The following is a 55,509-nucleotide window of genomic DNA, read 5'->3' as shown; positions in this document are numbered from 1 at the left end:
TTCACTCAGGTTGGCCTGTTGGAGGTTGGCCCGATAGAGACTGGCCTGGTTGAGGTTGGCTGCCTGAAAATTACAGTCGGTTAACTTGGCCTGGTTAAATTTTGTTCGCTGTAGCTGGGCCTGGGAAAAGTCAAACCCTCGCAAATCCAGCCCTTGGAGGTTGGCCTGGGATAAATTGGGAATCACTTGAGGACAACGGGCCCGCCAGGCCTGCCAAGCCTTAACCCCATATTGGAGTAGGGCCAGGTGTTCTGGATCGGCCATAGTTACTCCTGTCGGCCGGGTAATCGTAAATCTCGCCCCGGTAATGACTCCATCACGGCCTGGACGGCCCGCTGTGCCGCTAAAATATCCCGTTCTGCCCCACCTAAAAATAATCGCCCAAAACTTCCGACCGCCGAGACTTGCAAAATATTAATCAGGGCTGCTTTTTCAGCTTCATTGGCCGCCAGAGCCGCATAGGCCGCTGGTTCAACTTCAAAAACATAGAGAGTTTGTCCAGAGAGAATCATATTACCCCGCCGGGAACGGTTAATCAGTTGGGTGTGGTGGGCATCAAGATTCCGAATCACTTGACTAGAGATGATCCTAGGGCGGAAGGAGTCCCTCGGCCTAGCACCAATGGCATCTAAAATGGCTTGACCGGCAGCCTTCACCTCCCCCTGACTGCTGGCATGAACTTCCAACAGGCCATATAACCGTTCGATGAATAGCACCCCTGGACGGACAACTGCAGCTTTTAAGGCAATGTCCAATAACCGATTAATATCAATGCCTGGGGAAATTTCTACCCATAATGAGGCTTCTCCTGGCAACGGCAAATACCCCTGAGCAACGGTTCCTAAATAGGCAGCGTGTTGAGCTTGGAGGGAATCAAGATAGACATAACTCCGCAGATCAACGCCCAAAATCGCCACCCCAAATCACCACTTGGAGATTTCCTCCACCTCGGATAACCCTGAAAAACGGAGAGAGAGGGATTCGAACCCTCGGTACGGCCTTTCGATCCGTACAACAGATTAGCAATCTGCCGCTTTCGACCACTCAGCCATCTCTCCAACTGAGCAAAGCTTATTCTAGCAGATTGAGAGCCGCATAGTCATGTTCATTTTTGCTGGAGTCTGTAAATTTACAGTTGACGTGGTTCCTGTTTCTGGGAGAAGATGGTAATCCCGCTCATGAAACGGGGCCTGGTGTCTGACTGGGCAAAACAATGAACTTATGCGGAACTGGCGGAATTGGTAGACGCGCTAGATTCAGGTTCTAGTGTCCGAAAGGACTTCGGGGTTCAAGTCCCCGGTTCCGCATCCCCCATCTCAACAACAATATTTAGGTGGCATCTATCCCTGTGTTGCTTTGCTTTTGGCCTGCTCTAAGTCGGCCTGGGTCAGATGTAAACAAACATGGGGTAACTGGGCCGCCTGCATTCCCCGCCTCATCCGGCCACTGCTGTAATCTAACAAGACAAACAGGGGTAATCGCCGCTCGGCTCCTTCACTAAAAATATCCTGATGATGTTGGGGCATTTCCCAGTGATACCCCCGCTGTAAAAGAACTTGGGTTTGTCGCCAGCGATTAAGCAGGTCGGGAAAATGTTCACCAGGCCGATGGATGAAAATTAAAATCTCAACATCGGTCTTCACTCGCCACTCTGGGTCACACATGAGAAAGACCAGCTCACAGGGGAGTTGGACGGCGGTGACACTTTGCTGGCGTTGGCCATTTTGATTGGGGTTCTGGCGTTGGATTTGGGCGATGGGTAAGGGAATTGTAATCAGGCTTTCTGTTGGCCGGCGCATACTGGGGATGGTTTCTAAGTAGGGGCGATATTGCCGCAAAAGATGGGTTGCTTGGTTAGGGTCGGTATAGCGGACTAAGACCTCTTCATAGACAATATGCTGTAACGCCATAGAATTAGGGGGTGGTCAAAGGGTAGATTCACTAACAAGATACCAATCTCAAAGAGAGTCTGGCCCTGATCAATCACGATTTGCTAAATTGCTGCTACTGTAGCTCTTAACCCTGGACAAAATTTCTTATCCTTGACCTGGCAACTGCTTTCTATGACTTCTTCGAGTAGCGAATCTCCCCTGTTTAATCGCCCAACCGAGGCTCAACAGGCCCTAGAAAAAGAACGACATTTACCCCTGACCGGTTGGCAGCAGGAAGTATCCCAGGGGTTAGCGTTTGGCCTGGAAGCCGCAGACAGTATTAAAGACCGCACCATTTCCACGTTTTCTCGGGGGGAATTACCCCATTTCGCTGGCATCAATACCTTTCTCAAAGCCCCCTACCTAGAAGATGTCCGGCAAGTGGGGAATTACGATGTGGCGATTGTCGGTGTCCCGCACGATTCTGGCACCACCTATCGGCCAGGAACACGGTTTGGCCCCCAAGGGATTCGCCGGATTTCGGCCCTTTATACGCCCTACAACTTTGAATTTGGGGTTGACCTGCGGGAGCAAATTACCCTCTGTGATGTCGGCGATATTTTTACAATTCCGGCCAATAATGAAAAATCCTTTGACCAAATTTCTAAAGGCATTGCCCATATTTTTGCCTCTGGGGCGTTTCCGATCATTTTGGGCGGCGATCACTCGATTGGCTTTCCCACGGTGCGCGGAGTCTGTCGGCATTTAGGTGATAAAAAGCTTGGCATCATTCACTTTGACCGCCATGTGGACACCCAAGAAACCGACTTAGATGAACGGATGCACACCTGTCCTTGGTTCCATGCCACCAATATGGCCAATGCTCCGGCCAAAAATCTGGTGCAGTTGGGAATTGGGGGGTGGCAAGTGCCGCGGCAAGGCGTAAAAGTCTGTCGAGAGCGAGCAACGAATATCCTGACGGTGACTGATATTACCGAAATGGGCCTGGATGCCGCCGCCGATTTTGCCTTGGAACGGGCTTTAGATGGCACGGATTGCGTCTGGATTAGCTTTGATATTGATTGCATTGATGCGGGTTTTGTCCCTGGGACGGGCTGGCCGGAGCCAGGTGGGTTGTTGCCCAGAGAAGCCCTGTATTTGCTGGGTAAAATTATTCGCAATGCGCCAGTTTGTGGAATGGAAGTGGTGGAAGTTTCCCCCCCCTATGACATTAGTGATATGACCTCCTTGATAGCGACGCGGGTGATTTGTGATGCCATGGCCCATTTGGTGATTTCTGGTCAGTTACCCCGGACTACCAAACCCGACTACATTCATCCAGAAGCTAATATGGGCGTGGATCAGCCTTGGGTTTAGAAATATGAGGTAAGTCATTCATCCTATGGCAAAAGGCTTTGGCATTCCAACGAACAAAATTGTTGGCTACACCTTAAAACTCTTCCCAGATGTTGAGCTTTATGCGGCTGATAAACCTACGCTTAAAAAGAGTGCCACCGATGAATCCACTGAGCAATCCAATCACGATAAACCATCTATTGATGTTACCGATGATTTAAGTCAAGTCCGAATTTGGCAGAATCGCCAGGACGCGGTCAAAGGCATTCAGGCCTACGCTACTTTTATTTTTGAATGGATGAAACACGAGAATTCAAGATACCTAGACGTTGAAATTTGTGCTTTGAGAATCAACAGTGATGGCGAGCTAGTATCTGAGGTGGTTAAATCTTTGGTATTGGAGTCAGTGAGACATCAGCCATTGTGATTCTATGCACGAAACCGACATGACTAAAGCTTTAATTCTCACCGTTAAAGATTGGTGGGAGGCGCAACCAGAAAAGCCCCAAATTACCAAAGTGCATTTAACCGTGGGCAAGTTTACCTGCGTGGAGCCTATGAGTTTACAATTTGCGTTTAAGGTACAAACGGAAAATACGTTTTTGGCCGGCGCTGAGCTGGTGATTACGGAAATCCCCTTAATTGCTTTTTGTCATCGCTGCCAGGAGGAATATTTTCCCGAAATGGGTCAACGCTATACCTGTCCAAATTGCGGGCAACCAATGGAGGACATTCGCTCAGGCCGAGAGTTGAAAATTGAACGGGTGGAGTTCTCTGATTCCTCCCCGACCAAGCAATCACTGCCATAGTCTCTCAACCAAGAAAGAGCTATCTCGACAACTATATTATTACTTGATAAGTATTGAACTACCGGGAAGAGCATTGTCGACACATTTTTGAATGGAGTTAAGTTGGTTTAATGACTGCTTGAGAACATTCTGATTCCCATGACCTTCGGGTTATAGAGATAGAGCAACACTTTTCCATACTTCACAATTCAAGTTGAATTACAATCAGCACAGTTAATCATGGTGCATCCCAAAATTACTTTGATGTTATGTGCATTGGGAACAGGTGCAAGGTTGTTTTTTTCCATGGTTAAAATGCCGCACGATAAGTACATCTTTATAAAGTAAGATGCTATCTTGATACTCATCAACTTGTTTGCTCGTGTTATTTCTGAGGCTAACTACGTTAAATTCTTCAGAAAAATCGAGATTTTTGACTAATTTATAACCTGAAATCCCGAACCATGTTGGACTAGCCTCAGAGATTAGTTTATGACCGACTGATCTTGCTGGAGAAAACGCAACATTTCCCAAGATAATATGGCTGATTTCGTATCTGTAACGTATCTTGCCATTTCCGCCTTGAGTTTTGGAATCATGATGGAAGAACTTCAAAGTATTAATTGTTTCTAATCTTTGATAAATCTCATAGTTCTTTTGGCTTCTTTGGCTCCATTTTTCCTGGGCAACTAGATAATTAAGTAATCTACGAATGTTAATCTGTCTTGATCCCCAGGGGAGCCAGTAAATTGCGTTTGGGGTTTGATTAAGATATTTTTGGATCAGCCGATGCCAGGTAATGTCTGAGAATACCCCCATCAAGGCGAAATCATTAGTCATAGCCCTCTATTCACTAGTTCTGGTATGACAACATCATTATGATGAATGGCTATCGTCAGTCAAAATAGCAGTACCTTTTTAAGAAGAGATTAAGGAATAGTGCTCAAGACTAAGTAACTGGGTTGAGAATCTTCTCCTCGCTAGCAACAACTTCCGGGCTATTGGCTTCCGAGGGTGGAACTACTTGCCAGAATTGTGGTAAATAAGTTGGCCAATTTTCCAGAACGTCCTTGGCTTTTTTACTACCCGTCCGTTCCGCATGGGTCTGGATTAATTCGAGGAGTTGTTTTTCCCCGACTGTGGAGCTAACCCGTTGCAGCTTGACAATTTCTGGGTTGATTTTGGCCGCCAGGCCCCCATCCTCATCCAGAATATAAGCCAGGCCCCCGGTCATCCCAGCACCCACATTCCGCCCTGTTTTACCGAGCACCACAACCACGCCGCCGGTCATGTATTCACAACAGTGGTCGCCAACCCCTTCCACAACTGCATAGGCTTTTGAATTGCGCACAGCAAACCGTTCCCCGGCCTGGCCATTGGCAAAGAGATAACCGCCCGTGGCCCCATAGAGACAGGTATTGCCAACAATCACGTTATCCGCCGCGGCATAGGGAGCATTGGCTAAGGGTTTGATAATCAGTTCGCCGCCATGCATGCCTTTTCCGACATAATCGTTGGCTTCTCCGGTGAGATTGAGGATCATTCCGGGTAGGTTAAAGGCCCCAAAGCTTTGGCCGGCACTACCGACAAAGTTAAGCTTCAGTTGCCCCGTAAAGCCTGTGTTTCCATGTTGTTTGGCAATTTCACCCGCAACCCGCGCCCCCACAGTTCGATCTGTATTGACAATATCCAAATCCAGGCCAGCTTCCTGATGATTGGCAATGGCCGCTTGAATCGTGGGATTGGCGAGAATTTTGTCATCGAGAACCGGCCCGTTGCTGTGGACTTCCTCATGGATCAACCAGGCCCGGTCAGTGCGGCTATCCGGTAGTTGGGTGAGGCAATCGAGATTAACGGCTTTAGTTTTGCTCAAACTGACATCGCTGCGGGGAACGAGTAAATCAGAGCGACCGACAACTTCGATCAGAGATTTATAACCTAAGCGAGCCAAAATTGAGCGCACTTCTTCGGCAATAAACAGGAAGAAATTAACCACGTGCTCCGGCAGGCCAGTAAAGCGTTTCCGCAGTTCTTCTCTTTGGGTTGCGACTCCCACGGGGCAATTATTGGTATGGCAAATCCGGGCCATAATGCAGCCTTCCGCAATCATGGCAATGGAACCAAAACCAAATTCTTCCGCCCCCATGAGTGCGCCCATGATCACATCCCAACCGGACTTGAGGCCACCATCCACCCGCAGAATCACTCGATCCCGGAGTTGGTTTTCCATCAGCACCCGATGCACTTCCGACAAGCCCAATTCCCAGGGACTCCCGGCGTGTTTAATCGAACTCAGGGGAGATGCTCCCGTGCCGCCATCGTGACCGGAAATTTGGATAATATCGGCATTGGCTTTGGCCACCCCGGCAGCAATCGTGCCAATCCCAACTTCGGCCACTAATTTTACGGAAACTTGAGCCTTGGGATTAATTTGGTGCAGGTCAAAAATTAACTGGGACAGATCTTCAATGGAGTAAATATCGTGGTGCGGCGGGGGTGAAATTAGGGAAACACCGGGTTTGGATTTCCGCAACATGGCGATATAGGGACTCACCTTGGGGCCTGGGAGTTGCCCCCCTTCACCGGGTTTTGCGCCTTGGGCAATCTTGATTTCGATTTGCTTGGCGTTCATTAAATACTCAGGCGTGACCCCGAACCGGCCGGAAGCCACCTGTTTGATCGCCGAGCTGGCAGTGTCCCCATTCCGTAAGCCGGCCAAGTGGGGCAGTAAATCCGAGTGACCTTCTCCGTCCACATCCACCAGGACTTTGAACCGAATCGGATCTTCGCCCCCTTCCCCAGAGTTGGACTTACCGCCGAGACGATTCATGGCAATGGCCAGGACTTCATGGGCTTCCCGAGATAAGGCTCCTAAGGACATCCCGCCGGTGCAGAAGCGTTTGACAATTTCGGTGGCGGATTCGACTTCTTCAATTGGAATCGGTTGCCGGTCGCTCTTGAACTCGAGTAAATCCCGTAAGGCTGTCGGAATCCGGCCGGTGAGTTGTTGGCGATAAACTTCGTAGTGATCGTAGTTTTGGCTAGATACCGCTTTATGCAGGGCCTTGGCCATTTCTGGGTTGTTCATGTGGTATTCACCACCAGGCCGGTATTGGACAAAGCCAAAGTTTTGCAGTTTTTTCGCCGTCAGTTCGGGGAAAGCCTGTTGGTGGAACGCCATGACTTCTTGGGCCAGATCACTGACCGTTAAGCCGCCCACCCGTGAGGTTGTCCCGACAAAGCCCAAATTCAAGAGTTCTGGGCCAATGCCGATGGCTTCAAAAATCTGTGCCCCTTGGTAACTAGTAATTAGGGAAATTCCCATTTTCGAGAGGATCTTGAGTAACCCGTCTTCAATGGCTTTGCGGTACTTGGCCTGGGCCGTAGTCAGATCAATTTTGGTAACTTTGCCTTTCTCCATAAGGTTTTGGGTGCGGTCACTGTGCCACCACTGCCGAATCGTTTCCCAGGCCATGTAAGGACAGACAGCAGCCACACCATAGCCAATCAAACAAGCAAAATGATGGGTACTCCAGGCCTGGGCGGTTTCAACCACGATGGAGGTTTGACGGCGCAATCCTTGGGCAATCAGGTGGTGATGGACAGCCCCAGCAGCTAACAGAGGCGGGATATAGGTGGTTTCAGCGGTGAGGAGTTGCATTTCCCCGGCGAGATTCACCCGATCCGAAAGTACGAGAATTTCTGCGCCAGATTTGACCAGTTCATCGGCCCGCAGACAGAGCGCGTCAATCGCAGTTTTTAAACCATCGGGGCCGGCGGCAACTTCAAACAGGGTACTCAAACGCTCTGCATGGAACTCAGAATTCACAATTTGCTCAAGTTCAGCTTCATTCAGGAGGGGGGAATTGAGCTTATAGAGCTTGGCAAACTCCGGTTTTTCATCCAGCAAGTTACCCCGGCCACCCAACTGAGTCGTTAAAGACATGACCAATTTTTCCCGCAATGGGTCGATCGGCGGGTTGGTGACTTGGGCAAACCGTTGCTTGAAATAGTCGTAGAGCAGGTGAGGTTTATGGGACAGAATGGCCAAAGGAATATCATCGCCCATGCAAAATGTCGGTTCTTTTCCCTCCTGGGCCATGGACTCAATCACCATTTCCACATCTTCTGCGCCGTAACCAAACGCGGTTTGCTGTTGCAGGGATTGGGCCTTAGTCAGGGTTGGGGTTTCAACGTAGGATTGCGCCGTTAATTCTTGCCGATGGGCCTGGAGCCATTGGCCATAGGGCTGATGTTGGGCCACCCGTTGCTTGATCGTCCAGTTAGTTAACAGTTCGTTGGTGGTTAAATCTACGGCAATCATCTGGCCTGGCCCCAAGCGACCTTTTTCTAAGACTTGGGTTTCGTCCACGGGAATTACTCCTGCTTCTGAGGCCACAATCACCAGGCCATCCTTGAGCAGCGTGTACCGGGCCGGGCGGAGGCCATTGCGATCCAAGTTGGCTCCGACGACATTGCCATCACTAAAGACGACCAACGCCGGGCCATCCCAGCCTTCTTGCAGGCCACTGTAGTATTCGTAAAAGTCGGTAATTTCCGGGTGATCCGCCAAGTCTGGTTGATTTTTATAGGCCTCAGGAATCAACATCATCATGGCCTGGAAGGGAGCCCGACCCGATTGCACCAACAATTCAAAGGCATTATCCAGGTTGGCTGAATCGCTGTTTTCTGGGTTGACAATGGGTTTGAGTTCTTTGAGGGATTCCCCCCAGGCCGGGCTGGCTAATTGCGCTTCTCGGGCCCGCATCCAGTTGACATTGCCTAAAAGCGTGTTGATTTCGCCGTTGTGACCTAAAAACCGCATTGGCTGGGCCAAGGGCCATTTCGGCATTGTGTTCGTGCTAAAGCGGCGGTGATAGATGGCAAAGGTAGTTTCGTAGGCCGGATTTTTCAGGTCTTGATAGAACTCACCCAGGATGACCGAGCGCACCATGCCTTTATAGACAATGGTTTTGTGGGAAAAAGAGCAAACATAAAAATCCCGCCCCCAATCGGCATGGAGTTCCGAGACGGCCCGTTCCATCCGTTTCCGAGTTAGATATAAAAGCCGCTCAAGTTCTGTGCCTGTGGATTCTGCGGCGACAAAGAGTTGTTCAATCATCGGTTGATTTTGCCGCGCCAACACCCCCAATACATCGGGATTCACGGGAACAGGTCGCCACCCCAAGAGTTTCAACCCAGAATTGGCTAATACTTGGGCAATCGCGGTCTTGGCCTGGGCTACGGCATTGGAATCCGCAGGAAAAAAAACCATCCCCACCCCAACATTGGCCGAATCATAGCTTTCAGCCCAATCCGCAAACAGGCCCCAGGGAATCGCCGTCATCACGCCCGCGCCATCGCCGGAATCTTGATCCGCACTACAGGCCCCGCGGTGTTCTAAACAGGTCAATCCCGTCAAGGCCTGTTCAAGAATGCTATGACTAGCCAATCCCTTTTGATGGGCGACAAACCCCACACCGCAAGCGTCTCGTTCTTCGACTAACCAAGGTTGACCAGCGTATCCAGCGGCAGAAGATTGAGTTAAGGCAGAAGTGGAGAAGGGGCTATGCATGGCAGTCAACGGGTAGGAATTAAGCATATTAGGGGGAGTGAATTTAGATAATGCCACACTCAGGCAATCACGGGCTAGACAAAGACAGAAAAAGACTCTGAATGACCACATCTGGGGTTTCAACAGAGTAGAGAGTTGTCTGGGATTGTGCGGACTAAAATCGAGTCAGTAGGTCAGACGTAAACTCTATCAGCCAAACGTTCTGGGGGCAAAGAGTTTCCGGGGCAGCTAAATGAACAAACCAGGAACTAAACCAGCAGAACTCATTGGCAAAAAGAGTTTTTGTTAATCTATGACGTAATTAGGTCTGTCTCGCATTGCTATTATAGGGGTTTTACCTTCGGAAGTGGGCTGATGTTATCCCGATAACCAATCTACAAGAGTAAACATTGCTAGGATTTGTTAGGGATTTCAGACATTAGTTACTTATTGTTATTACCCCCTGCGGAAAATCATCTGGAACGCTTTATGACCCTATCTCGCCGTAACCTCTTAACCCTAGGGGTTTTGTCAACTGGAGCCGCCCTATTTCCCCAGGGGTTAAGAAAACTTTATGCCAGGGCTGAGGCCGGACAAACGGTGCAAGGAGCTGGTTTTGGCCCCCTCGTTCGAGATCCCCAAGGAATTCTTGATTTGCCAGCGGGATTTCAATATCGGATTTTCTCTAAATTAGGGCAGAGGATGAGTGATGGTAACCCAGTTCCGTCTTTGCATGATGGGATGGCTGCCTTTCCCGGCCCCAACGGCACAACTATTTTGATTCGTAATCATGAAGTCTATCCAGGCCTGCCCTCTGGCTATCAGTCTGTACTCGCTCCCAACAACTTGAAGTACGACAGCCTTTGTCCGGGCGGAACTACCACCGTCATCATTAGTCCTGAGCGTACCTTAGTTAAGGATTTTGTCTCGTTGGCGGGAACCTATCGCAATTGTGCTGGGGGAACGACACCTTGGGGGTCTTGGATTAGTTGTGAAGAAAATACAGCTACACCTGCCACACCCGGTCAACATGGCCCCGTCAACAAACCCCACGGCTATAACTTTGAAATTCCCGTCACTGCCACGGGGCCTGTTCAACCGATTCCCCTGAAAGCAATGGGCCGATTCCAACACGAAGCAATTGTGGTTGATCCGAAAACGAATATTATTTACCAGACCGAAGATCGGGGGGATAGTCTCTTTTATCGGTTTCTTCCCAAGCAAGTGGGTAAGCTCCAGGCCGGGGGGGAATTGCAAGCTCTGCGGATTACAGGCTATCCCAAAAGTAATACCCGTGATGGTTTTCCCCAGCGGCGATTTTTTGATGTGGAATGGGTAACAATTAAAGACCCCGATCCAGCAGTGGATACAGTCCGGCATCAGGGGTTTGATTTAGGTGCGGCTCAATTTACACGCGGGGAAGGCATTTGTTACAGCAATGGGGAAATCTTCTTTACAGCAACCAGTGGCGGGGATAAACGCTTAGGGCAAATTTGGCGATACCGGCCGGGGGCAACCCGAGATCAAGGCGGCAGTTTAGAGTTATTTGTTGAGTCACCGGGGAAAGATGTGCTGGACTATCCCGATAACCTGATTATGGCTCCCTTTGGGGATTTGATTGTCTGTGAAGATGGTGAGGATAATTTGAATCGGTTAATGGGAGTGACCCCGGAAGGAAAAATTTATACTTTTGCTCGAAATGCCCTCAATGATCAGGAGTTAGCAGGAGTGTGTTTTTCTCCGGATGGTCAAACCATGTTTGTCAATATTTACCATCCAGGGATGACATTGGCAATTTGGGGGCCGTGGTCAAAGCGGGGATAGAAGCAGGGGTAGATCAGGCCTGGGCAAGCCATAATTAACACATCATCGTCTCCAGTTTTTGGCCCGCCCCTATGGCCAGTCTGAAACCTTCTCCTTTTCAAGCATCTGCACCTGAAGAGTCCCCTTCCCTAGCGGCGCGTTTAGAAGCCATTTTGTATCTGAAGGGACAACCCCTGAGCTTGGCTGACTTAGCGACCCATGCCCAATCTGATCGGGATACGGTGGAAGTCGCCTTGATGGATTTAATTGCAGACTACAGTCATCGGGATACGGCCTTAGAAATTGTCGAAAGTGATGCCGGATATGGCCTCCAATTACGGCCAGCGTTTCGGGAGTTAGTGCAAACCTTAGTGCCGGTGGATTTGGGGTTAGCGGCCCAGCGGACGTTGGCCTTAGTTGCCTTGAAGGGGCCAATTTTGCAATCGGAGTTGGTTGAAATTCGCGGCTCAAGTGCCTATCAACACATTCAAGACCTCCTGGAATTGGGGTTTATTAGTCGGCGGCGACCATCCCAAGGGCGTTCCTATCAAGTCCAAGTGACGGAGAAGTTTTATCAGTATTTTCAAGTGGATAAACTGCCTGATTTAGACTCTTAGTTCTTCATGCCATTCCTAATTGCCAAAATCAATCTTCCTTCGTTTCTCTGGTTGTGGCGAATTGCAGCCTGGTCAATGGGCGGTGTTTTGTGCTGTTATTTTCTCTTGACCTTTTCCGGCCTTGGGTTGAGCTATACACGTTTAAAAAAAATAAAGCGGCCGAATGGTTTGAGATTCACCCATTTAATCTTTGGCACAGGCCTGGTCGGGTTAATTTTCCTGTTACTGATCATCGGCTTGATGGGCACTTACGGGTACTACGGTTCTCTGGGACATTCTTGGCATTTAGTCGCAGGTTTAATCGTGGTTGCTCTGGGTGTGGGTTCGGCCATCAGCGCGCTACAAATTCATCCCCAACGGGCCTGGGCCAGACCTTTGCATTTAACCTTGAATGGCTTACTTTTGATTGCTTTGGGAGTCGTGGCCTGGACGGGGTGGGCGGTTGTGCAAAAATATCTACCAGAACGTTGGTGGCTATAGCATCTCGCCGCTTCAGAAAAATTAGGGATAGTAGCTGACCAAATCCTTGCGCAAGTGTACCAATCTGAATCAACCCAGAACTTGAGTATGGATTGCCCGTCCTTGCTCTCCCCACGCAAAAAGTTGTCGCTGCCGATTAAACAGGACACAACCCACTTGAACTTGGACGCTGGTGTGATTGTAAATGTAGGCCTGGGCGCGGGCTTCAATGGCATTAGTAATTTGGGTAAATACTTGCGTTGTCCAAGGAACTTGAGTACTCAGGGTCAGTTCTTCGAGAATTTGATAAGCTGCTTCAATGGTGGGGGCCTGGAAAATGGCCTGTAGAGGTGCGCCAGTCAGGCCAAGTTGGGCACAGTGGGCGGTGAGGATTTCTTGGCGGGCATCAGCCAGGTGGTGATGGGTATGGAAAATGCCGCCAGCGAGTTTAATCAGTTTGCCATGATAGCCCCAAAGTACCAGTGAGTTGACCCCCTGTAATCCAGCTTCCACCAATAAAGGCCCGAGCCAATTGGCGGTTTTGACCTGTAGTTCTGGGGGAATCCCGGCTTTCGTGGCTAAGTCCAGGCCATTTTCACCAATACAAAAGACTAACTGTTTGGATGTTTGGGCTTTTTGGAGCAGCTCTTGGCGAAAGATATCCAGTTGTTCAGGAGCGCTGAGGGCCTGGGAAATCCCAGAGGTGCCAAGCAGAGATAAACCAGAGACGATACCAAAGGCTGGATTGGAAGTCCGCTCTGCTAAGGCTCTGCCCTCGGGGAGAATGATGGTGACAAAGATTTTCTGATCCTGACCCAGAACTTTTTGCAAGTTGTGGAGAAGGAGTTGCTGGGCATAGCTGTAAATGGCAGATTCCCCCGTGGCCTGGTTGATGCCAATCCCTTCACCCCCCTGAATTTTGATGGTTTCTTTTTGCTTTGCCCCAGCCCACTGCACCAGGCCCCAGATGGGAGTGTCTCTAGTTAAGTCTAGATTTGCGCCCGGATTACTGTGGGTAATAGCTAAACTCATCTCCGACCCCAGGCCAGCCACCTGTTGAATGGGAATCTCCACACATTGATCAGGATTGATTAACTCCAAGGTTACGGAAGCATCGGGCTGCTGAGTTTGTAACCATCGCAATGCCGCTACAGCCGCAGCACAGGCAAATACAGGCAATGTATAACCCGATTGGGATGAGAGAGAAGACATAGGTAAAAAAATTCCGGGGCTGCTCCAACCATCATGGCACTGTCAGGGGTGGGCCTGTGAGATATTTTTCTGCAACCATTGCCGCCGGAAGGGGCCGATCAAAGAAATATCCTTGTCCAAACTGACAGCCCAAAGCGAGTAAATAGGCTTGTTCAGATTCGGTTTCAATCCCTTCTGCTACCACATCCAGGCCCAGTTGTTGACTTAGGAGCATGATTGTCTTTACGACCTGATAGTTGGTGGTACTTGGGGTAATCCCAGCAACAAAACAGCGGTCAATTTTTAGGGTGTTAACAGGTAAACAGTGGAGATAACTAAGTGAAGAATAGCCAGTGCCAAAGTCATCAATACTAATTTGAATCTGACGGGCGCGCAGTTGTTGAGTTAAGGCAATTGTAGTTTCGGCATTTTCCATAATGCAAGTTTCCGTAATTTCTAATTTGATATAGGCTGGATTGACTTGAGTTTCCGAGATAATTTGATCAATATCGTCCAGGAGTGTGGGACAGGCAAACTGACGAATTGAAATATTAATACCCATGGTTAGATCTGGATAACCTGACCGATGCCATTGCTGTAATTGTGCACAGGCCTGGCGGAGAATCAATAAACCAACGGGGACAATAAATCCTGTCGTTTCTAAGCAAGAAATAAACTCTCCTGGAGAGACCGTCCCGCGGCTGGGATGTTGCCAGCGAATCAGTGCTTCAAAACCAGAAATTTCTTGAGTTTTTAAACTAAAAATCGGTTGATAATAAATGATGAATTCCTGTCGATCTAAGGCCCGTTGCAGATCACTTTCTAAGGTCAGGCGATGAACAATAGCCAAGTGCATCTGATGATCATATAGTTGATAACTACCGCGTCCTTTTTGCTTGGCCTGGTACATAGCAATATCAGCATTTTTCAAAAGTTCCTCAGGCCCAAGAGTTGAACGATCAGAAAAGGTAATTCCCAGGGATGCCGTCATAAAGATCTCTGCATTCGGCAAGGAAAAGGGGGCCTGGAAGCGATGTTGAATTTCAGCTAAAAATGGTTTTAATTGACTGAGTGAAGCCACATTTAACTTCAAATAGCAAAACTCATCTTCTCCCATACGGGCTAGCAGATCTCCAGGCCCCAATAACTGTCTTAACCGAGTGGCGATAGCGGTTAATAACTGATCTCCCACTAAATACCCCAAGGAACCATTGACTAACTTAAATTCATCGCAATCTAAAATAATGAGGGCAAATTCTGCTGAGTTAGAGATTTGAATATTGTGGATGCTGCGGACTAGGGCGGTGCGACTGGGTAATTGAGTCAGGGGATCTTGATTGATCATCTGTTGCAGATCTGCTGTCCGAGCCTGAACCGTCGCTTCAAGGGTGGCATTAAAGCTTGCTAAATCCTGATATTGCTGACGAATCCGTAACATAGATTGCACCCGCGCCCGTAACTCCATCCGGTTTACAGGTTTAGTCACAAAATCATCAGCACCAGCATCTAGGCAACGAAATAGATCCTGTTTACTACTGAGGGCTGTCACCATAATGATTGGTACGCCTTCCCATTGACTGGCTGCTTTAATCCGTTGACAGACTTCCAGGCCCTTTAAGCCCGGCATCATTAAATCCAACAGAATGAGATCAGGATTGTAGCGTTCCAGGCCAGAGAGAGCGGTTTGCCCATCAGCCGCATAATGGAGACAATGATCTTGATCGGCTAAATACATTTCAATCACGTCATAGTTATGCGGATCATCATCCACAATTAAGATGGTAGCCATAGTTGTCCCTGGAGGCGGCAGGTGAATATCGGCCTAGTTAAGGTTAGTATTACTCATCTGGTTTATAGTAGTCGATGTTTTCTGATGAATTTTCATAGTTTTAAGATTAACTAAAGAAATCCAATTCAGCAAATTAATAATCGGTTGTCAGATGGGACAAAATCTGTAAGGCTGGAGTTGCGGGGCGTGATAAATGTACTCTTGGATACTTTTTCTTTATATCGTTCTATAGCATTACAGTCATCACTCCAGAACCATTGAAGTCTTACCTGTAATTTTAGTCTGTTAATTTTGATTAATGGTTGTTTAGAAGTTCGGCAAAGTACCAATGCCAGGCTCCTAATTTGACGTTTAGCCATAATCCTCAGGCCTTCAACGGTCTCTAATGTTTTTGAATGGTAGTTTCAATATGTTTTTGATGCGATTGACTTAACGCTGTCGGATTACGATCAATTTTGCGACTACACCGCCTTTTCCAAATGTTGCTAGGCTTGATCCTCGTCAGGGGTTAACTAATCTTCGGCTGGGTCAACTTTGCTTAAATGTGTTATCTCTAAACCTTCGCCCTACTAGTGGGGTGATGGAAGGGATTAATAATAAAATTAAGGTAATTAAGCGTCAGGCGTATGGCTCTACAAATTTTGGACATCTACCAATGGGCCTGATGGCTTGTTTTTCTCATTGGTCTTACCTATCACCCTCTTCTCAAGAGAGCCGATTTAATCTCTAATTTTGCCACTAAATGACCGTTGGGGAAAAGCAAAACAAAGCCCCCAAAAGGAGTCTGAGGGCTGAACATATTCATAGATAAGGGACGGGACTGGTGGGAGTCGAACCCACGGCCTAGCACTTAGGAGGCGTTAATGACAGTTATAAATATCCTTTAATAATAAGGCTTTAGAATCACCAGATAAATTATGGCCCGTTTTTTGGCCCGATTATAATTTCTGGCTTAAAATATAGCCAGTTTTGAAGCGCTATTTATGTTCACAAAACTCAATCAAAAGAAACTCAGTCAAGGGCGGCAGACGCGAGAGCGAATCCTGAGCGTTCTTGAAAATCAGGAGGTCTGTGATCGCAATACCCTTTGCAAAATGACAGACCTTTCTTATAGCCAGGTGAGAGTCCAAACCGCTAACCTCGTCCAGTCTGGAATTATTAAATCTTTCATCATCAACAAATCCCGCTTTTACAAACTCGTCGGGATCATCCTCCTACTCGCAAGCACTATCGAAATCGGTATCCATATCTTTGAGGCGAACAAGCATGAACAACACGCCCTGGCAGCAGATTACATTGGGTCAGATTTACCGATCTACCCTTAATACTCTCGAACGGTGGGGAACTGCAATCCGACATAAGGCAGAAACCCTCATCCAAACCACTATCGAACCCGCTTGGGAAGCCGTTAAGGCCTTTGGTGATGACCCCATCCCCCTTCTCCCACCCGCTAAACTCCAACTCATGCCTGCAAGGGATGATAAAGAACCACAACCTCAAGCTCGATTCCTACCACAAGCCACATTAGAACAACACCGGCCCCATAACCCCCATTGGTGGCTTCCCTTCCTCCAACACTCTTTTATCCCAACCGAACTCGAAAAGCCTGACAAAAAATCTAAACCTAAACCCAGACCCAAGCCCAAGTCTAAACACGAGGCCTATCAAGAACGGCAACGCATCATCGAGGAGACTCCCATACCCTTTGAGTTCCACTGTAACCACAGAAAGCTCTGCGACCTCCGCCGTAGGCGCACCGTCTTTGGCCTCCTCTACATCGCTTGGCAGCACAACAAGCTTCGCAAGTATGACGAACTCATAACCTTCGTTAAAAATCAAACCGGGAAAAGTTGCTCCAGTTCTATGGTCGCTGAATTTAAGAGGTTTGTTAGCAGTGGCAAAATCTATCAGACGACACATTAAAAACCTCAAAGACGGTACCAGGCGACTCTATACCTACGCCGTTGACCAAGTAACGGGCGAGTCCGAGTCACTTGGAGCCGTAAATATCACATCAGAAGAATCCCTTCCTAGCCGTCTGTATAGACGATCAATTTTCGATCACATCGTTGCGTCACTAAAAGCAGACAGCAGCCTCCTGGTCGTCAGCGAAGTTGGAGTCGGAAAGAGCTACCTAGCCGAAAGTGTCCACAAGCAATTAACCGATGAAGGCTTCCGTTGTTGCCTCATTACCCCCAATACCGTCAGGGTCAACATGATGGAAATCGCTGAAACGCTCGGGATAGATACCTACAACTTGGAAGGGAAACGGATGAACATCCAAGAACTACAGGATGCCGTTCTTCAGTGGTTGCAAGATAACCTGGCCTTCCTCATCTTTGATGACGCTCATAAAATAGCCGCCACATTCCGGTACTGGCTTGAACGGTTACACAAGAAGAATCAGCATATCCTCCTGTTCGCCACCCACCCGCCGCCCAAAGACATTTTCATTCGGCTACCCCGAATCGAACTGCCACCGCTCGAAAATAAGTGGATTCGGCAAATCATGTATGAAACCGCCCAAGACCTTGGCATTGACTTAGACCCTGCCAAGGTCGCTGAACTTCAAGAACGATGTGGCGGTAATCCGATGTTGGCCAAGCGAGTCGTCAAGGAAGAATATCTCGGTCTGGATGACCTATCGCCCGACCATACGCAATGGATAGACGGGACTCCATTCCTGATAGCTGTCATGCTGTGCTTTGTCATTGTCCGCTTCATCGGCCTTGGCTTTAATAGCACCAGCCTTTACCTCATGGGCGGCATCCTCACCGTTACAGTCGGTGTCGTGAGACTGCTTGTGACCGCTATGCCAAGAAAATCAAGACACTTGGGGCGATGAATCATGGAAACAGTGCTGTTCTGCCAAGGAAGCAACCTACCAGAGTCTTACAAACAACTACTGACCAAAACACTGCTTGAAAAATATTATCGAATACGCGGTAATGCGCCCCTGCTGTCGCGCCCCTACCTCAAAGTTTGGGAGATAGAACTAGAAGCCAAGACCAAAAACTGGAACGCCAAGATTGTCGATAAGTCCTACCGGGACATGAATCTAGGAGAAGTGCTATGACCCTCATGCTCAAATACAAACCCGGAACGACCATCGAAACGGTAGAAACGGTCAAACTCACTGTCACCGTTGGCTCGTCTGATCCCCTCAAAAACCGAATGGCAGTGGCCGAAGGCGTGATGAATGCCCTCATAGAGCAAATGTCTGGCCAAGGCATTGTGTCGTTTGATGGAAAAAACGAAGGCTACACCACCTTAATCTGCGTGGAGATGGAACCAGAGTCATGAAGTCCATCACTCACGCCGTACTCGCTGCCACATCAGTCGCAGGGATATTGGGAAGTAGTAACCCAATCATCCTGTTAACGGCAGCAGTCGCTTCACAACTCCCTGATGTGGATACCAGTAAATCATTGACAGGTCGCATCTTGTTCCCAATCAGCATGACCTTAGAACGTCAGTTCCCGCATCGCTCTGTCACTCATAGCTTTATCGCAACCGCAATCGTGGCCGTCATCCTTAGCCCCGTCCTTCTGATCAACGGCACAGTCTATGCAGCCTTAATGATTGGATACTTCATGGGCTGGTTTGGTGATGTCTTCACTAAGACTGGAGTGGCCGCCTTCTATCCCAGTCAAGCCAGACTGGTGATCCCAGGCAACCCGCACTTACGCCTGGGAACAAACTCAGTTGCCGAAGCATTTGTCTTTGCCTTTATCTTGTCCATCGGGATACTGATCCTCAACATCAACTCCCAAGGCGGTATCGTCATGGCCTTTAACCAGTTCCTCGGACTACCGGAAGGCGTGATCGAAGAAGTCAACTCCAAAGGACAGAACAATATCCTCTATGTCGAAATTTCTGGGAAGGATGAAGCTACTCAGCAAAATATCAGAGACAAGTTTGAAGTTGTCCAAGCTCTAACGGGTAGCGACCTACTGGTACAAAGTGAGGGCGGTATCCTTTACCGAGCCGGACGGTCTCAAAACGCCCAAATCAAAATCGGCAGTATCCGGCTCCAACGTGGCCCAGCCGTGACCAGTGAAAGCAAACAAGTTCAACTGGAAGAACAACCTATCTCAGACCTCAACTTAGACCAGTATCCAAAACGGACTTACCTGACCGGGACGGTTGCAGTCGCCGATAGCGAGAGCCTAAACTTAATCCCGTTGATCGACCGATATAATCCGGTCACGTTTCAACCCACCAGGGATAACACAGGCATCCTCAGATTGAAATCTGCTAGACCGCAAGATGTGGCCAACATCAGTGCAGATGTAACTGGCAATATTCTCATCCGTACTGTTGTTCCCAAGGAGTAACCATGCCCCCCCGTACTTTGCCAAGCCCACGCTTAGTCCCCTTTCAAAAAACGTCAACATCATCAGTGACAACCCTCAATAGCAATGGCATCCATTTGGGTACAAACACCCACTGGAACTACAACGACTTACCCAATGGCCATGTTGCAATTATTGGAGCCAGTGGCAGTGGCAAAACGCAGACGCTCAAAGCAATCGCTTGGGAGCTTTTCAAAAAGCAAGAATGCCAAATCATCATTGTTGATTTTCATGGCGACCAGTACCTACCCCATGAGAAACATATCCCGCTCCATGCCAACAGTGAGTACGGCATTAACCCACTGATGCTCAACCTTGACCCGGAAGGCGGCGGCCCTAAAATCCAAGCTATTACGGTCGGTCAAATCCTGAAACGTAACCTACAGATTGGCCCAAACCAGGAAGGTCTAATCCTTGATGTTCTAGGGGAACTCTATGCCCGATTCGGAATCAAAAGTGTCGAAACCTGGCGGAATGAACCACCCAACTTCAGCCATGTCCAAAACGAACTGGAGCAACGCTGCAGGGATGGTTGCAAAGAGTCGCAGAAGCTGAAGCTAAAGTTAGCGGCTACCTTCACTTATGGCATTTTCAATCGGACTAATATGCCATTTAACCATCCACTCATTCGGGTAGATATGCAGAAACTACCCCCAGAAATCGGGGCGATTGCCGCCGAAAGTCTGGCCAAGCAACTGATGGATAACCATCGCCTCTATGGTGAAGCTGCTACCCCTAGAACATTCATCTTCATTGATGAAGCCAAGGAACTCAGTAAGTCTCCTGCCCTGGATCGGATTGTCTGTGACGGGCGTAAGTACGGCCTGAATCTTGTCGTAGCTAGTCAGTCGGAGCGTCACCTTAGCCCAGACGTTCTCAGTAATACAGCCACCAAGATTGTCTTGCCTGTGGATCAGGTCGAGGTTGAGAAGGTAGCCAAAAAGTTTCGCTTTGCCGCTACGAGAGTCTCAGCCCTCAAGCCCCTGCAAGCCCTTGTCCGCTTTGGGAATGATGCGAAACAGACCGACATTATTCCTTACTACCAACGGGCAGAGCAACATTCCCATGACGTTATCCCAATCGAACCCACTCTCTTACCATTGGCAGAGTAAACCATGCTAAAGTTCATTGCCAAAATTACCCTCGGTCAAATTGTGAATGGCTTAGTTGCCATCGGTGCAATCTCGGCCACCCTATTCGTGATGAGCCATACGATCATCATCCCTAATATCTCCATCGCTCAATCAGCAGATGAAGATATGGACGAACCCCCGACAGACACAACGGAACCAATAGACCCAGGAACGGAACCACAGGGAACACGAACCGAGAACCCAAAGCGGTTCAAAATCCAACTCTCCATCACTGACCCAAGCGACCTCAAGGTGCGGCAGGGCGACACGATCCAACGAAATCAAATCCTCGCTGATCGGGCCAAGGCCAAGGAGGTACTCACCTACCGGAAGCAGCAACTGGCCGTCCAAATTAACCGGATGCAAGCCCGACAGGTAAACCGACCCCAACCCATGACAATCCGGCAACTACCATCCCCCGACTACCTATCAGAGCAAGCAGATGTTCAAAGAGCGCAACTCGAACTAAACCAAGCCCAGGAAGCTCTTAACCAGCAACAACGGAAAATGGGCGTTCTACAAACAATGGGAGGCGAAGTTCCACCACCAGTCTTAGAGCATGAGCAGCGACAGGTCGAAATTGCCAAGGAAATGGTCAACAACAAAGTCGCTGCGGTCAGTATGGCCAACGCTAAGTTAGTCAGAGCGCAACAGCAACGCCAATACACCGAGTACCAGCACCAGTTAGAACTGGCCAAGCTCCAAGCCCAATCCCAACAATCCCAAATAGATGCAGACCGTGCGGTTCAGGAACAGACGTTCCAACTTGCCCAACTGCAAACCCAGAAAGACCAGATCGAAAGTCAATTACAATCCCTATCCACTGTCAGGAGTCCCTATGCAGGTAAAGTCACTCGTATCCGTTGGCTTGAGCAGTCTGATACTAACATTCGTGTTGAGCTTACCCTTGACATCCAAGGCACAGCCCAATAGCCAACCCGCTGAAGCTGAAGAACCAGCAGTCATCACAACCGATGATGATGGCGGTGGTGGCGAAGTCGCACCACCCACCCTTGATGAGCCAGAATCCCCACCCCCCACCCCAACCAGTCCAGGGTCAACAACCAGACCAGCCCAACCAAGCACACGGCCGGTTAACATTCCCGTCCCAAGTGGTGTGAGGCCAAGTACAACAACCATGCCAAGTGGCGGAACCATACCAGCCAGAACGCCAGTCGCTGCGCCACGACTGCCTGAAAATCCATTTCAGGGCGGACAAACCGCTGCCAGCATGGAGGAAGTGCTTCGGTTTCAGTTCAATAACGACCTATGGCAGGGCATACTCGGCGGCCTTCCTTGCCTGGACAGTACCCAGGAATGTGTAAAGCGGCTGCAAGAGTTAGCGATTGCTCGCTCTCCAATCCTGAAGGAAGTAGATGCCCGGATTGAAGAAGCCAATACTCGCATCCAAGAAGCACAGAGCAATAACCAGAAGCTCGTTAACTTAGAGGTCTTTACCCCTGCACTTCAGAGTTATCTCAGCTTTGATGCTGGGCCAAGTGCCAGACTCGGTACCACCCAGGTCGTCACCGACCCATTCACCGGACGACAAACAACCGTCACCACATCAGGGCCAACCGCTGAATCGCCCTTCGATAAGATTGGCCGTCTGTTTACCGGCACAGGGATTGCGGAAGCTCTCAGCCTCATCGGTATCCCACTCATCACTAACTTATTTGGTGGCTCACAAGCCGCTGCTACCCGCAGCCTCGCCATTGGCGACCTCCAAATCAAAGTCGCTGAACTGCAACGCAACCGAGCAGAACTGGCCGGTCGTATCCGAGATAAGGTGACGCTCGATGTTCTTGCTTTCGACCAGTTCAAACGAGAGTTTCAAGCAACCCAGGAACTCGCTCGCCGTGAGCAAACACGGCTCAAGCTCTACGAAGTTACCTATCGCTACGGCGCAGGGTCAACTGATCAATACCTCAGCCGTGTCAACCAAGCCGACCAATACACCAGCAATGCCTTCAAAGCCTGGGCCGCTATGCGTAAAAACTTAGAGCAAATCAAAATCCTTACCACTGGTGAAAATCAACTGAACCCAGATGCTCAACTGCGACCGGCTGAAGAAGCACTATAAACAACAGATCAAACAAAAGTCCTACGGGATAACAACCCCAAAAAGTAGGATAAAAATCCATGATTCAACCAACCCGTGAAAACTTTGAGAAAGCAAGGAAAGGTCTGATTGCTGAGGGATACAAGCATATTTGCACCGTCATGAGTGGAGATAAAAACAAAGGACTCAACTACGGGACGCGGTTCTTAAATCCAACCAGCCATGAAGTCCTCTGGCTAAATAAGGATACCCTTAGTTCCATCCTGTTCCAGTTAGCCAAAAGCAAGCTGGCCAAACACGGCTATAAACTATGTTTGAATTACTCAGGCGAAAAGGGTGAGTACAACTCCATCTACACCCACGCATCAAAGCAACCCGTCACACTCAGCACCGAGTCGGTTGCATCTATCGTTTCCGAAGACCTTGAGCAAGGTAGGTAAAAAAACATGGCAACCTGTATTGATCCAAAGCTCAAGCATTACTCACTTTGCCAGAGAAAGAAGCCGAAGCAATCTTAACCGATACGTCACTGGTAAAAACCTACTTATCAACAACAGCAGCAGAAAACGCTTTGCAGAAACTTAGAAATAAATAAAGGAGCCGCCCCTTTTTAAGCCCCGGCACCCCACCCAATAGAACAGTCCAATCAATCGAAAAAGGAATACTATATAATCAGTCACTTCGAGATTTATTGATGGACAGACTTATTCATCAAGTGCAACTCAGCACCAAAGAAATGAACCTGATCATCAATGTCCTGAATGGATACCCAAACCACAGAATCATTCAAGAAAAACTCGAAAAAGCATTGGAAAGGGCAAAAGAAGCCGAAGTGAAAAATAAAGAAGAAACAGAAGAATTTGCTGCCCTTCTAAAACGATACTTTCCACAAGAAAACGTTAGGTAAAAGCAGTCCTTTGGCGGCAGCGTAAATAACGTGGAAGCCAAATGAAAGCAAGACCAGGAAACAAGATCAAGCTAAAAAAACCACCTCAAGAAAGGTATGAGTTTGGTGTTGTCGTCACTGTCTGGAGTGGCGGAGTAACCGCCCATATTTACGATCAAGACGGTCAACTCTACCTAGCCCCTACAGGTATCCCCGTCTATAAAACCTTCATGGAGGATGAGTTTCATCTTCTCCACGATGACGGAACATTAGTGCAAATCACAAAGGAACTTACCAGTGGCCGCACCAACTAAAGAAAATCCTTGACGATGAATAAAAACATAATCTACTATCACGGCGTTGCATGGATGAACCCTTATACCCAACCGCCGAATAACTTACCAAGGCGACTGCTTAATGTCAGAAGCACTCAGCACAGAGCAACATTAAAGCTTAAGAGTAAAATTGACAGAATCCTTGACAGACTACGAGACAATGGCATCACAGGCTATTGCCAAACATGGTCATACGAAACAATCAAAACCCGCCAGTGGTCAGAAGAAGCAAAACAACGAAATCGGCTGAAACGACTTAGAACTCGCTTACAGAAGCAATTCTCGATCCCACAGATGCTTGAAGAAGAAGTAAATAAGGCTATCAACCGAAAACCTGAATACTATGGTTTGTAATCCTTCTGAACCTTGAAAAATATATCTGGGTCTGGAATATGTGACCCCGTTAACAATCCCAACGGCAATGCCCCTAGAACAAATCCAATCGCCATGTGCAAGATAAAGTAACGCATAGAAAAAGGGAGGGTTTAATCCTCCCCAATAACAGTAGGAATCAGTTAGCAGGAACAAACAGGGTGTAAGAAGTCTCGCCCGTCTTATAGCACTTGGGCGGGTAAGCAGTGGATAAGTTGGAAACCTGATACACCGTAGAAGCAAGCTTGAATGTCTCAGGCAAAGGTGATGTAGCTGTTTCAGCAAATCGGACAATGCCACAGTTATTCGCCTTGTACTTCCGCTCCAGAAAACCACCAACAATTTGAATCGGAGTTAGCTCCCAATTCGGTACACGAACCCAAAGCTGCCGCTTACTACCAGGAACCGGATTATCATTCTGGTCAACAGGTGTAAACATCAGTAGATCAACACCATTGATCTGTGACTGAGGAATAACAGTCATCCGCTCAGTTCCATAAACACCCATCAAAACCCTGGCCCCATTCACAAAGGAACACCGACCGTTATAAATAGGTTCAACATCAAGCAGATTGCCAAGGTTCACACCACCACGACGAATCTCCGGTTGATTGCCAGTAGCCGCAAGATAGGCATTAAAAGGCTCCTGAAACTCACCAATCCCATCGCTAGAAAGTAAAGCGTAAATGTCACTGCCAACCGAACAAGAACCACGAACCGTCTTGGTTACGCCCTGAAGCTCAACAGTCACTTCCTGCCCTGGACTGAATCCAGTAATATTCACCTCAGACCGATTAGTCGTGGGATTCATAAACTTAGTCGGTTGGGCTAATGCCACCAATGGAAGAAAAACCCAGAAAAGTGAAAGGGATAGAGTCTTAAGCATAGGTTCACCTACACAAAAAAGCGGCCTATAGCTAGGCCGCAGTGAGATCACAACTATTACTGAGCCGGAACAAACAAAGTGTAAGAAGTCTCGCCAGTCTTATAGCACTTGGGCGGGTAAGCAGTGCTTAAGTTAGCAACGGTGTAAATGGTAGAACCAACTTTGAAGGTAGGAGCTAAAGGAGCAGTCTCAGTTTCTGCAAACCGGACGATGCCACAGCTATTCGCCTTGTATTTCTTCTGTGTATTCCCACCAACGATTTGGACTGGTACTGCATCCCAGGTAGGAACGCGTACCCAAAGGGAACTCTTACCCGTTACATTACCTTCAGCATTCACCGTTGAGGTAACAAATAAAGGGCCGTAGTTTCCAGTCACAGGTACAGCCTGTCCCTGTGCGTTGGGGGCAACGAACACGCGAGTACCGTTAACAAAGGCACAACGGCCATTGGTCATACCTTCCTCAGAACCCCAAATATTCTCACCACCATTCACTTTGATGGCAGGGGTACCACCCGCAGTAGCAAAGGCTTCAAAGGGCTGGTTAATCTCGGCCGCAACATCGCTGGAAACCAAGGCATACCGATCCGACCCAATCAGGCAACTCGCTTTTACCGATTTAGTCACACTCTGAAATTCGATAGGTACTTCCTGACCAGCCGTAAAACCAGTGATATTTACCTCGGCACGGTTGGTTGTAGGATTCGTAAACTTAGTCGGAGCCGCAAAAACCGCAGTCGGTAAAAGACTGAGCAATGCAGTAAGGACAAAAATACGATTAAACATCATCAACTCCTAAGAAAAACTATTGAGAACATTCAGGCAATCTGCTGGCAGTCGGAACGCTGTCAAGCCTGTAAAAGGTTTGGCCAACCGTGACCGATGAGATGGCCCGTGAACCCGATACCGGATAGAGCAGCGAAATTCGCCCACACGCATCCGCCTTTGCTAATCGGTAAGCCTGGACATTGAACTCAAACATGATTGAGTCTCCATTGCCCCGATAAAAGAAAGACCGACCCACCTTCATATACCCGTTGAAAGAAGGAACAAAGGTTGACCAAAAATCCTTCGGATTCTTCGCCAGAAACTGACGCTGTTCACCAGTACCAGTGACCCGCAAGTTTGCGGTCTGATCTGAAATAAGGCTCAGGGCCGTCCAGTTCTCTTGGCCAACCACACGAACCGCTGTCGCTCCTTCAGGTGACGTGAACCGGAAAAAAGACATCCCACCCTGTTTAATAGACAGCGATGCTCGGTATCGCCGTAGGCCAACGCCGACCTGTACCTCACTGTTTGGATTGAAGCCTTCAAAACTGACGCGCATCGAGTTACCACTGGCACTCGGCACTCGTACCGGATTCGCTACCACAGGCAACGCACCCAACAACCAAAACAAAGCCAATAGGACAGGTCTTAACATCAGTACCTCTACTGCGGAACGTACCGGACGTAAGTGGACTCGCCGTACTTGACGCAACGAGATAAGTTAGCCGGATTTCCGACCGGAAGGCTTGCAATCGTATAACTTGTTCCGTTTACCGTCACAGCAGGAACGTAATTGACACTGCCGTTCACCGAACTAACCGAGATTGAAAGCTGGCCACACGCATTAACTTTCGCAACACGCTGTACCGGAACATCAAACTCAATGAAGATTCCATCAGTTGGAAGCGTAGTGCCAGGATTCCAGTAAAACGCCGTACCAAGTTTGATAAAGGAAGGGATAGTCGGTAAGTTTTGACCCGCCACTTTAGGCGCAAACTGACGCTGACCTTGAACGGTTGCAACCTTGACCGAATCAGTCAGATCGGTCGCACTGGATAGGTTGATCCAAGTTGTATCGCCCCATTTCCGTACCTTGGTCGCACCAGCCGGGGGACTAATCCGCCCGTAGTTGTTGATCGTATAAGCGGTAAGTTTCGCTTTCGTATCCCCGGCACCGACCTGAATCTCAGAACCAGGCGTTAAACCATCCATCCGAAACGTTACCCGATCACCCGTAGAATTGGGAATCTTGAACGGATTTGCAAATACTTCGCCAGCGGTCATGGCCATGGCCATGACCGCTAACAGAGCTACCATCAGTCGCTGCATAAATAAATCTCAAAACTCTGCGGCAACCCTATACAGCAATTTTTCAGAAAGTCAAGACCATGCTAAAGTTCATTTATAATTAGCTCATCAATTATAAAATGCGTTATTGGCCACTCCTAGCAATTTTCCTAACCGGATGCGTATCGCAAGCTGTCCCAATGTCCGAGATTGAAGCCCTCAATCCAAGAACAACTAGTGGACGTATGATTAGTCCATCCGAACGTGAAGCCGTTGTCAACGAAATCGGAACACCCACCCAAACCAGAACTGGACTAACCGAATGGCAAGTTGTTCAACGCTCTATCCATGATGGCGATACCATCCGAGCCACCAATGGCAACGAAGAAATCCGAGTCCGCTTCGCCTGTATTGACGCACCAGAACTTAAACAACCCTTGGGCGAAGCATCCCGTAATACACTCCGCAATATCTTAAAAAAAGCTGACTACCGTGTTGACCTTCGCATTACCAACACTGACCGCTATGGCCGTAAGGTCGCTGAAGTCTGGACGGGCAATACCCTTGTCCAAGAAACCATGACCCGCAAAGGCATGGCCTACGCTTACCGCAAGTTCGCTAATAACTGCCCTAGTTTTGCCAAAGTTGATCAAGCCGAACAAGAAGCCCGAAAAGAAGGCGTTGGTGTCTGGAAGTCAGACCAGATAAAACCTTGGGACTTCCGTAGAATGAACCGCTGACCCATAAAAAAGTTGTTCTAGGGGTAATGGCCCACCCCTAGAACAAACAACTAAAAGTCCTTCGGATTGGCAGTCGTAAGGAACAAAAAATGGACAAAAACTATACCGGAATCTGCCAAGCCTCCCCCAGAAGCACCCATCCTGAAATCCAGGGGCAATGGCTAACACTGATCGAGGGAGTGATAACCAACATCTTCGACAACCCAGATGAAGCCGAAAAACACTTCCTGTCACAAATCTGGGAAAAATCAGACAACTACTACTGGATTGGCCAGATCACCCACAATGTCATCGAAGTGCTGAAACTGCCCCAAGACTCTCTCGGAATGTACGTCCTGATCACAAACAAAAAAGTCCAGATCATTGAATCTCAGCTAGAAGCTGAAGATATTGCTGAAGAATTTGAACGTTACACCAGTTAACCAAACTGTTCTAGGGGTAGCACTCTCACCCCTAGAACAAAACCCAAAAAGTCCTTCGGAAAAATGCTCTAAAACCCAAAAATAAAATGATATTCCAACTGACCCAAGCCGATGTAGAACGCTTTGCCAGCCTAACCCATAAAGACATTGGGAAATGGTGCTTCCTGGTATGCAGTTGCTTTTACGGTTTCTACAAAACCAAAAAAGAAGCAGAACAAGCCTGGAAAGAAATCAATCGCTAAGGAGTAACCCAAATGAAACAGTCAGAAATATTAAAAATCATTGAAGAAAATGGCTACTACTTTACCTGGGAAAAGGCGTAGAGCTACGGTCTTTCAGTCTGAGTCAGCACCCCGCACTGAAGTAATGGGGCTTCATGCCTCTAGCTTCAGTTAGTTGACCAGCCTAAGTCTTGACTGACTACGTTTTTAAGGTCATGACACCTACAAATGCTTTCCAGTTTGTAGCTCTGTCGTTAGCGATTAAACAGCCTTACGAGGGGTAAAGCAGTGTCGTTAGCCAAACAAGCCTTAAAAACATTGGCGAGGAACACATTACCCGTTTTACGGAGACTTTCAATGTCCAATTTTATCTTTGTTCTCGATACCCAAAAACGACCGCTTGATCCCGTTCATCCTGGGAAGGCTCGTCATCTACTCAACCAAGGAAAAGCGGCAGTATATCGTCGTTTTCCATTTACCCTCATCTTGAAAGAAGCTCATCCTGATGTCCCCGTGCAAGACTTAGAACTCAAATTAGACCCCGGTTCTAAAGTTACTGGAATTGCAATTAAACAAGGCAACAAAATCATCTTTGGAGCCGAATTGCAGCACCGGGGGCAACAGATTAAAGATGCCTTGCTGTCTCGTCGTCAATTACGGCGTGGGAGGCGAAATCGGAAAACCCGTTATCGTCAGCCCCGTTTTCTAAATCGTAATCGCCCTGATGGTTGGCTTGCTCCTAGCCTGAAACATCGAGTTGATACGGTGCTGACCTGGGTAAATCGGCTCAGAAATCTAGCTCCCCTTGGCAGTATCGCTCAAGAGTTGGTACGGTTTGACCTACAGAAGTTACAAAATCCTGAAATCTCAGGCATTGAGTACCAACAAGGGGAATTACAAGGCTACGAAGTCAGAGAGTATCTACTAGAAAAGTGGGGCAGAAAATGTACTTACTGTGGAACTAAAGATGTCCCTTTAGAAGTAGAGCATATTCACCCCAGGTCGAGAGGCGGAACTGACCGAGTTTCTAACCTCACAATGGCTTGTCATGCCTGTAACCAAAGCAAGGGAAATCAGGACATTCGAGACTTCCTATTCGGTAAGCCTGAGTTACTACAACGGATTCTGAGAAAGGCTAAAGCCCCTCTCAAGGATGCAGCAGCAGTCAACTCTACCCGATGGGCGTTATTCAATGCACTGAAAGCGACGGGGTTGCCACTCACGACAGGGACGGGTGGACAAACTAAATTCAACCGCACCCGCTTAGACCTGCCCAAAGCTCATTGGTTGGATGCCGCTTGTGTGGGTCAGGTTGATGCGCTCAAAGTCCTGACTTCAAAGCCGTTGCTCATTACCGCCAAAGGTCACGGCACACGGCAGATGTGTGGGACTGACAAGTTTGGTTTTTCGACTCGCCATAAGTCCAGAGTACAGATTCATAAAGGCTTTCAAACTGGCGATATTGTCAGAGCGACCGTTACGGCAGGCAAGAAAATCGGCTTCTATGTGGGTCGGGTTCTTTGTCGAGCCTCTGGCAGTTTTGACATAGCCACGGCAACTGGAAGAGTGGCAGGTATCAGCCACAAATACTGCAAAGCCATGCACAAAAAAGACGGTTATGCCTATGTCTTCTAAATGTAGGCGACTAAAGTCGCTGTTCGTTTTTCCTCCCTGTTCTGAAGAGACAGGGCTTCCAAACGGATCAGGAGTCTCAGGTGAAATGTATAAAAAAGGGTAAAAAATAATCATGTCCTGCGGTAACGGGTGAAGAAAACCAGAACTCTACACAAAATCCTCCATCAAACGATGGGGGTTTTTTATTGTCCTTCGGTGGGGGTGTATCAAAAATAATTCAGTGCGATTGGTGCAAATGCTGTATCGAAGGGAGAAAAAAACTGTGTTGTAACAAAATGTCGTGCAACAACTGAATACATTTGGTGGCCAGCCTCGCCAGAAATGGTGAGGTTTTTTTATTGTCCTTCGGCTAGGATGTCATAAAACCAAACTCTACACACGGAAGATTCCCTCATTGAATAATGAGGGTTTTTTCTTTTCCTTCGGATGAGGTGCTTACAGGCAAGGTTATGGACAATCAAAAGCCCTCATCAGAAATGGTGGGGGTTTTTGGTTAACCTTCGGATAGGCTGCGATGAGGTTCCTAACCAAAACCAAGCTCTGGCTAACACCCAGAGTTTTTTATTGTCCTTCGGCTAGGATGTCTATTCCATAAAAATCTATGAACCAACATCAACAACTGACTCAGCTACTCCTATCAAAAAAGCCCTCGCTCGGTAAGTTGGCCAGCGAATTGGCAACCATCTACATCCGCATTAGCCGTGTTCCGGTTGCTCAACGAACTGCAAACGACCGACAACTGTGCATTTGGCTTAAGTCTGCCCTAGCTTAAAAATCTCACCACACAGAGCCTCTATCAGAGGCTTTTTTATTAAAGGAGCCAAAAATGCTAATATTTGTTGGAATTGACCAGAAAACTAAGGTAAGAATCCGGACAATTCACCAAGGCATCATGGAAAAACTGAAGCGTCAATTCTCAGCCAAAATAATCGCCATGATCACCGAAAAACCCATTACCGTTAAATACAATACTCGCCTTAAAACAACAGCCGGGAGAGCCAGTAAAGACAAAATTGAATTAAATCTACCCCTACTCTCCGAAAACCCGTCAGAACTGCCCCAAGTCTATGCCCATGAATTAGCCCATACCATTTGCTGTCGCCTATGGCCAAAAAAAAGAATTGGACATGACAGAAACTGGAAACTGATCATGACAAAAATGGGCTTCCAACCTCGGAGTCATGGTCACAAGGCACATTCACAAAAGAATCCTGAACGGAGATACCAGATACCGCTGTAAAAAATGTAAAGTTCTCTTATGCCCGGAAAACTTTGCATTTACAAACCTCCCCTAGAAAACGTTACAGAAACACCAAGGAAAACCATGCAAGCAAAACTAGAATGGCTACTCAGAAGCGGAATCATTGAGAGCTACCAAATCAATGAAAAAGAGGTCGAAATTATCCTCTTTGACCAAGACTCAAGAAAGGCTCTATATTTGACCTACCAAGACTTCTATAGATGGGCCTCCCAATTCAAAGAAGAACGGAATTATCAAGCAAGCTAAAAATTAAAAAAAGTGTAAAAAGGGTGCTAAACCTTCTGGCTAAATCGAATCTAAAAAAAGCAATAAAAAGCTCAAAAAGGTTCACTGTCAATCAATGTGTTCCCATCATGCTACGTCTGCTCAAAGCTATTATCCATGCCTATACAAGACCACTCGATCACCACGAAAGAGTTATCTTAAACCAGATTGGAAAACGCTTCTAACCCAACCCAGAAAAGCCGAGAGTGCAAACTTTCGGCTTTTCTATTGTCTTTCAGTGAAGGCAAATTCAGAGGGTTCATCCATGCGGCAATTCGCATTTACCTACAAAACACTAACCGGGCTTAAATCAGTCATCATCAAAACCAATGGCTACTTTAATCCAGTCAAAATCTGGAATGAGTTAAAGAAGGAGGAAGACTTTGTTCGTCCTGCCGGATTTGATGAGTTAAGTCCACAATCAGCAAATTAAGTCCTATTCCGCCCTGTAGCAATGCAGGGCTTTTTTATGCTAGGGCCAATCAAAAACGAATAGTCATTCTTTCATGACCAGTCAAGTACACTATTTTCAGAGTGTCCAGTCAGAGAAATGCTAATCAAGTCTAATCGCCATAAGTCTGCTCCAAAGCGAAAGCATCCTTCAAGTACCGTCAGATTGATGATCAAAAACATGATGATCCACCCAAGCCAGTCGCACCTGGATTTTGGCTGCGGGTATGGAAAAGACACCGAATGGCTGAATGAACTTGGCTTTAAGTCAAAATGCTATGACCCCTACTACTTCCCCACCCCACTCGAACCCGCCGATATTGTAACCATGACCTATGTTCTGAACGTGATCGAAACCTGGGAGGAACGAGTCGAAACCCTAAAAAAAGCATGGGAGTTGGCCCAGAAAACACTAATCGTTGCTGACCATGTAAAAAGCAGCAATAAAAGCCAGAAAGAAAACTGGAGTGGGCGTGAAGTCTATACTTACAAGTTCTCTCACAACGAACTCAAGTCCTTCGTAGAAATCGTCACCCAAACCGAGTCGGAATGGCTAACAGGCGATAAGCTCGTTATCCATAAGTCGGCAAAGCCGATCAAAGTCTGGAGCCAACCCGAAATTAAGACCCTCATTCAGTCCTTCAAAAAGGAATGGATCGCTCCTAAGTATGCCAATATCCGCAAGTACAATACCCAAAAATGGACATACTACCGCATTGAATCCAAACTTCGTAACCTCCCTGGCAAGTCCGGTCCAGTCAGTCAACTGCACCTCAAAGATGACCTCAAGATTAAGTGGGCCATTAAGGCCATGATCCGTAGAAATATGATCATGATGGCCAAACTTCATTGCAACACCATGATCTACTGCGATGAACTTAATGGATGGAAGCCAAACCTCTATAGCGGTATCTGCGGAAGCCTCCGTGAGTCTGAACTTATGAAAGAAGTCCTACACGAAGTTATGCCATATATCCAAGAATCTGATATGCCGAAATCAGCCTGAAACAAGCAACCAGTAAGACTTACAGAATTCGTGGATTTTAATAAGGCACGACTGGCTCTCTCGCTATTTTCCTATGCCGAAGTTTCAGACCTAATCTGGTAGCGTCACTTTGTTCTGCATACCAGATTAGGGGGGCGTTCCCCCCCCAACCCCCCCCAATGAACCGTCCTAATCGGACGGGCTTTTTCCCCCCCTCGCTATTCGCCCCCCAAGGGGCTGCTCCAGTTGTGCTAAGGGGGTGACTTCCCCCTGCCCCCCCGACACGGGCTTTTGCAAGGTAGCACAGCCTTCAAGGTCGGGTTCGAGGCTCACCCTCCCTCACTGCTAGGGCAGTGCCGACCAACATTTTCTAACCGTCTGGCAAGCCAGCCGCTAAGAAAATCTAGGACGGTTCCGTGCTGTGCTATCCAAGCGCCGTAGTGTTTTGGTTGTTTGTATGTTTTATTATGAAGTGAAGTTTAAGTTGTTTGAGAAAGAGTGTGGATATTTGTTTAGTTTGAAAGAGGTAAATAAGTTTGTAAAGAAAGTAATGAAGAATAAAGAGTTTGTTGATTATATGAAAGTTGAAGAGGAGGATGATGATTTTAGTATTAAATATAAATGCTAAAAAATATGGGGCGGCTCTGCCGCCCGTTTTTTTATCCTCTTCCGACTTCGGCATATCAAATAGGGAAGATATGTAAGGGTGAACGTCTGTTTCGTTCTCCCAGGCCCGCCCAAAGAAATTACCTTTCTAAACATTTTTCGCTAAGTACAGTAAAGGGTCGCCGGATGGGTGGTTGTTCGCGTTGGGTGGCAACTCTGCCTTTCTATTATACAGGGAATATAAATATCCTTCGTTGTGATGGAGGGTGGTCAAGGTACGTTCCAGGCTTTACGGCATAAAACTTGATTAACTGCGACTAAGCCGCCTGAGAACAAAGAGTGATCTGCAATAAGCGGAGACAGGGGCGGCAAGTCTTAGTAACATCAAATTTATTCCGCAGCCCTCCACTTTACCCCTTGACCAGTCGGCTCCCCTGTAGGACCCCGGCGTAGAGTTTGGTAATACCAGATGGCATATACAGAATGGTTTCAGATAGATGAATATTTCGGAATCTATCTAACCAAAGACGAGGCGGCGGCTTTAGAAGAAGGTGGAGTCTGGGTCGAAGTAGAAGGAGACTTCGGAATCTATCTAACTAAAGAAGAGGCTAAGTCTATAAGTCAAGACTAAAGAAAAGGGACTGGCCGAAAGGCCGGTCTTTTTTTTGTGAGTTGCAAAACCTCACAACGTCCCATTCCCGTGCCAGACTACGCCAAGATTAACGGGCGGCCGGAAACGGAATAAACATTACCCGCTAAATCAAAATCTGTCGCCGTTTCCGGCCGCCTTTCCCAGGCCAGTGCAACCTATCCCAAACCCTCTCAAATGCCGCCCCTGCGGAATAAACATCTCTCGCAAACCACAAGCCTTATCGCCGCAGCCCCGGCACCCCACCCGCTGCCACTGCCCACAGTGTCAGAACTGAATCGTCCTAATTGCCTTACGGCACGCTAACGCTAACGGACGGGCTTTTCTCCCCCCTCGCTATTCGCCCCCCAAGGGGCTGCTCCAGTTGTGCTAAGGGGGTGACTTCCCCCTGCCCCCCCGACACAGGCTTTTGCAAGGTAGCACAGCCTTCAAGGTCGGGTTCGAGGCTCACCCTCCCTCACTGCTAGGGCAGTGCCGACCAACATTTTCTAATCGCTTTCCTTCCGTTGCAAGCAACGTCAGCCCCTCCCAAGGGTCGGGGAGCGATAAGAAAATCTAGGACGGTTCCGTGCTGTGCTATCCAAGCGCCGTTGTGTTGGTAAATTACAATGCGTAAAGCAATGATTCGTGACGATAAAAACGGCAAACGTACCGTTAAAGTATTTGATTTCAGTTGGAACGGTCTAGTTAAAGAATGGAATGAATTAGATCGTAAATTTAGAAAAGTTAGATTAAAAGTAGAAATGGGCAAAAATTTTAAGGCTAGGCGATACAGCTACGCCAAAACAGTAGAAAAAATGGTTTGGCCAGTTCTAGTTCTAACAATTAGCTGCGGTTTTGTGGCAATTACAGAAAATATTCAAGAAAATCAAAAAGTAGAACAGCAGCAACAACGGTAACGAATAGGCCAGCTTCGGCTGGCTTTTTTTTGTGAATTACAAAACCTCACCGTACCGTTCCCCTATCAGACTACGCCAAGATTAACGGGCGGCCGGAAACGGAATAAACATTACCCACCAAATCAAAATCTGTCGCCGTTTCCGGCCGCCTTTCCCAGGCCAGTGCAACCTATCCCAAACCCTCTCAAATGCCGCCCCTGCGGAATAAACCTCTCTCACAAACCAAAAGCCTTATCGCCGCAGCCCCGGCACCCCACCCATTGGGGGCCCGTTCCGTTCCCCCAAACCCCCTTTCCTATAGCGGGGAGGCCCCCCCGCACCCCCGTGAAGTGGTGTTCACCTCCGTTCACGCTCCCACCCCTAACCCCTCCCAGGAGGGGAACCTCAGCAGCCTCCAGGATACGACCCCACTTCAAGGCGTAAAGCCTCAGTGCATGGCACTGCCCCGTAACCAAAACTAGCCGCTTTCCTTACGGTGCAAGCACCTTCAGCCCCTCCCTCCAGGGTCGGTCGGGGAGCGGTAAGTTTTGGTAACGGCGTTCCGGGGGTCGTCAAAGAGACGCTGTTCTTTTTTTCTTTGGAGGTCGCATGGCTCCCTTTCGTGTCGTTATCGCTGGCTCTCGGCAGTTCAGTGATTTTGGTTTGCTCTGTGAGCGGCTCGATGCCTTGCTTGCCAACAAGTTGGCTCAGGGCTTTGAGGTGGTTGTGCTTTCCGGTGCCTGTCGTGGCGCAGATGCACTTGGCGAGCGTTACGCTCAAGAGCGTGGTTTTGCGGTTGAGCGGTTCCCGGCTGAGTGGGCTGCTTTCGGTCGCTCGGCTGGGCCGGTTCGGAACCGGAGCATGGCTCAGGCGTGTGACGCAGCCGTTGTGTTCTGGGACGGCGTGAGCCGTGGCACAGCCAATATGGTCAGCGAGGCTCAGGCGGCTGGCAAGCCAGTTCGGGTTGTGCGGGTCTAAGTCCCCTTCCCAGGTCAAGGAAATCAAAATGTCCTGCGGAATAGTGTCGCTAAAGGATAAAAATAATGGACGAACAGCCCAATCAACCCGCTTGGGATGAAGGCGACTATTACGCTGATAACTATCACAACTACGAAGACAACCAATCCATTAGAGGAAAAACATCATGACAGTTTACACAAAAAATACCTTCAAGAAACTCTGGGAATCAGAAGGAGGTGGAGGAATAACATTTGATGACATTGCTGATTGTGCTAAGGCATGGGGGATAACAAATAGCCCTAGAAGCAAGTCAATGTCCAGGGTAGGTAATCAAGTCTTAATTGCTGCCGGATGTGAACCCTATTTCGATGTTGAATCTGAATAAACAAAAAGAAATTATTGGTACCACAGGCCAAGATATTCGACTTCGCCAACACAAGTGCGTTCAATTCTCTCTCTCCCGAATGCCGCCCTTGCTGCACTCCTTCTCTCGTTTGCAACCCCGGCACCCCACCCACCAATGAGGGCCTGTTCCCTTCCCTCAAACTCCCTTTCCTACCCAAAATAAAAAAGTCCTTCAGAAAAAGTGTTGTTATAGCAAAACAAGAAGAATGAAAAAAAAGAAGTTAGAAAACCTGGACAAATTCAAGAACTGCCCACTCTGCGGCTGTGCCGTGATGCCAATCGGGACAGAACAAAAATGGATATGCAGTTCCTTCCGATGCAACTACTCAGACCATGACCCACACTCTCTTACTCAGGACATAAATGCCGCCCACACCCCGGCACCCCACCCGCTGCCACCGTCCACGATGTCAGAACTGAACCGTCCTAATCGGACGGGCTTTTGTCCCCCCTCGCTATTCGCCCCCCAAGGGGCTGCTCCAGTTGTGCTAAGGGGATTCGCCACCCCCTGCCCCCCGCACACATGATTCGCCAAGGTAGCATCTCACTTCAAGGGACAAGCCCTCAGCTTCCGCTGTCCACTAAGTTCGACTAAGCCGCCAGAACACCCCTTCACTAATCCCTGAATCTCTCGGCGGCAAGTCTCCCTAAGTGCATTCCGTGGCTGCTCTCCAAAAAAGAGTAATGTGTATGAGGTTTCTTTTATGGACACGACTGAAGCTCTCCGTTCTGAAAGCAAAAATCCGATCTTTAAGCCTTTCTACTCGGAGAAATACGGTTGCGAAGCCTATTACTGCGACCCTGAGGAAACAGAAGCATTCGCTAAGTTTCTTCGGCGGCGAGGGTATCTGGCAGAACAAATCACAGAATCAATCGTTTTAATCCATGACGCATAAATTCAAACAGCCCTGGAGAAATCTGGGGCTTTTTTTATTGTCTCCAGGCCATGAAAACGCCGCCCTGGCCCCGGCACCCCACCCGTCCCAATAACGACCGCACCGAAACACTCCGTAGGATGATACACCCCACTTCAAGGGGCAAGCCCTCAGCTATGGCTGCACCGTAAGTCCATCTAATCGCTTCCCTTCCTCCCCCTGGTCGTCAGCCCCTCCCAAGGTCGGGGAGCGATAACACGGTCTAACGGCGTTCCGTTGGGGTGTCTAACTACGGCGTAGTGTTTGGTAGCCAAAATGCTCAAGCAATATCTCACCCTCCTATTCATAGCTCTTTGCATTCACTCACTCGGCGGGCCAATGCCTCTGTTCACAGCAGACTGTCTCACAGACTCAGAGTGCGAAACACGCCAATAACAACCAACAGCCAGTCGAAAGACTGGTTTTTTTTATGGCAATCATCCACCCCTAGAACAACACATCTGTTCCAGGCCAGGGACTCGTTGGGATGACAGACATGGAAAATCGGGGGGAGTACCCCCTGCGCCCCCCCCTCACTTCGCTACGCTCGCTCGACAACTTCCAGGCCAGGGATAATTAAGCATCGAATCAGAAAAGAAAGTAATGCCGCCCACGCCCCGGCACCCGCCCCTCTCCCCATTCATGCCTCGCTACGCTCATCCCTCATTCCCGCCAGACTCAGGCTTCGCTATGCTCGCGCTTCGATAATCCGTTCAGGCCTCGCTGTCGCTCATCCCTCACTCCCATCAATGCCGCCCACGCCCCGGCACCCACCCCTCTCCATTCCCGCCTTCGGCTCCCATTCCGGCCATGCTCCCATTCATGCCTCGCTACGCTCATCCCTCATTCCCGCCAGACTCAGGCTTCGCTATGCTCGCGCTTCGATAAATCCGTTCAGGCCTCGCTGCGCTCATCCCTCACTCCAAAAAACAGATAATGTCTTTCAGCCAGAGTGGAGTTAAAGGAAAAAATATGGAAGTTGGCGAAATCGTATCAGCAGAAGTTCCAAGCGAATCAGTAAAAGACGGTTGGCACAAAATCACCGGAACAAAGATAGTTACCGGAGAAATTACAAAAGTCAAAAATGACCTGATCTGGATAGAATCCGAAGGACAAAAATACTGCGTCACAGAAGGCGAATGCTGGAAACCAGGCCATGTCAAGCAAGGGTAAGACAGGGGAAAGTACCTACCAGGAAACAAATCGAAATTAAAATACAGGAAAAAGATGGACAGTAACTATGCTATAGTTGCAATAATTCTGTTCTAGGGGTGAGACCTATAAAGACTAGTCCTCGTAACAGAAAAACAACAGCTTATTAAGAATTTTTCCTGCATTTAATTCAAAATTTCTAGGCAAATACAAAAAACCTATTGAGAAAATTCTGAATAGTTGCAAATAGGAATGATTCTTAATAGTAATGCCGCCCACACCCCGGCACCCACCCCTCTCCATTCCGCTAGTACCTCCGGTAGGCTAACGCCAACGCTGCACTCTTTCCTACATTCCACTTTCGCTACGCTCACCTCTCGCTCCCGCTCGGGACGCTCCATTCCGTCACTCCTTTGCTCTTCTCCATTCCGGCCCAAAAGCCACTCGTTAATTGAGGTACTCCCCCCAGGCCAGCGCACAAGTACCGAAGCGGGCTATTTGGCCAGGATGAAGTGGCACATCGCTCAAGCGTCTATAGGCGGCAGTCGCCCGACAGTCAAAGGGCAACGAAACACTCGGCAAATCCCCTTGAACAAAGTGGCAAAGCCTAGTCCAACCAAAGCGGTAATGCAAGAGTCGTTCCGGTCTTTTGCGGCATAGCCTATCTAACTGCCCCTAAGCGAAAACAGTCATAGACTTTCCCTCCCAAGGTCGGGACTCACTAAGGCGCAGTAACGATGCGATATTCCACAGTACCGGAGCCTCGCTTGCATGAAAATGTCGGACTGACGGCGCACTTAGTTGTTCAAGGAGGGCTTATGCCTCGTAAAGTTTCTGCCAATTACTTTGAAGTTCTGTTCGGTCGCAACTATAAAGCCGCTGTCAAAGCCGCCAATGAGTTCAATGGCCAACTGATCATCATCCGGCACGAAAACAGCAAACCCTTATATCGGGTGCGCTTTAACTGAAATCTGGGGGGGAGAAATCCCCTCTTCTCTTTACTCGCTCCCCAGGCCATGAGTGTTGCCCTTTCTATTCCCTAATCCAGTCGTCCTTCACTACCGCTCATCCCTCATTCCCTACGCTCCACTTCGTTCCGCCAATCCATTCCAGTCTCGCTACCACTCAACCTCCATTCCTAAATCCAATCGTCCTTCACTACCGCTCATCCCTCATTCCCAGCCAGGCCAAAATTAAAAAGTCCTTCGGCGAAACTGAACAAATTGGAAGTCAAAATGATCCACTGGCAAATCAACGAAAAAGATACTGAAGCAATTAAATGGGTTAAAGAGAAGTTTGAAAAAGAGCCTGGAAAAGTAATTGCAGCTTACGGCACAGAAGAAGAATGTACCGTCAAGAAAAACGACTTAGTTAACTCGCAGCAATGGGTTAATCAACGAAAAGCAAGAATTAGCCACGTTTCGCCACAACACTACGGAGATGAAAAAACAATCATAATCTTTATCGAAAATTTTGGGTCTAAAACCCCGTCCTTCAGGACGGCTTTTCTTGAGATTGTATGTACTTTTTAAGAATTTCCAAAGGCGCACCTCCAACCGTTGAAGCATAGTAGCTCGGACTCCACAAAGCCGCTTTACCAAAAGGTTTGGAAAAACCCGCTTGCCCATACCTACGACTTGAAACGCCCTTAAGAGCATTGACAATTTGAGAAATTGAAAGCTTTGGCGGAAATTCAATCAAAACATGGATGTGGTCTGACTCACCATTGAACTCCAAGACTTGAAAATCCATTTTGGCGGCAACATCGCGAAATGACTTTTCCAGCACTGCCAGACTCTCACTGGTTAGAATACTGCGGCGATACTTCGTGACACAGACCAAATGAGTCTTCAGGTCTGAAACACTATGCCTTTCATGACGAAACTGAGTTGTCATTCTGAGCAGACCGACTTAAAATACAAACAGACCTATCTTAACTCATGTCATGAAAGCCAGGTATCAATACAGGTTTTACCCATCAGACCAACAGCGAGAATTGTTAGCTCGGTTGTTCGGCTGTGTGCGGGTTGCTTGGAATGATGCCTTAGCATTTTGCAAAGCGTCTGACAAGTTGCCCCGATACAACGAGCTTTCAGCAAAGTTGACTCAGGACAAAAAGACGGCAGCAAGAGCCTGGATGTCTGAAGTGTCGGCTGTTCCATTACAACAAGCCTTGAGACATTTGGACAAGGCCTACCAAAACTTTTTTAACTCCAGAAATGGTAAGCGAAAAGGAAAGGGAGTCGGAGTGCCAAGGTTCAAGAAAAAGAGCAATCAACAGTCTGCTGAGTTCACTAAAGCGGCCTTCTCTGTAAAGGATGGTCAGGTGTATTTGGCAAAGATTGGTACGATTCAGCCCATTTTGTCGCGGGCATTGCCGTCTGAGCCTAGTTCGGTGACGGTCATCAAGGATAGTGCGGGTCGCTACTTTGTCAGTTTCGTTGTTGACGTTCAGCCCATTGAAACTCAAGCTGAAAACCAAAGCCTGGGGATTGATTTGGGATTGAAGGTCTTTGCGACAATGAGTAATGGACAAAAAGCATTCAGCCCAGACTATTCAAAAATTGACCGGAAAATTCGCAAACTTCAGCGAAAACTTGCCAAACAACAAAGTGGTTCAAAACGCCGAGACAGAACACGCTTGCGGATTGCCAAACTGCACAATGCTTTGGCAGATACCCGCAAAGACTTTCTCCACAAACTCTCAACTCAAGTTGTCAGTACCAATCAAACGATTGTGCTAGAAGATTTGAATGTTTCGGGGATGGTCAAGAACCGGAAACTGTCCCGTGTCATTAGCTTACAAGGCTGGCGACAATTCAGGATGTTGTGTGAGGCAAAAGCAACTAAGTTGAACCGTGAGTTTCGGATCATTGACCGCTGGGAGCCAACCAGTCAAGTCTGTTCATGCTGTGGGTTTCGATGGGGCAAGCTCGATTTGTCTGTTCGTACCGTTACCTGCGTAAATTGCTTGGAAACTCACGACCGAGATGAAAATGCTGCGGTCAGAATTGAACAAGTCGGGATGGGGCATCGCCACGACTCTAAACGGACATCGAGAGACTGTAAGACTGCATCCGCAGCGTGACTCGTTGAAGTGTCAAGAATCCCCGTCCTTCAGGACGGTGGAGTATGTCAACGAAAAACCAATTCTGTTCTAGGGGTAAACAACAGTAATCCAGGCCAGGGATTCGTTGGGATGGCAGATATGGAAAATCGGGGGGTGAACCCCCTGCGACCCCCAGGCTCGGCTATGCCATCGCCTGATGTTTTTCTAGAGCGAATCTCAGAAACAGCAATCATCTGCAAATAGTCCAAAAAAGCATGGTCGCAAGACTGGTTTTAACTATTACCAGGCCATGAGAATGCCGCCCACGCCCCGGCACCCACCCCTCTCCATTCCGCTAATACCTCCGGTAGGCTAACGCCAACGCTGCACTCATTCCTACATTCCACTTTCGCGACGCTCACCTCTCCCTCCCGGTCGGGACGTTCCATTCCATCATTCATGTGCTCATCTCCATTCCGGCCATCTGGGGCCCGTTCCTTTCCCCAGACCCCTTTCCCCTAGAACAAATCCATTCGCCATAAAGGGCAACGAAGCTCCAAGTTCTGAGACTGCATAGATAGTTTTATTTTTGTTTCGACTAATTACTTCGGTTTGGCAAGATAAAGTAGCCAAAGTTCTCTGGAAAAGCGACAGGGCATTCCATTCAGAGGACAGCACAAAGCGGTTAGCTATCTTGATGTGTGACCCGAAACTGGCTATTACCCTACCCCTGCAAACAACCCCGCTAGTGCGGAATGCAAGAGTCGTTCCAGGTTTTTCCTATAAGCCTCGCTAACTGCCACTAACTGCTTCCACTCAGTCGCCTTGCTCCTTCGCCCCCTCCTGCTGTCGGGGAGCAGTAAGGGTTCGTAACCTACGTCAACCGGAAAATTCCTGAAGCCTCGCTTGCATTGAAACGCAGGGGTGAACGGGAAGCCATAGTTTCTGGTACAACACCATGCAAGATTTAGCTTTAGCCTCCGGTGCAGTCAAGTTCTCTGAACAAGAAAATGCCTATGTCGCTTTCTTCCAAGAGTTCTCTCTGGCTCACAACTTCGCCAAGTTTTATCCGAAGGCAAAAGTCGCCAAATCCAAAAAAGGCAACATCTACGTTGCAGTTCCTAAGTGAACCTAAGAGGGGCTTCGGCCCCTTTTTTCTTGCTCATTCCCAGGCCATGAAATACCCCCCAGGCCCCGACCACCACCCCTAGAACACAATGCCGCCCTCTCCCCGGCACCCGCCCGCATCCCCAATACCCAATATTGGTGGCGTTCCTCCCCCAAACCCCTTCCTACTTTCCCCAGGCCAGGGACTCGTTAATCGGCAAACATGGAAAATCGGGGGGAGTACCCCCTGCGACCCCCCACTTACTTCGCTACGCTCGCTCACCCGGATGCCCAGGCCAGGAATAGTCATGTCGAAAAAAGAAAGAAAAATCAGCATACGTTAGATATGTCGAAGAAAAGCAAAAATTCGTACATGAAATGCCGCCCACGCCCCGGCACCCACCCCTCTCCATTCCCGCCTTCGGCTCCCATTCCGGCCACCGATGCTCCCATTCGTGCCTCGCTACCGCTCATCCCTCATTCCCGCAGGACTCAGGCTTCGCTACGCTCGCGCTTCGATAACCCGCTCAAGCCTCGCTGTCGCTCATCCCTCGCTCCCAATCAATGCCGCCCACGCCCCGGCACCCGCCCCTCTCCATTCCCACCTTCGGCTCCCATTCCGGCCACCAATGCTCCCATTCGTGCCTCGCTACCGCTCATCCCTCATTCCCGCAGGACTCAGGCTTCGCTACGCTCGCGCTTCGACAACCCGCTCAAGCCTCGCTACGCTCATCCCTCGCTCCAAAAGTCAAAATATAAAAGCCAACCTTCGGGCAAAATAAATCTAAGAAAAATTATGAAAAATAAGCCATGCAAAGACTGCCCATTCAGAAAAGATAAAGAAGGCTATGGACTCCATCCGAAAAGAGCCAGAGAAATACTGGAGTCAATAGAAAGAGACAGCGAGTTTACTTGCCACGAAACAGTTGGAAAGAAAGAAGCACCCTGCATCGGTTCAGCCATATACCTGGAAAACACTAGACCAGGAGGGATGCTCTCAAACCTGATGTATCGGTTAGCAGTGCAAAGCAAAATCATCCCAAAACCTGAAGAACTAAATCGCTCCATTGAAGTTTATAAAAACAAGAAAGAAGCAATCAAAGGGATGACCACCTACTTTACCCAGGCCAAGGACTCGTTGGGATAACAAACATGGAAAATCGGGGGGAGTACCCCCTGCGACCCCCCACTCACTCGCTACACTCCTTCACCCAGAGAAACTGAACGCCCTAAACGGGCTTAGTTTGTTCTGTGGGCCGTTCCCTCCCACACCCTCCCGTACCTGTGATTGATCGAAGCCGACCGCTGGTTCCGTAGTCTAGCGATCCGACTGCCACTGTCAAGAGCTTTTGCGGCATAGGATTTGCTGACAGCGACTAACCGCTTTCCTTTCACTGCAAGCAGCGTCAGCCCCGCCTAAAGTCGGGGAGCGGTAAGTCTTGTAGGCAAATCTATTCCACAGTCCCTTGACAGTTCGTGCAGTCTAGGATCGCTTCCCACCACGGCGTAGCGTTTGGTACGAGGCCATGACTTTAGACGAAGCTCTCACTGCATTTGATGAAGGCGAACTCACATGGGCTCAACTGCAAGAAGTTCTTGAGCAAGCCGATTGACAATAAGCTCCTGCCGAAAGGCGGGAGTTTTTTTTTGCTTACACCGTTTCCAGGCCAGGGAAGCGACTACGCCTCAACTCTCGCTCGGCCGGTGACGGACAACAGCCGGAAAGGTGGGAGTCAGAGTTCTCGCACCGTCACCGGCCGTGGGGGGGTGCTAAAACCGCCCCCCCTTGCCCCCCCAGGTCACGCTCACTTTGTTCGCTCACGAATGCCGCCCCTGCGGAATAACCATCTCTCCTCATTCCATCCATCTCTAGCCGCAGCCCCGGCACCCCACGCTTACGGGCGGAACCCACATCTCGCACCAGTATCAAACCTCTCTCGCCGCCCGTAAGCTCCCTTGAATAATAAAAAAAGTGATAGTTCAGAAAAAACATCAAAAAAACCTTCGGCAGGGCTGTCGTTAAGGAGAACAAAATGTTTGAATTACAAATCAATGGCGGAGGGTGGTGTAACCTTCAATGTCCAGAGCGAAAGCTTGAAAAAGCAGCCAGCCGATTGACTGACCTTGGTGCCAAGCAAGTTAAAACAGTTGAAAATGTAGTCAAATTCCGAGCTAACAAAGAACTGATTTCTTACTTGCAAGAAAAGCTACAGGGCAGCCAGGCCCAGGTTGCAGCTTGAAAACAACTCTGATTGAACGAGCTACTCTGATGCGAGAAATCAGCCGAATACTCGCAAGGCTCTCTACCGAAAACCTCCGCAAAGTCCAACAGTTTATAGCAACCTTAAAATAGACCGTGCAAAGCTATGCAAAATTCAGGGGGCCGCAAGGCCCTTTCTTCAAGTTTGTTCTAGGGGAACACCATCGCCCCCTAGAACACCTTCCCTATCTCCAGGCCATGTGAATGCCGCCCTTTTGCTACGCAAAACCCCGGCACCCCACCCGATGGGGGACGTTCCCTCCCCCACACCCCCTCCCGTCCTTGTAAATGGTGGGGTAACTCTAGTGGGACGGGTATTTTACAGGGGTGGGCGATAGTGACTAAAGGCGTGTTTCTTACCCCGTCAGTGTCAAGGGTACGCTACAAAAACCGCCTTAAAAAGCCGCCTAAGCGAGACATTCGTGGCTCATTTCCCTCCCTACGGTCGGGACTCACTAAGGCTTGCTAGATTTATACGGTTTTTGCGCTTTTCTCCCTTGACACTGACACCCCCCCTGTACGACCCCGTTGTACTTCGAGGTAACTACCTTATGTCTATTAATCTCTCTGCTTTAACAATCCGCCCAACCTCTCAAAAAGAACGGGAAGAAAAAGCTGCCTACCGTAAATGGCAAGGTGTCTTCTACACGCTCCGCTTCTTGGTCTGGGATAACGGTAAAAGCCAAATCATCGCTGACGCTTTAGCAGATGGGAGTATCGAACGGACAGAGGACGGTTTTGACCCGGATGACATCAAGGAACTTTACGCTAATGCTTGGAAGGAATTTTCCGATTCTTTCGATAAAGCCTTCATTAAGGCAACTGTCGAGGAGATGGTTGAATTTTCTCAAAAGCATTTCGGGATGGGACTTGACCAACTCTTGGACTTAAACCGCCAACGCTCCGCTGAACGGTACAACCGCTAATCTCTCCAGGCCCGGCCGCAAGGCTGGGTCTTTTTTTATGGTCGTTAAAATCAAACCGGAAATTGGGAAATGGGGTCGTGCGGTCGTCTATGCCTCCCTACTCCCAACCGACCAGTGTATCCAGGCCAATACCGTCAAGGGCTTAAGAAAAAATTAATAGTTGACAAATTGAGTATGGTCATTTTGTTCTGGTGTCAACTATTCGGTATTTTTCGTAGAAATTGTCAACTTTAGCCGCCCTAGTCGGTCGCAAGCTCCCTCCTACCCCGGCACCCCCACCCATCAATTCATTAGTTGACAAACCAAGTATGTCAAGTAATCAGTAAATAAATCTAATTCTGTCAACTTATGAATAGTCCTACGGCAATGTGAACAAAATAAGAAAATCAAATGGAACTTATCGAATTTCTCAAGTCTTTAGATGTACCGAAAAGCCTAACACCGGAAGAAAAAAAGACAGGCATCGCTCAGATGATCGATGACCTAGAAAGAATGGCAAAAAACGATGGGTGCATCGCTGCTGGTTATGTGCTTGATGTACTGGAATACGTAGCTAAAAAAAAATAACCCCAGGCCCCGACCACTACCCCTAGAACAAATGCCGCCCACGCCCCGGCACCCACCCCTCTCCATTCCGTTCTCCACTCCACTTTCGCTACGCTCACCTCTCCCTCCCGGTCGGAACGTTCTATTCCGGCCTCCATTCCGGCCAAATATCACTCGCTATGAAGGGCTCGCCACCAGAGTATGTCACCGGCAGTGATGATCCTTATGCCATGGCCACGGGCGGGAAACGAGAAAGAGAGCCAAATCGTTTCAAATCGCAATCGGGTTACAGTTCGGTTTTACGTTTACCTTGGCTCGCAGCGAGATGGGTTGACCCGAAACTGGCTATTACCCTACCCCTGCAATACACCGCTAGTGCGGAATGCAAGAGTCGTTCCAGGCTTTCACGGCATAGCCTCCATTAACCTCCACTAACCGAGCCGTTTCACTTCCCTCCCATCGGTCGGGACTCAGTAAGTCTCGCTAAACTCCGGTATTCCATGTTCCTGAAGCCTCGCTTGCATTAAAGGCAGGAGTAAACGGGAAGCCATAGTTTCTGGTACAACAACCATGCTCGAATTAGCGATTGCGTGCGGCGCAGTAAAAGTGTCCGAACAAAATAACGCCTATGTTGCTTTCTTCAAAAACTTCATCTTGGCTCGTAACTTTGCTCGGTTCTACCCCAAAGCCCGCGTGGCCAAAAGCAAAAAAGGTAACATCTACGTTGCCGTAGAAAAATGAACTTCTGGGGGCTTTGCCCCCTTTTTTCTTGCTCGTTCCCAGGCCAGTCCATGAACAAACACTATCCGGTCTTCAAGTCGGTACAAATGCTGCACCTGCGGGATGATCATTTCTCACAGATCAATAGCTTCTTTCGTGGGTTCGGAGTATTAACGAATAAAGAAATAATAATTATGATTATGCACGCTTTAGCTTACCAATAACATCACCGTTTGTAGAAAATAGCGTAATAACCCCATCGTTCTCCTTGTGCCTGGCAACTTCCTCATTTTCAAACCACTTTTTTGATGCCTGTTGAAATGCATCGTGATCGTTAAAGGCGCGAAATACAACCTTGTCTATGTAAGCACCTGATTCATGTAAACAGAAAAATTCATATTTTATTTTAGGAGGAAGTTCACGGTAAATATCTATGTCGTTCATTTGATTTTTCTGTAACTGGCTACTTTTAGCATACACATCTAAAAAATATTCAGGGGGCGTTCCTTTGTGGACAACTTTAACCGATGGAAAATCGGGGGGTGAACCCCCTGCGACCCCCAGGCTTGGCCATGCCTTCGCCTGACAGTAAACTGAACGCCCTAATCGGGCTTAGTTTATATGTCCCCCCTCGCTATTCGCCCCCCAAGGGGCTGCTCCAGTTGTGCTAAGGGGGTGACTTCCCCCTGCCCCCCCGACACAGGCTTTTGCAAGGTAGCATCTCACTTCAAGGTCGGGTCGAGGCTCCCCTCCCTCACTGCTAGGGCAGTGCCGACCAACATTTTCTAATCGCTTTCCTTCCTTCGCTTTGCTCAGTCAGCCCCTCCCAAGGTCGGGGAGCGATAAGAAAATCTAGGGCGGTTCCGTGGCTGCTATCCAAGCCAGCGATGTGTTTGGTTTTATTGTTATGCCAGAATTAAAAACATTCCAAATTGATGAGGCTGAATGGGATGCTGCCGAAGCATACTGGGATGCAATTGATCAGCGGCAATGGGAAGAAGACCTGCAAGGCGATAAGGAGTATAAAAACTACTTAGAGCAACAGGATTACTACCACTGTCGAGGTTATTACTAAAATCTCTAGCCCGGCCCGAAAGGGTTGGGCTTTTTTTGTTGCAACAAGACCGCCCAAATGCCGCCCTTGCTTCGCAACCCCGGCACCCCACCCTCCCCCTCGCTAACCGCCCAGTTGACACGCCCCGCCGTACACCTTTTTTGACTTTTGAAACCAAAATATATATAGTCCTACGGGAGAGTCGAATCTAGTTCATAAAAATAATGAAATTTGAAAAACTGAATTGGCCCATCGGTCAACCACGAACTCCTAAACTCAGTCAAAAACAAGCAAGATTCAACAAAGATGGTAAATCAATTACGATTGCTGAGGCAAAACGGCGGCTCATTCGAGAAATCGAATTATGGACAAAAAGCGGACAAAAGTGGCGCATCCCACATGACTCTATAATCGTTACGGCCAACTGGTCAGTTACCGAAAAAGGAACTGTGCGAAGCGAAAAAGAACCGGACGATTCCGGCGTGGCAGTCTATTTTGAACTGGATGGCGAAAATTACTGTTTACCCTGCGACCAATGGAACCGAGCCGCTGATAACCTTGCTGCTATCGCAGCACATCTGGGCGCAATGCGCGACCAGGAACGATGGGGAGTCGGTACTACAAAACAATCCTTCCAAGGCTATGCCGCACTACCACCAATAGCAATTTCACCGGATGAGGAATGGTGGCAAATTCTCAAAGTCAGTCCAAATGCCACACTGAATGAGGCAAAGGAAGCCTATCGGAAGCTGGCAAAAACCAACCATCCCGATGTGGGGGGTAACCGAAAAGATTGGGACAAAATTCAAAAAGCGTGGGAGATAGCCCAAAGTCAAAAGTAACTAGGATTTCCAACACCTGAATCGCAACCAAAGGCCATGAACGGGCTTAGCTTGCTTTGAACGCCCTTCCCTCCCACATCCTCCTCCATGTGAATAATGGGCAGCCCTAAAACACATGGAGATTGGGATCATAAAGGATATTTCCTTGTGAAAAAGTGATTAGAGGCGCAACCTGATTGACATGAGGCTAAACATTGAGTCACCAGAAGCCTTTTCAGTGGTTCACCGTTAGTCGCACGAAATTTAACACTTTGTTCCTGGTGATAGGTCATCCTAATAAGGGACTATTGATTTCAAGCATTGATAATAGATAACTTATGTCTGAAATATTCTGGCAGGCCAAGATTTGGGGCCTATTACACGATCCAGTCTTAAAAGCTCTGCACGATAACTCCGGGCGAAGTGGCAACAGCTTTTGGCGGAAACTTAGGGTGATGCAGGATTGGGTTGATCAAGACATAGACCCAGAAACTTCCCAAAGTAGAGCGTTACAGCATATTCATTTGGCGGATTATGTAGCATCTGCGAGTGATCGAGGGGCAGTTGGTACAATTTCCAGTGCGGTCAATTATGGGAGAGAGGGCCTGGATATTACTCATCTCTTATCCGGGGAAACACTTCGTTTTAGGCTAAGGCCTGAACCTCATGAACGCTTAACGACTGGTCAACGGCGGGCTGAGTTTCTCAGAAATTTAGAGGAAGTTCTGTTGCCAGACAGTATTAGGCAAGAGGATGATATTAAATTTGTTTTTTGGTGGCTGTGGCGGTGTTTACCAGATCAAGTGTGTCAGCAGTTTAGCCAAGATGAAACGTTATTGCTGATGCCCGCCGAAACACGTTTACCTGATAGTTCTATTTGGAATCATGCCAGTATCACAGCCGCTCTATCCGGGGCGTTAGCAGGTTTTGACTTACCACTGGAGGAATTAAATCGTTGGTCGGGCAAAAATCAACTGTCCCATCCTTACTTAGCTGCATTTAGCTTTACGCCTGTTCAAGAGTTAATCAAGGCAAGTCGTAAGATGCGTGACTTCTGGGCTGGCTCATGGATTTTGCACTATCTTTCTGCCAAGGTGTCTTGGGAACTGGCACTGCGATATGGGCCAGACAGTTTTATTTATCCGAGTCTTTTCCAACAACCTCTCATAGATCACTGGCTATTAGAGCAGTTCCCTACATTCGAGGAGTGGATATTAGCCCCTACTGAGCGGCAACTTTTAACGGCCGGATTTCCTAATGTCTTAGTCTTAATATTACCGAAAGGGAAAGTGAAAGCGGCGATGCAGTTTGCTGAAGAGACCCTCAGGCGAGAGTGGTTAGCCTTAGGCCGCTTAGTATTTTCAGAACTTGCTGATACCCGTGGCTGGATGCAACGCTTAAGACAACTCCCAGACCTGGCCGCAGAGCATAAAACCTGGAACGGGTGGTTAGGTCAACAATGGCAAGTTTATTGGAGTTCAGTCGCTATAGGTAAAGATGGAGAAGCATTTAAAAGTGCTGCGATTCCCGAAGAGCGCAACACAGAATTTCAAACTTGGCTAACAACTCAAAACCAAGCCTTTGAGGTTAGGGGTGATAATGCACTATTTCAAACAGAGGAGTTAGCCTTTCTACGGCAGGCCTATAACTTACGCCTAGAAACACAAGGGCGACGATCCAGTGTCAACGTCGGTTCATGGTGGCCGTTTATTTTCAGCAAAGCTAGAGCTGCTCTAGCTGGAGTAAAAAATGCTCGGACGTGGGAACTCCCTACTGTTTTTAGTGTCCGTTCAACCGTCTCAGGTCTTGGCCCAGCCGTACATCCAGGCCAAGACTGGTTACCCGAGGGAGACATTAAAAAGCTATGGAAACGCCAGGCCGGGTTATTTGACGGGAAGGAACAGCTTAATGCCACCGAAACGGTCAAACGTGGGCTACATAAGGTTTTAAATCAGCTACTTGATATTTCTGATGCTACTTTTGCTGCCTCTTATCCAGACTTGACCGCAGGAGTTGCTGGCTACTTAAAAGTTAATCGTTTACATCGAGAACATCAAGAACACTTTCAAAACGCTTGTCGAGCCATTAGACGTGAGTTATGGGTTGAAGATTTTAATGCTGCTGAACTGACTGAACAGGCCTGGGGCATCCCCTGGATTGATGAACATCAACCAGATTGGGTTCAAAGATGTCACTCCCGTTTTCTTAATGCTGGCTGGTTAGCAGAGGAAGTCGAGAACAGCCAAACCCAGGCCCTAGAAAACCAAATCCGTCATCAACAGGATGCTGAATTACGCGCAGAACTCAATCAAGAACTGTTGCAATTACGCGTTACCTATCGTCAGCAAATTCAGGAAATCTTAGATAGCTACTATCCTCAAAATAATCCCACCGACTGGTATGTGTTGGCGGTTGGGGATGGTGATGAGATGAACCAGTGGTTACGGGGAACGAACTTAGAGCCATACGGTGCGTATATTCCCTCTGGACTGTCATTACCGACAAACAATGAGCAACAACAAAACCTAAACCAGGCCTTTGAACAGTTCCTCAGACTCCGTAAACGGATGGGGCCATCAACCCACAGTGCGTTAAGTCGAGCATTACTAGACTTTTCTAACCAACTGCTGCCCTACTTAACGGAACAACGCTATGCTGGTCGGCTAATTTATGGCGGGGGAGATGATGTTCTTGCCTACACCAACCTTTGGGAATGGGATGCCTGGTTATGGGATGTTCATGAATGTTTTAGGGGCGACCCTGACCCTCAGGAAAAATTTGACCATACGGGCGACTATTGGAAGTGGAACTCTGATGAACTGCCACCGAATCTCTCTGCCAGGCCCTTGTTCACGATGGGAGCTAAAGCCACTATTAGCTTTGGAGTCGTTATTGCTCATCATTCTGTCCCCCTTGCAATTTCTCTGGAAAATCTCTGGGATGCAGAAAAACAGGCCAAAGCGCACCAGGCCCCCGATGGGCAAGCTAAAGATGCGGTTCAAATCCGGGTGTTATACGGCAATGGTAATACCTTACCTGCAACTAGTAAATTTGCCACCTTTGACAAATGGCGAAAGATTTTGAACGCTATTCCAGATTTAGAAACAGCTCCAGCTCTTTTTGAACAAGCCGCCCAACTCTGGGAACAACACCCTGCCCCAACTCAAGCAGCCATTGCTCCCTGGACGATTGCCTTTTGTAATCGGCGAGACTTCTTTAACAATGACGATGATCAACGTCGAGTCTTTAGTCAGACTCTTGCTTCTTTCTTGACGGTGCTCTGGCAGTCAACCACTGAGACATCTAATTCAGGATCAGGTGGTGCTGGACGGGATCAAGAAATTCAAAACTGGCTTAAACTAGCAGCTTTTGTTCTGCGAAAGCGAATTATTGATCTTTCTACTGTCCCATCTCGTGGAGGGCAGTTGTAATGTATTGGTACACCCTGACCCCATTAGATATTCTCCTGTTTCGGGATGCAAAACCATTTACACCAGGTGAACGAGCCTGGGCTGGTAGCGTTTTCCCTCCCAATGGCCACACCATTGCTGGAGCAATTAGGGGGCTATTAAACACCGATCAGTCTTTTGTTCTCAAAGGGCCATTTCTCTGCCAGGCCCAGACCCTCTTCTTACCCAGGCCCTTAAACTATGCTGGCGTTCAACGCTTAGCCCCAATACGTTGGTTACAAGAACAAGATGAAAATCACTCAAGCATTCAAATGGAATGGGATCGACGGTTTCCGACTCCCCTGTTGCCAGAAGGTGATACAAATCCGGAGGAGGATGCCTTAAAAGTTCAAGACCAGCAAAATCAATATCGTCAATATCTACCCTCGGATATTGTGCTCAACTTATTAAAGGGAAAGTCTCTCACCGCAACCGATTCATCCTGTCCAGATGGAGAAACCCCTGTACCCTGGAGTGTAGAATCTCGCCCCCACAATACCCTTGAGTCTGGAAGTCGGCAAGTAAAGCAATCCGAAGGCTACTTTGTTGAAAATGGGATTCGTCTGCACCAGGGATGGAGCCTAGCTATTGCGGTAGATACACTTACCCATACCCAAATTGAAAAAATTGGTAGCCTAGTCCCCATGAGATTAGGAGGAGAAGGACATCAGGTTTTAGTAGAACGCTGCTCAGAACTCGATGCCCAGTGGCAGAGCCTGCAAGGGCAATCACTGCACAACTACAACACTGGGAATACTGCACTTGAGTTCAATCCCAAGCAAGCTCGTTCTCTAGCTTACTTAGTAACACCAGGAGTCTTTGAACGAAAGCACTCTGATGTTGCTACCTGTCGGGCCTGGCCCTGGGAATGGAAACTAGCAAATCCTCCCAATCCCAATCAAACAAGGGGGCCCTTAGTGAGCGTAGCAACAGAACGCCCGGTTCCGATTAGCTGCCGATTTCGCGAAGGTGGCTCCAGCATCCCCGCCCCCCAAGTATTTGCCGCGCCCCCAGGCAGCGTTTATTATCTGGAACGCCCTGAACCCTTGTTTCAAGACCAGGCCAGCGTTAATGGCAGACCCAACAAAGTCCATAACTGGCGACAGTTAGGCTACTCAGAACTATTTTGGATTCCTTACGGAGTTAATTAACTATGAACCCGATGCATCTTGTCTATCTTTATCTCCTCTCCCCTCTCCATACAGGTGGCACAACTCAGGAAGGCAATCTCTTGGGAATTGCGCGTGAGTCACACACCGAACTACCCTACATTCCCTCTAGCTCTATTCGTGGCCGGTTGCGAGCTAGTTTGTCGGATGACCAGGCCGAACAATACCGTTTATTTGGTAACGAAATTAGTGCTGGGTCGCTAGAACAGGGTGCGATCTGGATTGGAGATGGCTCAATTTTATGGTTGCCCGTTCCGTCCCTGAGCCATGGGGTGATCTGGATTAGTTCACCACTGCTTTTGAAACGCTGGGCCCGATTAAGCAAAGTAGATTGTTCTATTCCTGATGTTTCTGTTAGGTGCTTCGTTCATCCAATATTAGCAACAGGCAAGCCAGTTTATCTCAAAGATGCCATTCTCAAACCCGACCAGCTCCAGGCCTGGGATGAGTGGCAAAAATTTATCCCTATTTCTGATAAGAGCGACATCAAGCGCGTTATTGTTCTGCCCGATAAACATTGTGCAACACTGATCCAAATGAGTTTATGGCGACAAGTAAAAATTAAACTAGATGAGCATAAATCAGTCAGTAGTGGTAGTTTTCGCTATGAAGAAGCAATTCCACCTGACACCCTCATGTACTTTCCTTGGGGAGTAACCGCCCAGGCCAAGCAACAGCAAGATACAACCCGTGTTTTTGAAGGTATTCTTCGAGAGCATTCTCTTTTACAAATCGGCGGGCAGGAAAGTTTAGGACGAGGCTTTGTCCAGGCCTGGTTGGCAACTTAGGACTAGTTGAGGATTATTTCCCATCATCAAGACACTCAACATCAACGTAAATAGAGGAAATCTATGGAAATCTTTGACCCCAGAGCTATAGCCCAACCGGTTTACCAAAAACTGACGCAGTTGCGGGGAAACCTTGGCAAAGAAGACCCCGTTGTAAAGCAACAAAAAGGACAAGCCGTGCAACTCTATACCTACATCGCAACCTGGGGACTTCTGCGCCTGAAAGCCGAGGAAAAAGCACTCAAAGACCAGAAAGGAAAAAAAGATGTCGTTATCGCCTTTTTTGAAACTATCCAAGAATTATGGGCAGTCCCAAACAAAGATATTGCTAGTGAAAACGGCTTAAAAACACTAACTGAACTTGAGCCTGAGGACTACTTGGGTATAACAGGCTTAGGCTTAAAAGTTGCCCAGGAATTCAGTTTTTGGGCCACCGCAATTTACCACGATGTTTCAGGGGAGGAATGATTCATGGTTTTTGAACGTCCCAAACGCCCAGGCCAGAGTCAGTCCAAGCCTCAAGCCCTACAACGCAACAACTACGCAGCCACTCAACGCCCTCAGCCC

64 protein-coding genes and 2 tRNA genes (2 of these 66 only partly in view) are annotated in these 55,509 nt (G+C 48.3%); 51 read left to right on the top strand and 15 right to left on the bottom strand.

Annotation, left to right across the window (positions count from 1 at the left end):
- The 3 genes from SYN6312_RS13965 to SYN6312_RS13955 form a co-directional block, all read right to left on the bottom strand.
- On the bottom strand, positions 1 to 264 hold the 5' portion of the coding sequence (locus SYN6312_RS13965; protein ID WP_015125535.1) for a pentapeptide repeat-containing protein. It extends 543 nt beyond the left edge of the window; the window shows 264 of its 807 coding nt (coding positions 1-264); it begins with the start codon at positions 262 to 264; its stop codon lies off the left edge, out of view.
- 2 nt (positions 265 to 266) lie between these two features.
- Positions 267 to 908, bottom strand: coding sequence for a hypothetical protein (locus SYN6312_RS13960; RefSeq protein ID WP_041431599.1), 642 nt, complete (start codon positions 906 to 908; stop codon positions 267 to 269).
- Between the two features lie 58 nt (positions 909 to 966).
- Positions 967 to 1,058, bottom strand: a tRNA-Ser gene (locus SYN6312_RS13955).
- Between the two features lie 165 nt (positions 1,059 to 1,223).
- On the opposite strand from SYN6312_RS13955, the gene SYN6312_RS13950 reads away from it, so the two are divergent.
- A tRNA-Leu gene (locus SYN6312_RS13950) sits at positions 1,224 to 1,307 on the top strand.
- Positions 1,308 to 1,340: 33 nt separating this feature from the next.
- On the opposite strand, the gene SYN6312_RS13945 is transcribed toward SYN6312_RS13950, so the two are convergent.
- On the bottom strand, positions 1,341 to 1,910 hold the full coding sequence (locus SYN6312_RS13945; RefSeq protein WP_015125533.1) for a hypothetical protein: 570 nt from the start codon (positions 1,908 to 1,910) through the stop codon (positions 1,341 to 1,343).
- Positions 1,911 to 2,063: 153 nt separating this feature from the next.
- Here SYN6312_RS13945 and SYN6312_RS13940 point away from each other — a divergent pair, with 153 nt between their 5' ends.
- Genes SYN6312_RS13940 through hypA form a run of 3 tightly spaced genes read left to right on the top strand, consistent with a single transcriptional unit; the run spans position 2,064 to position 4,036 of the window.
- Positions 2,064 to 3,248: an agmatinase family protein gene (locus tag SYN6312_RS13940; protein ID WP_015125532.1), complete on the top strand. Its 1,185-nt coding sequence runs from the start codon at positions 2,064 to 2,066 to the stop codon at positions 3,246 to 3,248.
- A gap of 25 nt (positions 3,249 to 3,273) precedes the next feature.
- Positions 3,274 to 3,654, top strand: a complete 381-nt coding sequence (locus SYN6312_RS13935; protein ID WP_015125531.1) for a hypothetical protein — start codon at positions 3,274 to 3,276, stop codon at positions 3,652 to 3,654.
- Positions 3,655 to 3,658: 4 nt separating this feature from the next.
- Positions 3,659 to 4,036 (top strand): hydrogenase maturation nickel metallochaperone HypA, encoded by a 378-nt coding sequence (hypA, locus tag SYN6312_RS13930; RefSeq protein ID WP_015125530.1) that lies wholly within the window; start codon positions 3,659 to 3,661, stop codon positions 4,034 to 4,036.
- 246 nt (positions 4,037 to 4,282) lie between these two features.
- Here the strand turns inward: hypA and SYN6312_RS13925 are convergent, their stop codons facing one another.
- Both SYN6312_RS13925 and gltB read right to left on the bottom strand, forming a co-directional pair.
- Entirely contained in the window at positions 4,283 to 4,855 is a 573-nt protein-coding gene (locus tag SYN6312_RS13925; protein ID WP_015125529.1) for a hypothetical protein, read from the bottom strand.
- A gap of 109 nt (positions 4,856 to 4,964) precedes the next feature.
- Positions 4,965 to 9,617, bottom strand: a complete 4,653-nt coding sequence (gene gltB / locus SYN6312_RS13920) for a glutamate synthase large subunit (RefSeq protein WP_172636060.1) — start codon at positions 9,615 to 9,617, stop codon at positions 4,965 to 4,967.
- Positions 9,618 to 10,058: 441 nt separating this feature from the next.
- On the opposite strand from gltB, the gene SYN6312_RS13915 reads away from it, so the two are divergent.
- The 3 genes from SYN6312_RS13915 (at position 10,059) to SYN6312_RS13905 (ending at position 12,469) form a co-directional block, all read left to right on the top strand.
- The gene (locus SYN6312_RS13915; RefSeq protein WP_015125527.1) at positions 10,059 to 11,393 is read left to right on the top strand and encodes an alkaline phosphatase PhoX; all 1,335 of its coding nucleotides are present in this window, start codon (positions 10,059 to 10,061) and stop codon (positions 11,391 to 11,393) included.
- 71 nt (positions 11,394 to 11,464) lie between these two features.
- Positions 11,465 to 11,989, top strand: coding sequence for an SMC-Scp complex subunit ScpB (scpB, locus tag SYN6312_RS13910; RefSeq protein WP_015125526.1), 525 nt, complete (start codon positions 11,465 to 11,467; stop codon positions 11,987 to 11,989).
- A gap of 6 nt (positions 11,990 to 11,995) precedes the next feature.
- A complete protein-coding gene (locus SYN6312_RS13905; RefSeq protein ID WP_015125525.1) occupies positions 11,996 to 12,469 on the top strand; it encodes a DUF4079 domain-containing protein in 474 nt (157 codons plus the stop codon).
- Between the two features lie 69 nt (positions 12,470 to 12,538).
- Here SYN6312_RS13905 and cbiD read toward each other — a convergent pair whose 3' ends face one another.
- Together cbiD and SYN6312_RS13895 are read right to left on the bottom strand one after the other, a co-directional pair.
- Entirely contained in the window at positions 12,539 to 13,660 is a 1,122-nt protein-coding gene (gene cbiD / locus SYN6312_RS13900) for a cobalt-precorrin-5B (C(1))-methyltransferase CbiD (protein WP_015125524.1), read from the bottom strand.
- A gap of 31 nt (positions 13,661 to 13,691) precedes the next feature.
- Positions 13,692 to 15,428: an EAL domain-containing protein gene (locus SYN6312_RS13895; protein WP_015125523.1), complete on the bottom strand. Its 1,737-nt coding sequence runs from the start codon at positions 15,426 to 15,428 to the stop codon at positions 13,692 to 13,694.
- 544 nt (positions 15,429 to 15,972) lie between these two features.
- On the opposite strand from SYN6312_RS13895, the gene SYN6312_RS19515 reads away from it, so the two are divergent.
- From SYN6312_RS19515 to SYN6312_RS13835, 13 genes are all read left to right on the top strand, one after another.
- Positions 15,973 to 16,158 (top strand): transposase, encoded by a 186-nt coding sequence (locus SYN6312_RS19515; protein ID WP_256377479.1) that lies wholly within the window; start codon positions 15,973 to 15,975, stop codon positions 16,156 to 16,158.
- 253 nt (positions 16,159 to 16,411) lie between these two features.
- Positions 16,412 to 16,753, top strand: coding sequence for a hypothetical protein (locus tag SYN6312_RS13890; RefSeq protein ID WP_015125522.1), 342 nt, complete (start codon positions 16,412 to 16,414; stop codon positions 16,751 to 16,753).
- The gene (locus tag SYN6312_RS20230; protein WP_015125521.1) at positions 16,695 to 17,351 is read left to right on the top strand and encodes a hypothetical protein; all 657 of its coding nucleotides are present in this window, start codon (positions 16,695 to 16,697) and stop codon (positions 17,349 to 17,351) included. Before SYN6312_RS13890 ends, SYN6312_RS20230 begins: the two co-directional genes overlap by 59 nt.
- Positions 17,323 to 18,273, top strand: coding sequence for an ATP-binding protein (locus SYN6312_RS13880; protein ID WP_015125520.1), 951 nt, complete (start codon positions 17,323 to 17,325; stop codon positions 18,271 to 18,273). Before SYN6312_RS20230 ends, SYN6312_RS13880 begins: the two co-directional genes overlap by 29 nt.
- Before the next feature lie 3 nt (positions 18,274 to 18,276).
- The gene (locus SYN6312_RS13875; protein WP_015125519.1) at positions 18,277 to 18,504 is read left to right on the top strand and encodes a hypothetical protein; all 228 of its coding nucleotides are present in this window, start codon (positions 18,277 to 18,279) and stop codon (positions 18,502 to 18,504) included.
- Positions 18,501 to 18,731: a hypothetical protein gene (locus tag SYN6312_RS13870; RefSeq protein ID WP_015125518.1), complete on the top strand. Its 231-nt coding sequence runs from the start codon at positions 18,501 to 18,503 to the stop codon at positions 18,729 to 18,731. Before SYN6312_RS13875 ends, SYN6312_RS13870 begins: the two co-directional genes overlap by 4 nt.
- Positions 18,728 to 19,765 carry a metal-dependent hydrolase gene (locus SYN6312_RS13865; protein ID WP_015125517.1) on the top strand — a complete coding sequence of 346 codons (1,038 nt, stop codon included), beginning with the start codon at positions 18,728 to 18,730 and terminating at the stop codon, positions 19,763 to 19,765. Before SYN6312_RS13870 ends, SYN6312_RS13865 begins: the two co-directional genes overlap by 4 nt.
- A gap of 2 nt (positions 19,766 to 19,767) precedes the next feature.
- A complete protein-coding gene (locus SYN6312_RS13860; protein WP_015125516.1) occupies positions 19,768 to 20,895 on the top strand; it encodes an ATP-binding protein in 1,128 nt (375 codons plus the stop codon).
- A gap of 3 nt (positions 20,896 to 20,898) precedes the next feature.
- The gene (locus SYN6312_RS13855; RefSeq protein WP_015125515.1) at positions 20,899 to 21,849 is read left to right on the top strand and encodes a hypothetical protein; all 951 of its coding nucleotides are present in this window, start codon (positions 20,899 to 20,901) and stop codon (positions 21,847 to 21,849) included.
- Positions 21,824 to 22,999, top strand: coding sequence for a hypothetical protein (locus tag SYN6312_RS13850; protein WP_253276364.1), 1,176 nt, complete (start codon positions 21,824 to 21,826; stop codon positions 22,997 to 22,999). Before SYN6312_RS13855 ends, SYN6312_RS13850 begins: the two co-directional genes overlap by 26 nt.
- A 59-nt stretch (positions 23,000 to 23,058) precedes the next feature.
- A complete protein-coding gene (locus tag SYN6312_RS13845) occupies positions 23,059 to 23,418 on the top strand; it encodes a hypothetical protein (RefSeq protein ID WP_015125513.1) in 360 nt (119 codons plus the stop codon).
- Between the two features lie 254 nt (positions 23,419 to 23,672).
- Positions 23,673 to 23,885 (top strand): hypothetical protein, encoded by a 213-nt coding sequence (locus SYN6312_RS13840; RefSeq protein ID WP_015125512.1) that lies wholly within the window; start codon positions 23,673 to 23,675, stop codon positions 23,883 to 23,885.
- A gap of 41 nt (positions 23,886 to 23,926) precedes the next feature.
- The gene (locus tag SYN6312_RS13835; protein ID WP_015125511.1) at positions 23,927 to 24,178 is read left to right on the top strand and encodes a hypothetical protein; all 252 of its coding nucleotides are present in this window, start codon (positions 23,927 to 23,929) and stop codon (positions 24,176 to 24,178) included.
- 532 nt (positions 24,179 to 24,710) lie between these two features.
- On the opposite strand, the gene SYN6312_RS13825 is transcribed toward SYN6312_RS13835, so the two are convergent.
- The 4 genes from SYN6312_RS13825 to SYN6312_RS13810 are packed head-to-tail and all read right to left on the bottom strand — an operon-like array spanning position 24,711 to position 27,553.
- Positions 24,711 to 25,457, bottom strand: coding sequence for a hypothetical protein (locus tag SYN6312_RS13825; protein WP_015125510.1), 747 nt, complete (start codon positions 25,455 to 25,457; stop codon positions 24,711 to 24,713).
- A 56-nt stretch (positions 25,458 to 25,513) separates the two neighbouring features.
- Entirely contained in the window at positions 25,514 to 26,245 is a 732-nt protein-coding gene (locus tag SYN6312_RS13820) for a hypothetical protein (RefSeq protein WP_253276363.1), read from the bottom strand.
- A gap of 16 nt (positions 26,246 to 26,261) precedes the next feature.
- Complete coding sequence (locus SYN6312_RS13815; protein WP_015125508.1) at positions 26,262 to 26,879, bottom strand: hypothetical protein; 618 nt, start codon at positions 26,877 to 26,879, stop codon at positions 26,262 to 26,264.
- Between the two features lie 8 nt (positions 26,880 to 26,887).
- Positions 26,888 to 27,553: a hypothetical protein gene (locus tag SYN6312_RS13810; RefSeq protein WP_015125507.1), complete on the bottom strand. Its 666-nt coding sequence runs from the start codon at positions 27,551 to 27,553 to the stop codon at positions 26,888 to 26,890.
- Between the two features lie 203 nt (positions 27,554 to 27,756).
- On the opposite strand from SYN6312_RS13810, the gene SYN6312_RS13805 reads away from it, so the two are divergent.
- From SYN6312_RS13805 to SYN6312_RS13780, 6 genes are all read left to right on the top strand, one after another.
- Entirely contained in the window at positions 27,757 to 28,251 is a 495-nt protein-coding gene (locus tag SYN6312_RS13805) for a thermonuclease family protein (protein ID WP_253276362.1), read from the top strand.
- An 89-nt stretch (positions 28,252 to 28,340) separates the two neighbouring features.
- Entirely contained in the window at positions 28,341 to 28,673 is a 333-nt protein-coding gene (locus SYN6312_RS13800) for a hypothetical protein (protein ID WP_015125505.1), read from the top strand.
- Positions 28,674 to 29,251: 578 nt separating this feature from the next.
- Positions 29,252 to 30,529: an RNA-guided endonuclease IscB gene (iscB, locus tag SYN6312_RS13795; RefSeq protein WP_015125504.1), complete on the top strand. Its 1,278-nt coding sequence runs from the start codon at positions 29,252 to 29,254 to the stop codon at positions 30,527 to 30,529.
- Between the two features lie 826 nt (positions 30,530 to 31,355).
- Positions 31,356 to 31,769, top strand: a complete 414-nt coding sequence (locus SYN6312_RS13790) for a SprT-like domain-containing protein (RefSeq protein ID WP_015125503.1) — start codon at positions 31,356 to 31,358, stop codon at positions 31,767 to 31,769.
- 550 nt (positions 31,770 to 32,319) lie between these two features.
- Positions 32,320 to 32,487 carry a hypothetical protein gene (locus tag SYN6312_RS19975; protein WP_015125501.1) on the top strand — a complete coding sequence of 56 codons (168 nt, stop codon included), beginning with the start codon at positions 32,320 to 32,322 and terminating at the stop codon, positions 32,485 to 32,487.
- A gap of 198 nt (positions 32,488 to 32,685) precedes the next feature.
- Complete coding sequence (locus SYN6312_RS13780; RefSeq protein WP_156804830.1) at positions 32,686 to 33,510, top strand: methyltransferase domain-containing protein; 825 nt, start codon at positions 32,686 to 32,688, stop codon at positions 33,508 to 33,510.
- Positions 33,511 to 33,678: 168 nt separating this feature from the next.
- Here SYN6312_RS13780 and SYN6312_RS20380 read toward each other — a convergent pair whose 3' ends face one another.
- A complete protein-coding gene (locus SYN6312_RS20380; RefSeq protein WP_216594151.1) occupies positions 33,679 to 33,822 on the bottom strand; it encodes a hypothetical protein in 144 nt (47 codons plus the stop codon).
- A gap of 742 nt (positions 33,823 to 34,564) precedes the next feature.
- On the opposite strand from SYN6312_RS20380, the gene SYN6312_RS19970 reads away from it, so the two are divergent.
- The 9 genes from SYN6312_RS19970 (at position 34,565) to SYN6312_RS13740 (ending at position 40,585) form a co-directional block, all read left to right on the top strand.
- Positions 34,565 to 34,726, top strand: coding sequence for a hypothetical protein (locus tag SYN6312_RS19970; RefSeq protein WP_156804828.1), 162 nt, complete (start codon positions 34,565 to 34,567; stop codon positions 34,724 to 34,726).
- Positions 34,727 to 35,352: 626 nt separating this feature from the next.
- A complete protein-coding gene (locus SYN6312_RS13770; protein ID WP_015125499.1) occupies positions 35,353 to 35,643 on the top strand; it encodes a hypothetical protein in 291 nt (96 codons plus the stop codon).
- Between the two features lie 588 nt (positions 35,644 to 36,231).
- Positions 36,232 to 36,600 (top strand): DUF2493 domain-containing protein, encoded by a 369-nt coding sequence (locus SYN6312_RS13760; protein WP_015125498.1) that lies wholly within the window; start codon positions 36,232 to 36,234, stop codon positions 36,598 to 36,600.
- A 166-nt stretch (positions 36,601 to 36,766) separates the two neighbouring features.
- Positions 36,767 to 36,967, top strand: a complete 201-nt coding sequence (locus SYN6312_RS13755; RefSeq protein WP_015125496.1) for a hypothetical protein — start codon at positions 36,767 to 36,769, stop codon at positions 36,965 to 36,967.
- A 724-nt stretch (positions 36,968 to 37,691) separates the two neighbouring features.
- Complete coding sequence (locus tag SYN6312_RS13750; RefSeq protein WP_015125495.1) at positions 37,692 to 37,883, top strand: hypothetical protein; 192 nt, start codon at positions 37,692 to 37,694, stop codon at positions 37,881 to 37,883.
- Positions 37,884 to 38,873: 990 nt separating this feature from the next.
- Entirely contained in the window at positions 38,874 to 39,074 is a 201-nt protein-coding gene (locus SYN6312_RS13745) for a hypothetical protein (RefSeq protein WP_015125494.1), read from the top strand.
- Positions 39,075 to 39,305: 231 nt separating this feature from the next.
- The gene (locus SYN6312_RS19965; protein ID WP_156804826.1) at positions 39,306 to 39,713 is read left to right on the top strand and encodes a hypothetical protein; all 408 of its coding nucleotides are present in this window, start codon (positions 39,306 to 39,308) and stop codon (positions 39,711 to 39,713) included.
- Positions 39,714 to 39,871: 158 nt separating this feature from the next.
- Positions 39,872 to 40,021: a hypothetical protein gene (locus tag SYN6312_RS19960; RefSeq protein WP_156804824.1), complete on the top strand. Its 150-nt coding sequence runs from the start codon at positions 39,872 to 39,874 to the stop codon at positions 40,019 to 40,021.
- Positions 40,022 to 40,288: 267 nt separating this feature from the next.
- Positions 40,289 to 40,585, top strand: a complete 297-nt coding sequence (locus tag SYN6312_RS13740) for a hypothetical protein (RefSeq protein ID WP_015125491.1) — start codon at positions 40,289 to 40,291, stop codon at positions 40,583 to 40,585.
- Here SYN6312_RS13740 and tnpA read toward each other — a convergent pair.
- Positions 40,548 to 40,949 carry an IS200/IS605 family transposase gene (tnpA, locus tag SYN6312_RS13735; protein WP_015125490.1) on the bottom strand — a complete coding sequence of 134 codons (402 nt, stop codon included), beginning with the start codon at positions 40,947 to 40,949 and terminating at the stop codon, positions 40,548 to 40,550. The genes SYN6312_RS13740 and tnpA overlap by 38 nt on opposite strands.
- A gap of 49 nt (positions 40,950 to 40,998) precedes the next feature.
- On the opposite strand from tnpA, the gene SYN6312_RS13730 reads away from it, so the two are divergent.
- From SYN6312_RS13730 to SYN6312_RS20220, 9 genes are all read left to right on the top strand, one after another.
- Positions 40,999 to 42,141 carry an RNA-guided endonuclease TnpB family protein gene (locus tag SYN6312_RS13730; protein WP_015125489.1) on the top strand — a complete coding sequence of 381 codons (1,143 nt, stop codon included), beginning with the start codon at positions 40,999 to 41,001 and terminating at the stop codon, positions 42,139 to 42,141.
- 919 nt (positions 42,142 to 43,060) lie between these two features.
- Complete coding sequence (locus tag SYN6312_RS20225) at positions 43,061 to 43,231, top strand: hypothetical protein (RefSeq protein WP_015125488.1); 171 nt, start codon at positions 43,061 to 43,063, stop codon at positions 43,229 to 43,231.
- Between the two features lie 774 nt (positions 43,232 to 44,005).
- Positions 44,006 to 44,356, top strand: a complete 351-nt coding sequence (locus tag SYN6312_RS13725; RefSeq protein WP_041430872.1) for a DUF6283 family protein — start codon at positions 44,006 to 44,008, stop codon at positions 44,354 to 44,356.
- A gap of 500 nt (positions 44,357 to 44,856) precedes the next feature.
- Positions 44,857 to 45,159 (top strand): hypothetical protein, encoded by a 303-nt coding sequence (locus SYN6312_RS19955; RefSeq protein WP_156804822.1) that lies wholly within the window; start codon positions 44,857 to 44,859, stop codon positions 45,157 to 45,159.
- Between the two features lie 83 nt (positions 45,160 to 45,242).
- Complete coding sequence (locus SYN6312_RS13715; RefSeq protein WP_015125485.1) at positions 45,243 to 45,449, top strand: hypothetical protein; 207 nt, start codon at positions 45,243 to 45,245, stop codon at positions 45,447 to 45,449.
- A 571-nt stretch (positions 45,450 to 46,020) separates the two neighbouring features.
- A complete protein-coding gene (locus SYN6312_RS13710; RefSeq protein WP_015125484.1) occupies positions 46,021 to 46,395 on the top strand; it encodes a hypothetical protein in 375 nt (124 codons plus the stop codon).
- Positions 46,396 to 46,785: 390 nt separating this feature from the next.
- Positions 46,786 to 46,962: a hypothetical protein gene (locus SYN6312_RS19950; protein ID WP_015125483.1), complete on the top strand. Its 177-nt coding sequence runs from the start codon at positions 46,786 to 46,788 to the stop codon at positions 46,960 to 46,962.
- Positions 46,963 to 47,120: 158 nt separating this feature from the next.
- Positions 47,121 to 47,366, top strand: coding sequence for a hypothetical protein (locus tag SYN6312_RS19945; RefSeq protein ID WP_015125482.1), 246 nt, complete (start codon positions 47,121 to 47,123; stop codon positions 47,364 to 47,366).
- 145 nt (positions 47,367 to 47,511) lie between these two features.
- The gene (locus SYN6312_RS20220) at positions 47,512 to 47,682 is read left to right on the top strand and encodes a hypothetical protein (RefSeq protein WP_015125481.1); all 171 of its coding nucleotides are present in this window, start codon (positions 47,512 to 47,514) and stop codon (positions 47,680 to 47,682) included.
- A gap of 177 nt (positions 47,683 to 47,859) precedes the next feature.
- Here the strand turns inward: SYN6312_RS20220 and SYN6312_RS13705 are convergent, their stop codons facing one another.
- Complete coding sequence (locus SYN6312_RS13705; protein WP_156804820.1) at positions 47,860 to 48,105, bottom strand: hypothetical protein; 246 nt, start codon at positions 48,103 to 48,105, stop codon at positions 47,860 to 47,862.
- A 421-nt stretch (positions 48,106 to 48,526) separates the two neighbouring features.
- Here SYN6312_RS13705 and SYN6312_RS13700 point away from each other — a divergent pair, with 421 nt between their 5' ends.
- The 7 genes from SYN6312_RS13700 to SYN6312_RS13670 form a co-directional block, all read left to right on the top strand.
- Positions 48,527 to 48,736: a hypothetical protein gene (locus SYN6312_RS13700; RefSeq protein WP_015125479.1), complete on the top strand. Its 210-nt coding sequence runs from the start codon at positions 48,527 to 48,529 to the stop codon at positions 48,734 to 48,736.
- Positions 48,737 to 48,939: 203 nt separating this feature from the next.
- Entirely contained in the window at positions 48,940 to 49,557 is a 618-nt protein-coding gene (locus SYN6312_RS13695) for a J domain-containing protein (protein WP_015125478.1), read from the top strand.
- A gap of 317 nt (positions 49,558 to 49,874) precedes the next feature.
- Positions 49,875 to 52,967 carry a type III-B CRISPR-associated protein Cas10/Cmr2 gene (gene cas10, locus SYN6312_RS13690; RefSeq protein ID WP_015125477.1) on the top strand — a complete coding sequence of 1,031 codons (3,093 nt, stop codon included), beginning with the start codon at positions 49,875 to 49,877 and terminating at the stop codon, positions 52,965 to 52,967.
- Positions 52,967 to 54,136: a type III-B CRISPR module-associated Cmr3 family protein gene (locus tag SYN6312_RS13685; protein ID WP_015125476.1), complete on the top strand. Its 1,170-nt coding sequence runs from the start codon at positions 52,967 to 52,969 to the stop codon at positions 54,134 to 54,136. The genes cas10 and SYN6312_RS13685 overlap by 1 nt, the downstream gene beginning before the upstream one ends.
- Positions 54,137 to 54,138: 2 nt before the next feature.
- The gene (cmr4, locus tag SYN6312_RS13680) at positions 54,139 to 54,942 is read left to right on the top strand and encodes a type III-B CRISPR module RAMP protein Cmr4 (protein ID WP_015125475.1); all 804 of its coding nucleotides are present in this window, start codon (positions 54,139 to 54,141) and stop codon (positions 54,940 to 54,942) included.
- Between the two features lie 63 nt (positions 54,943 to 55,005).
- Entirely contained in the window at positions 55,006 to 55,410 is a 405-nt protein-coding gene (locus SYN6312_RS13675) for a hypothetical protein (protein WP_015125474.1), read from the top strand.
- A gap of 3 nt (positions 55,411 to 55,413) precedes the next feature.
- A protein-coding gene (locus tag SYN6312_RS13670) for an RAMP superfamily CRISPR-associated protein (protein ID WP_015125473.1) crosses the window boundary here: on the top strand, positions 55,414 to 55,509 show its 5' end (the start). The gene runs 1,941 nt beyond the window's last position; the window shows 96 of its 2,037 coding nt (coding positions 1-96); it begins with the start codon at positions 55,414 to 55,416; the stop codon falls past the right edge of the window.

The organism is Synechococcus sp. PCC 6312 (assembly GCF_000316685.1).
Taxonomy (GTDB): Bacteria; Cyanobacteriota; Cyanobacteriia; order Thermosynechococcales; family Thermosynechococcaceae; genus Pseudocalidococcus.
Note: the sequence above shows the minus strand (reverse complement) of the source record. Positions and strands in the feature narration are given on the sequence as shown.

Coding starts and splice junctions, on each gene's coding strand:
- SYN6312_RS20220 (WP_015125481.1), top strand. CDS start 47,512: ATGCTCGAATTAGCGATTGCGTGCGGCGCAGTAAAAGTGTCCGAACAA.
- SYN6312_RS13695 (WP_015125478.1), top strand. CDS start 48,940: ATGAAATTTGAAAAACTGAATTGGCCCATCGGTCAACCACGAACTCCT.
- SYN6312_RS13715 (WP_015125485.1), top strand. CDS start 45,243: ATGTTTGAATTACAAATCAATGGCGGAGGGTGGTGTAACCTTCAATGT.
- SYN6312_RS13905 (WP_015125525.1), top strand. CDS start 11,996: ATGCCATTCCTAATTGCCAAAATCAATCTTCCTTCGTTTCTCTGGTTG.
- SYN6312_RS13810 (WP_015125507.1), bottom strand. CDS start 27,553: ATGCAGCGACTGATGGTAGCTCTGTTAGCGGTCATGGCCATGGCCATG.
- SYN6312_RS13865 (WP_015125517.1), top strand. CDS start 18,728: ATGAAGTCCATCACTCACGCCGTACTCGCTGCCACATCAGTCGCAGGG.
- SYN6312_RS19975 (WP_015125501.1), top strand. CDS start 32,320: ATGCGGCAATTCGCATTTACCTACAAAACACTAACCGGGCTTAAATCA.
- SYN6312_RS13685 (WP_015125476.1), top strand. CDS start 52,967: ATGTATTGGTACACCCTGACCCCATTAGATATTCTCCTGTTTCGGGAT.
- SYN6312_RS13750 (WP_015125495.1), top strand. CDS start 37,692: ATGGACACGACTGAAGCTCTCCGTTCTGAAAGCAAAAATCCGATCTTT.
- SYN6312_RS13710 (WP_015125484.1), top strand. CDS start 46,021: ATGTCTATTAATCTCTCTGCTTTAACAATCCGCCCAACCTCTCAAAAA.
- SYN6312_RS13825 (WP_015125510.1), bottom strand. CDS start 25,457: ATGCTTAAGACTCTATCCCTTTCACTTTTCTGGGTTTTTCTTCCATTG.
- SYN6312_RS13725 (WP_041430872.1), top strand. CDS start 44,006: ATGAAAAATAAGCCATGCAAAGACTGCCCATTCAGAAAAGATAAAGAA.
- SYN6312_RS13875 (WP_015125519.1), top strand. CDS start 18,277: ATGGAAACAGTGCTGTTCTGCCAAGGAAGCAACCTACCAGAGTCTTAC.
- SYN6312_RS13745 (WP_015125494.1), top strand. CDS start 38,874: ATGGAAGTTGGCGAAATCGTATCAGCAGAAGTTCCAAGCGAATCAGTA.
- SYN6312_RS19945 (WP_015125482.1), top strand. CDS start 47,121: ATGAAGGGCTCGCCACCAGAGTATGTCACCGGCAGTGATGATCCTTAT.
- cbiD (WP_015125524.1), bottom strand. CDS start 13,660: ATGTCTTCTCTCTCATCCCAATCGGGTTATACATTGCCTGTATTTGCC.
- SYN6312_RS13755 (WP_015125496.1), top strand. CDS start 36,767: ATGACAGTTTACACAAAAAATACCTTCAAGAAACTCTGGGAATCAGAA.
- SYN6312_RS13675 (WP_015125474.1), top strand. CDS start 55,006: ATGGAAATCTTTGACCCCAGAGCTATAGCCCAACCGGTTTACCAAAAA.
- SYN6312_RS13915 (WP_015125527.1), top strand. CDS start 10,059: ATGACCCTATCTCGCCGTAACCTCTTAACCCTAGGGGTTTTGTCAACT.
- SYN6312_RS13945 (WP_015125533.1), bottom strand. CDS start 1,910: ATGGCGTTACAGCATATTGTCTATGAAGAGGTCTTAGTCCGCTATACC.
- SYN6312_RS13835 (WP_015125511.1), top strand. CDS start 23,927: ATGAAAGCAAGACCAGGAAACAAGATCAAGCTAAAAAAACCACCTCAA.
- SYN6312_RS13820 (WP_253276363.1), bottom strand. CDS start 26,245: ATGATGTTTAATCGTATTTTTGTCCTTACTGCATTGCTCAGTCTTTTA.
- tnpA (WP_015125490.1), bottom strand. CDS start 40,949: ATGACAACTCAGTTTCGTCATGAAAGGCATAGTGTTTCAGACCTGAAG.
- SYN6312_RS13740 (WP_015125491.1), top strand. CDS start 40,289: ATGATCCACTGGCAAATCAACGAAAAAGATACTGAAGCAATTAAATGG.
- SYN6312_RS19960 (WP_156804824.1), top strand. CDS start 39,872: ATGCCTCGTAAAGTTTCTGCCAATTACTTTGAAGTTCTGTTCGGTCGC.
- SYN6312_RS13935 (WP_015125531.1), top strand. CDS start 3,274: ATGGCAAAAGGCTTTGGCATTCCAACGAACAAAATTGTTGGCTACACC.
- SYN6312_RS13760 (WP_015125498.1), top strand. CDS start 36,232: ATGGCTCCCTTTCGTGTCGTTATCGCTGGCTCTCGGCAGTTCAGTGAT.
- iscB (WP_015125504.1), top strand. CDS start 29,252: ATGTCCAATTTTATCTTTGTTCTCGATACCCAAAAACGACCGCTTGAT.
- SYN6312_RS13870 (WP_015125518.1), top strand. CDS start 18,501: ATGACCCTCATGCTCAAATACAAACCCGGAACGACCATCGAAACGGTA.
- SYN6312_RS13925 (WP_015125529.1), bottom strand. CDS start 4,855: ATGACTAATGATTTCGCCTTGATGGGGGTATTCTCAGACATTACCTGG.
- gltB (WP_172636060.1), bottom strand. CDS start 9,617: ATGCTTAATTCCTACCCGTTGACTGCCATGCATAGCCCCTTCTCCACT.
- SYN6312_RS13790 (WP_015125503.1), top strand. CDS start 31,356: ATGCTAATATTTGTTGGAATTGACCAGAAAACTAAGGTAAGAATCCGG.
- SYN6312_RS13800 (WP_015125505.1), top strand. CDS start 28,341: ATGGACAAAAACTATACCGGAATCTGCCAAGCCTCCCCCAGAAGCACC.
- cmr4 (WP_015125475.1), top strand. CDS start 54,139: ATGAACCCGATGCATCTTGTCTATCTTTATCTCCTCTCCCCTCTCCAT.
- SYN6312_RS13860 (WP_015125516.1), top strand. CDS start 19,768: ATGCCCCCCCGTACTTTGCCAAGCCCACGCTTAGTCCCCTTTCAAAAA.
- SYN6312_RS13730 (WP_015125489.1), top strand. CDS start 40,999: ATGAAAGCCAGGTATCAATACAGGTTTTACCCATCAGACCAACAGCGA.
- SYN6312_RS13770 (WP_015125499.1), top strand. CDS start 35,353: ATGCGTAAAGCAATGATTCGTGACGATAAAAACGGCAAACGTACCGTT.
- SYN6312_RS13815 (WP_015125508.1), bottom strand. CDS start 26,879: ATGTTAAGACCTGTCCTATTGGCTTTGTTTTGGTTGTTGGGTGCGTTG.
- SYN6312_RS20225 (WP_015125488.1), top strand. CDS start 43,061: ATGCAAGATTTAGCTTTAGCCTCCGGTGCAGTCAAGTTCTCTGAACAA.
- SYN6312_RS13845 (WP_015125513.1), top strand. CDS start 23,059: ATGATTCAACCAACCCGTGAAAACTTTGAGAAAGCAAGGAAAGGTCTG.
- SYN6312_RS19965 (WP_156804826.1), top strand. CDS start 39,306: ATGATTCTTAATAGTAATGCCGCCCACACCCCGGCACCCACCCCTCTC.
- SYN6312_RS19950 (WP_015125483.1), top strand. CDS start 46,786: ATGGAACTTATCGAATTTCTCAAGTCTTTAGATGTACCGAAAAGCCTA.
- SYN6312_RS13940 (WP_015125532.1), top strand. CDS start 2,064: ATGACTTCTTCGAGTAGCGAATCTCCCCTGTTTAATCGCCCAACCGAG.
- SYN6312_RS13895 (WP_015125523.1), bottom strand. CDS start 15,428: ATGGCTACCATCTTAATTGTGGATGATGATCCGCATAACTATGACGTG.
- SYN6312_RS13890 (WP_015125522.1), top strand. CDS start 16,412: ATGTTCACAAAACTCAATCAAAAGAAACTCAGTCAAGGGCGGCAGACG.
- SYN6312_RS19970 (WP_156804828.1), top strand. CDS start 34,565: ATGGCATATACAGAATGGTTTCAGATAGATGAATATTTCGGAATCTAT.
- SYN6312_RS13780 (WP_156804830.1), top strand. CDS start 32,686: ATGATGATCCACCCAAGCCAGTCGCACCTGGATTTTGGCTGCGGGTAT.
- hypA (WP_015125530.1), top strand. CDS start 3,659: ATGCACGAAACCGACATGACTAAAGCTTTAATTCTCACCGTTAAAGAT.
- scpB (WP_015125526.1), top strand. CDS start 11,465: ATGGCCAGTCTGAAACCTTCTCCTTTTCAAGCATCTGCACCTGAAGAG.
- SYN6312_RS20230 (WP_015125521.1), top strand. CDS start 16,695: ATGAACAACACGCCCTGGCAGCAGATTACATTGGGTCAGATTTACCGA.
- SYN6312_RS13705 (WP_156804820.1), bottom strand. CDS start 48,105: ATGAACGACATAGATATTTACCGTGAACTTCCTCCTAAAATAAAATAT.
- cas10 (WP_015125477.1), top strand. CDS start 49,875: ATGTCTGAAATATTCTGGCAGGCCAAGATTTGGGGCCTATTACACGAT.
- SYN6312_RS13805 (WP_253276362.1), top strand. CDS start 27,757: ATGATTAGTCCATCCGAACGTGAAGCCGTTGTCAACGAAATCGGAACA.
- SYN6312_RS13855 (WP_015125515.1), top strand. CDS start 20,899: ATGCTAAAGTTCATTGCCAAAATTACCCTCGGTCAAATTGTGAATGGC.
- SYN6312_RS13840 (WP_015125512.1), top strand. CDS start 23,673: ATGGACAGACTTATTCATCAAGTGCAACTCAGCACCAAAGAAATGAAC.